Annotated in this window: 60 protein-coding genes, 1 other RNA gene, 1 pseudogene and 1 CRISPR repeat array (2 of these 63 only partly in view); of the genes and pseudogenes, 34 read left to right on the top strand and 28 right to left on the bottom strand. The window is 50.9% G+C overall.

Annotation, left to right across the window (positions count from 1 at the left end):
- From Q9O24_08190 to Q9O24_08150, 9 genes are all read right to left on the bottom strand, one after another.
- Window positions 1-1,139: the 5' portion of a UbiH/UbiF/VisC/COQ6 family ubiquinone biosynthesis hydroxylase gene (locus tag Q9O24_08190; protein MDQ7075114.1), read on the bottom strand. 61 nt of this gene lie to the left of the window's left edge; only the first 1,139 of its 1,200 coding nucleotides appear in the window; its start codon is at window positions 1,137-1,139; its stop codon lies beyond the left edge, outside the window.
- Window positions 1,136-2,080, bottom strand: a complete 945-nt coding sequence (gene cas6, locus Q9O24_08185) for a CRISPR system precrRNA processing endoribonuclease RAMP protein Cas6 (GenBank protein ID MDQ7075113.1) — start codon at window positions 2,078-2,080, stop codon at window positions 1,136-1,138. Before cas6 ends, Q9O24_08190 begins: the two co-directional genes overlap by 4 nt.
- 542 nt (window positions 2,081-2,622) lie before the next feature.
- A CRISPR array of direct repeats spans window positions 2,623-3,425; the repeat unit is 36 nt; unit sequence GTCTTAATCCCCTTCTAACGGGGCTAGGTTTCGTAC.
- Between the two features lie 127 nt (window positions 3,426-3,552).
- Window positions 3,553-4,389 carry a reverse transcriptase/maturase family protein gene (locus Q9O24_08180; GenBank protein MDQ7075112.1) on the bottom strand — a complete coding sequence of 279 codons (837 nt, stop codon included), beginning with the start codon at window positions 4,387-4,389 and terminating at the stop codon, window positions 3,553-3,555.
- Entirely contained in the window at window positions 4,382-5,365 is a 984-nt protein-coding gene (cas1, locus tag Q9O24_08175) for a CRISPR-associated endonuclease Cas1 (GenBank protein ID MDQ7075111.1), read from the bottom strand. Before cas1 ends, Q9O24_08180 begins: the two co-directional genes overlap by 8 nt.
- Window positions 5,362-5,709 carry a CRISPR-associated endonuclease Cas2 gene (cas2, locus tag Q9O24_08170; GenBank protein MDQ7075110.1) on the bottom strand — a complete coding sequence of 116 codons (348 nt, stop codon included), beginning with the start codon at window positions 5,707-5,709 and terminating at the stop codon, window positions 5,362-5,364. The genes cas1 and cas2 (Q9O24_08170) overlap by 4 nt, the downstream gene beginning before the upstream one ends.
- A gap of 14 nt (window positions 5,710-5,723) precedes the next feature.
- Window positions 5,724-6,002, bottom strand: coding sequence for a CRISPR-associated endonuclease Cas2 (cas2, locus tag Q9O24_08165; GenBank protein MDQ7075109.1), 279 nt, complete (start codon window positions 6,000-6,002; stop codon window positions 5,724-5,726).
- A gap of 751 nt (window positions 6,003-6,753) precedes the next feature.
- Window positions 6,754-7,980 carry a 2-octaprenyl-6-methoxyphenyl hydroxylase gene (gene ubiH, locus Q9O24_08160; protein MDQ7075108.1) on the bottom strand — a complete coding sequence of 409 codons (1,227 nt, stop codon included), beginning with the start codon at window positions 7,978-7,980 and terminating at the stop codon, window positions 6,754-6,756.
- A 2-nt stretch (window positions 7,981-7,982) separates the two neighbouring features.
- Window positions 7,983-9,284 (bottom strand): Xaa-Pro aminopeptidase, encoded by a 1,302-nt coding sequence (gene pepP, locus Q9O24_08155; protein ID MDQ7075107.1) that lies wholly within the window; start codon window positions 9,282-9,284, stop codon window positions 7,983-7,985.
- An 80-nt stretch (window positions 9,285-9,364) separates the two neighbouring features.
- Entirely contained in the window at window positions 9,365-9,931 is a 567-nt protein-coding gene (locus tag Q9O24_08150) for a UPF0149 family protein (protein ID MDQ7075106.1), read from the bottom strand.
- Between the two features lie 110 nt (window positions 9,932-10,041).
- On the opposite strand from Q9O24_08150, the gene Q9O24_08145 reads away from it, so the two are divergent.
- From Q9O24_08145 to Q9O24_08130, 4 genes are all read left to right on the top strand, one after another.
- Entirely contained in the window at window positions 10,042-10,269 is a 228-nt protein-coding gene (locus tag Q9O24_08145; protein ID MDQ7075105.1) for a TIGR02449 family protein, read from the top strand.
- Entirely contained in the window at window positions 10,270-10,602 is a 333-nt protein-coding gene (locus Q9O24_08140; GenBank protein MDQ7075104.1) for a cell division protein ZapA, read from the top strand.
- Window positions 10,603-10,633: 31 nt separating this feature from the next.
- Window positions 10,634-10,820: non-coding RNA, 6S RNA (gene ssrS / locus Q9O24_08135), on the top strand.
- Window positions 10,821-10,839: 19 nt separating this feature from the next.
- Complete coding sequence (locus Q9O24_08130) at window positions 10,840-11,421, top strand: 5-formyltetrahydrofolate cyclo-ligase (protein MDQ7075103.1); 582 nt, start codon at window positions 10,840-10,842, stop codon at window positions 11,419-11,421.
- A gap of 28 nt (window positions 11,422-11,449) precedes the next feature.
- Here the strand turns inward: Q9O24_08130 and Q9O24_08125 are convergent, their stop codons facing one another.
- Both Q9O24_08125 and ilvA read right to left on the bottom strand, forming a co-directional pair.
- The gene (locus Q9O24_08125) at window positions 11,450-11,968 is read right to left on the bottom strand and encodes a transposase (protein ID MDQ7075102.1); all 519 of its coding nucleotides are present in this window, start codon (window positions 11,966-11,968) and stop codon (window positions 11,450-11,452) included.
- Between the two features lie 13 nt (window positions 11,969-11,981).
- Window positions 11,982-13,496, bottom strand: a complete 1,515-nt coding sequence (gene ilvA, locus Q9O24_08120) for a threonine ammonia-lyase, biosynthetic (protein MDQ7075101.1) — start codon at window positions 13,494-13,496, stop codon at window positions 11,982-11,984.
- Between the two features lie 153 nt (window positions 13,497-13,649).
- Here ilvA and rpiA point away from each other — a divergent pair, with 153 nt between their 5' ends.
- From rpiA to Q9O24_08055, 13 genes and pseudogenes are all read left to right on the top strand, one after another.
- Complete coding sequence (rpiA, locus tag Q9O24_08115; GenBank protein ID MDQ7075100.1) at window positions 13,650-14,306, top strand: ribose-5-phosphate isomerase RpiA; 657 nt, start codon at window positions 13,650-13,652, stop codon at window positions 14,304-14,306.
- Window positions 14,307-14,445: 139 nt separating this feature from the next.
- The gene (locus Q9O24_08110; GenBank protein MDQ7075099.1) at window positions 14,446-14,895 is read left to right on the top strand and encodes a TerB family tellurite resistance protein; all 450 of its coding nucleotides are present in this window, start codon (window positions 14,446-14,448) and stop codon (window positions 14,893-14,895) included.
- 83 nt (window positions 14,896-14,978) lie between these two features.
- Window positions 14,979-16,010, top strand: a complete 1,032-nt coding sequence (locus Q9O24_08105; GenBank protein MDQ7075098.1) for a DUF475 domain-containing protein — start codon at window positions 14,979-14,981, stop codon at window positions 16,008-16,010.
- 93 nt (window positions 16,011-16,103) lie between these two features.
- Window positions 16,104-16,679 (top strand): TerD family protein, encoded by a 576-nt coding sequence (locus Q9O24_08100; protein ID MDQ7075097.1) that lies wholly within the window; start codon window positions 16,104-16,106, stop codon window positions 16,677-16,679.
- A gap of 99 nt (window positions 16,680-16,778) precedes the next feature.
- Window positions 16,779-17,870, top strand: a complete 1,092-nt coding sequence (locus Q9O24_08095; protein MDQ7075096.1) for a phosphoribosyltransferase domain-containing protein — start codon at window positions 16,779-16,781, stop codon at window positions 17,868-17,870.
- Window positions 17,867-18,628, top strand: a complete 762-nt coding sequence (locus tag Q9O24_08090; protein ID MDQ7075095.1) for an HAD-IIB family hydrolase — start codon at window positions 17,867-17,869, stop codon at window positions 18,626-18,628. The genes Q9O24_08095 and Q9O24_08090 overlap by 4 nt, the downstream gene beginning before the upstream one ends.
- Window positions 18,625-19,758 carry a cysteine protease StiP family protein gene (locus tag Q9O24_08085; protein MDQ7075094.1) on the top strand — a complete coding sequence of 378 codons (1,134 nt, stop codon included), beginning with the start codon at window positions 18,625-18,627 and terminating at the stop codon, window positions 19,756-19,758. Before Q9O24_08090 ends, Q9O24_08085 begins: the two co-directional genes overlap by 4 nt.
- Window positions 19,755-20,693: an HpcH/HpaI aldolase/citrate lyase family protein gene (locus tag Q9O24_08080; GenBank protein ID MDQ7075093.1), complete on the top strand. Its 939-nt coding sequence runs from the start codon at window positions 19,755-19,757 to the stop codon at window positions 20,691-20,693. The genes Q9O24_08085 and Q9O24_08080 overlap by 4 nt, the downstream gene beginning before the upstream one ends.
- A gap of 54 nt (window positions 20,694-20,747) precedes the next feature.
- On the top strand, window positions 20,748-21,356 hold the full coding sequence (locus tag Q9O24_08075) for a TerD family protein (protein MDQ7075092.1): 609 nt from the start codon (window positions 20,748-20,750) through the stop codon (window positions 21,354-21,356).
- 57 nt (window positions 21,357-21,413) lie between these two features.
- On the top strand, window positions 21,414-22,610 hold the full coding sequence (locus Q9O24_08070) for a TerD family protein (protein MDQ7075091.1): 1,197 nt from the start codon (window positions 21,414-21,416) through the stop codon (window positions 22,608-22,610).
- 12 nt (window positions 22,611-22,622) lie between these two features.
- Window positions 22,623-23,031 (top strand): annotated as a pseudogene (locus tag Q9O24_08065) (DNA-binding response regulator).
- A 62-nt stretch (window positions 23,032-23,093) separates the two neighbouring features.
- The gene (locus tag Q9O24_08060; protein MDQ7075090.1) at window positions 23,094-23,642 is read left to right on the top strand and encodes a hypothetical protein; all 549 of its coding nucleotides are present in this window, start codon (window positions 23,094-23,096) and stop codon (window positions 23,640-23,642) included.
- A 6-nt stretch (window positions 23,643-23,648) separates the two neighbouring features.
- Window positions 23,649-24,515 (top strand): VanZ family protein, encoded by an 867-nt coding sequence (locus tag Q9O24_08055; GenBank protein MDQ7075089.1) that lies wholly within the window; start codon window positions 23,649-23,651, stop codon window positions 24,513-24,515.
- Here the strand turns inward: Q9O24_08055 and Q9O24_08050 are convergent.
- From Q9O24_08050 to Q9O24_08030, 5 genes are read right to left on the bottom strand one after another with little or no spacing between them, the layout of a single operon-like run.
- Window positions 24,512-24,709 (bottom strand): ATP-binding protein, encoded by a 198-nt coding sequence (locus tag Q9O24_08050; protein ID MDQ7075088.1) that lies wholly within the window; start codon window positions 24,707-24,709, stop codon window positions 24,512-24,514. The genes Q9O24_08055 and Q9O24_08050 overlap by 4 nt on opposite strands.
- The gene (locus tag Q9O24_08045; protein MDQ7075087.1) at window positions 24,702-25,976 is read right to left on the bottom strand and encodes a histidine kinase dimerization/phospho-acceptor domain-containing protein; all 1,275 of its coding nucleotides are present in this window, start codon (window positions 25,974-25,976) and stop codon (window positions 24,702-24,704) included. Before Q9O24_08045 ends, Q9O24_08050 begins: the two co-directional genes overlap by 8 nt.
- Window positions 25,977-25,979: 3 nt before the next feature.
- Window positions 25,980-26,690, bottom strand: a complete 711-nt coding sequence (locus tag Q9O24_08040; protein MDQ7075086.1) for a response regulator transcription factor — start codon at window positions 26,688-26,690, stop codon at window positions 25,980-25,982.
- A 26-nt stretch (window positions 26,691-26,716) separates the two neighbouring features.
- Window positions 26,717-27,424, bottom strand: a complete 708-nt coding sequence (locus tag Q9O24_08035) for a spondin domain-containing protein (protein MDQ7075085.1) — start codon at window positions 27,422-27,424, stop codon at window positions 26,717-26,719.
- 15 nt (window positions 27,425-27,439) lie between these two features.
- The gene (locus tag Q9O24_08030; GenBank protein MDQ7075084.1) at window positions 27,440-28,141 is read right to left on the bottom strand and encodes a spondin domain-containing protein; all 702 of its coding nucleotides are present in this window, start codon (window positions 28,139-28,141) and stop codon (window positions 27,440-27,442) included.
- Between the two features lie 192 nt (window positions 28,142-28,333).
- On the opposite strand from Q9O24_08030, the gene Q9O24_08025 reads away from it, so the two are divergent.
- The 4 genes from Q9O24_08025 (at window position 28,334) to Q9O24_08010 (ending at window position 31,368) form a co-directional block, all read left to right on the top strand.
- Window positions 28,334-28,603 carry a hypothetical protein gene (locus tag Q9O24_08025; GenBank protein MDQ7075083.1) on the top strand — a complete coding sequence of 90 codons (270 nt, stop codon included), beginning with the start codon at window positions 28,334-28,336 and terminating at the stop codon, window positions 28,601-28,603.
- Window positions 28,604-28,751: 148 nt separating this feature from the next.
- The gene (locus Q9O24_08020; GenBank protein ID MDQ7075082.1) at window positions 28,752-28,946 is read left to right on the top strand and encodes a hypothetical protein; all 195 of its coding nucleotides are present in this window, start codon (window positions 28,752-28,754) and stop codon (window positions 28,944-28,946) included.
- Between the two features lie 93 nt (window positions 28,947-29,039).
- Window positions 29,040-30,719, top strand: coding sequence for a histidine kinase (locus Q9O24_08015; GenBank protein MDQ7075081.1), 1,680 nt, complete (start codon window positions 29,040-29,042; stop codon window positions 30,717-30,719).
- On the top strand, window positions 30,694-31,368 hold the full coding sequence (locus Q9O24_08010; protein ID MDQ7075080.1) for a response regulator: 675 nt from the start codon (window positions 30,694-30,696) through the stop codon (window positions 31,366-31,368). Before Q9O24_08015 ends, Q9O24_08010 begins: the two co-directional genes overlap by 26 nt.
- A 4-nt stretch (window positions 31,369-31,372) precedes the next feature.
- Here Q9O24_08010 and Q9O24_08005 read toward each other — a convergent pair whose 3' ends face one another.
- Both Q9O24_08005 and Q9O24_08000 read right to left on the bottom strand, forming a co-directional pair.
- Window positions 31,373-31,792 carry an NfeD family protein gene (locus Q9O24_08005; GenBank protein ID MDQ7075079.1) on the bottom strand — a complete coding sequence of 140 codons (420 nt, stop codon included), beginning with the start codon at window positions 31,790-31,792 and terminating at the stop codon, window positions 31,373-31,375.
- 14 nt (window positions 31,793-31,806) lie between these two features.
- Complete coding sequence (locus tag Q9O24_08000) at window positions 31,807-32,736, bottom strand: SPFH domain-containing protein (protein ID MDQ7075078.1); 930 nt, start codon at window positions 32,734-32,736, stop codon at window positions 31,807-31,809.
- A gap of 139 nt (window positions 32,737-32,875) precedes the next feature.
- Here Q9O24_08000 and Q9O24_07995 point away from each other — a divergent pair, with 139 nt between their 5' ends.
- The gene (locus Q9O24_07995) at window positions 32,876-33,565 is read left to right on the top strand and encodes a response regulator (GenBank protein ID MDQ7075077.1); all 690 of its coding nucleotides are present in this window, start codon (window positions 32,876-32,878) and stop codon (window positions 33,563-33,565) included.
- Between the two features lie 11 nt (window positions 33,566-33,576).
- Here Q9O24_07995 and Q9O24_07990 read toward each other — a convergent pair whose 3' ends face one another.
- Entirely contained in the window at window positions 33,577-34,161 is a 585-nt protein-coding gene (locus Q9O24_07990; GenBank protein MDQ7075076.1) for a TlpA disulfide reductase family protein, read from the bottom strand.
- A 781-nt stretch (window positions 34,162-34,942) separates the two neighbouring features.
- Here Q9O24_07990 and ccmA point away from each other — a divergent pair.
- From ccmA to Q9O24_07935, 11 genes are all read left to right on the top strand, one after another.
- Window positions 34,943-35,581 carry a cytochrome c biogenesis heme-transporting ATPase CcmA gene (ccmA, locus tag Q9O24_07985; GenBank protein MDQ7075075.1) on the top strand — a complete coding sequence of 213 codons (639 nt, stop codon included), beginning with the start codon at window positions 34,943-34,945 and terminating at the stop codon, window positions 35,579-35,581.
- Window positions 35,578-36,264, top strand: a complete 687-nt coding sequence (gene ccmB / locus Q9O24_07980) for a heme exporter protein CcmB (protein MDQ7075074.1) — start codon at window positions 35,578-35,580, stop codon at window positions 36,262-36,264. The genes ccmA and ccmB overlap by 4 nt, the downstream gene beginning before the upstream one ends.
- A 126-nt stretch (window positions 36,265-36,390) precedes the next feature.
- On the top strand, window positions 36,391-37,122 hold the full coding sequence (locus Q9O24_07975) for a heme ABC transporter permease (protein ID MDQ7075073.1): 732 nt from the start codon (window positions 36,391-36,393) through the stop codon (window positions 37,120-37,122).
- Window positions 37,119-37,289 carry a heme exporter protein CcmD gene (gene ccmD, locus Q9O24_07970; GenBank protein ID MDQ7075072.1) on the top strand — a complete coding sequence of 57 codons (171 nt, stop codon included), beginning with the start codon at window positions 37,119-37,121 and terminating at the stop codon, window positions 37,287-37,289. The genes Q9O24_07975 and ccmD overlap by 4 nt, the downstream gene beginning before the upstream one ends.
- On the top strand, window positions 37,286-37,753 hold the full coding sequence (gene ccmE, locus Q9O24_07965; protein ID MDQ7075071.1) for a cytochrome c maturation protein CcmE: 468 nt from the start codon (window positions 37,286-37,288) through the stop codon (window positions 37,751-37,753). The genes ccmD and ccmE overlap by 4 nt, the downstream gene beginning before the upstream one ends.
- Window positions 37,753-39,723 (top strand): heme lyase CcmF/NrfE family subunit, encoded by a 1,971-nt coding sequence (locus Q9O24_07960; protein ID MDQ7075070.1) that lies wholly within the window; start codon window positions 37,753-37,755, stop codon window positions 39,721-39,723. Before ccmE ends, Q9O24_07960 begins: the two co-directional genes overlap by 1 nt.
- Window positions 39,723-40,256, top strand: a complete 534-nt coding sequence (locus tag Q9O24_07955) for a DsbE family thiol:disulfide interchange protein (GenBank protein ID MDQ7075069.1) — start codon at window positions 39,723-39,725, stop codon at window positions 40,254-40,256. Before Q9O24_07960 ends, Q9O24_07955 begins: the two co-directional genes overlap by 1 nt.
- Complete coding sequence (locus Q9O24_07950; GenBank protein MDQ7075068.1) at window positions 40,256-40,744, top strand: cytochrome c-type biogenesis protein CcmH; 489 nt, start codon at window positions 40,256-40,258, stop codon at window positions 40,742-40,744. Before Q9O24_07955 ends, Q9O24_07950 begins: the two co-directional genes overlap by 1 nt.
- A complete protein-coding gene (ccmI, locus tag Q9O24_07945) occupies window positions 40,741-42,453 on the top strand; it encodes a c-type cytochrome biogenesis protein CcmI (GenBank protein MDQ7075067.1) in 1,713 nt (570 codons plus the stop codon). Before Q9O24_07950 ends, ccmI begins: the two co-directional genes overlap by 4 nt.
- Before the next feature lie 14 nt (window positions 42,454-42,467).
- Entirely contained in the window at window positions 42,468-42,668 is a 201-nt protein-coding gene (locus tag Q9O24_07940) for a DUF3185 family protein (protein MDQ7075066.1), read from the top strand.
- A gap of 81 nt (window positions 42,669-42,749) precedes the next feature.
- Window positions 42,750-43,049 carry a hypothetical protein gene (locus tag Q9O24_07935; protein ID MDQ7075065.1) on the top strand — a complete coding sequence of 100 codons (300 nt, stop codon included), beginning with the start codon at window positions 42,750-42,752 and terminating at the stop codon, window positions 43,047-43,049.
- A 46-nt stretch (window positions 43,050-43,095) separates the two neighbouring features.
- Here the strand turns inward: Q9O24_07935 and Q9O24_07930 are convergent, their stop codons facing one another.
- A complete protein-coding gene (locus tag Q9O24_07930) occupies window positions 43,096-45,726 on the bottom strand; it encodes a methyl-accepting chemotaxis protein (GenBank protein MDQ7075064.1) in 2,631 nt (876 codons plus the stop codon).
- Between the two features lie 149 nt (window positions 45,727-45,875).
- Here Q9O24_07930 and Q9O24_07925 point away from each other — a divergent pair, with 149 nt between their 5' ends.
- Complete coding sequence (locus Q9O24_07925) at window positions 45,876-48,209, top strand: EAL domain-containing protein (protein ID MDQ7075063.1); 2,334 nt, start codon at window positions 45,876-45,878, stop codon at window positions 48,207-48,209.
- Here the strand turns inward: Q9O24_07925 and der are convergent.
- From der to rlmN, 8 genes are all read right to left on the bottom strand, one after another.
- Entirely contained in the window at window positions 48,206-49,621 is a 1,416-nt protein-coding gene (der, locus tag Q9O24_07920; protein ID MDQ7075062.1) for a ribosome biogenesis GTPase Der, read from the bottom strand. The genes Q9O24_07925 and der overlap by 4 nt on opposite strands.
- Window positions 49,622-49,732: 111 nt before the next feature.
- Entirely contained in the window at window positions 49,733-51,133 is a 1,401-nt protein-coding gene (locus Q9O24_07915; protein MDQ7075061.1) for a DUF945 family protein, read from the bottom strand.
- Between the two features lie 116 nt (window positions 51,134-51,249).
- Entirely contained in the window at window positions 51,250-52,389 is a 1,140-nt protein-coding gene (bamB, locus tag Q9O24_07910; protein ID MDQ7075060.1) for an outer membrane protein assembly factor BamB, read from the bottom strand.
- Window positions 52,386-53,039, bottom strand: coding sequence for a tetratricopeptide repeat protein (locus Q9O24_07905; protein MDQ7075059.1), 654 nt, complete (start codon window positions 53,037-53,039; stop codon window positions 52,386-52,388). Before Q9O24_07905 ends, bamB begins: the two co-directional genes overlap by 4 nt.
- A 46-nt stretch (window positions 53,040-53,085) precedes the next feature.
- A complete protein-coding gene (hisS, locus tag Q9O24_07900; GenBank protein ID MDQ7075058.1) occupies window positions 53,086-54,363 on the bottom strand; it encodes a histidine--tRNA ligase in 1,278 nt (425 codons plus the stop codon).
- Window positions 54,364-54,428: 65 nt separating this feature from the next.
- Window positions 54,429-55,772 (bottom strand): DUF4115 domain-containing protein, encoded by a 1,344-nt coding sequence (locus Q9O24_07895; protein MDQ7075057.1) that lies wholly within the window; start codon window positions 55,770-55,772, stop codon window positions 54,429-54,431.
- Window positions 55,773-55,865: 93 nt separating this feature from the next.
- Entirely contained in the window at window positions 55,866-56,621 is a 756-nt protein-coding gene (pilW, locus tag Q9O24_07890; protein ID MDQ7075056.1) for a type IV pilus biogenesis/stability protein PilW, read from the bottom strand.
- Window positions 56,618-56,926, bottom strand: partial view of a 23S rRNA (adenine(2503)-C(2))-methyltransferase RlmN gene (gene rlmN, locus Q9O24_07885; GenBank protein MDQ7075055.1) — the 3' portion only. Its footprint extends 798 nt past the window's final position; the window shows 309 of its 1,107 coding nt (coding positions 799-1,107); its start codon lies beyond the right edge, outside the window — the gene reads right to left on this strand; it ends in the stop codon at window positions 56,618-56,620. The genes pilW and rlmN overlap by 4 nt, the downstream gene beginning before the upstream one ends.

The raw sequence follows: 56,926 nt of genomic DNA, 5'->3' as shown, positions 1-56,926 counted from the left end.
GACTTCAACGGCGAGACACGATCCGCAAACGAAAGCGCAAAATTACGCAACTGCACCAGCGGCAGATGATCGTTACCAAACAACCCATAAAAACCGTCCATCGAATGCATCATCAGACTGTTATTACCGCGCCGCCAACGCTCGTAACGCCGCAACACCCGCAGTTGCCCAAGGTCGCCTTTCGACTCCAGTAGACTCTCCGTCAAGGCCGACGCATCCAACAGACCGATGTTCACCCCCTGCCCCGCCAGCGGATGGATGGTGTGCGCCGCATCGCCCACCAAGGCCAAACGCGGTTTAACGTACTGCTCGGCATGACGACGCAGCAGCGGAAACGCCGCCCGCTCACTGACCGCCGTCACCGCTCCCAAACGCCGATCAAACGCCTGCGCCAATTCAAGCCGAAAATCCTCATCAGAGAGCGCCATCATCTGCTCCGCCACCGCATCGTCACAAGACCAGACAAGGGAACAGCGCCCATCGGCAAGGGGCAAAAAGGCCAATGGGCCGCTGGGCAAAAAACGCTGCCACGCCGTGCGCTGATGGGGCTTTTCCGTCGCCACATGACAGACGATGCCCTTTTGATCATACGCCCGGCTCTGCACCTCAATGCCCGCCAACGCACGCACCCGTGAATGCGCCCCATCCGCACCCACCAGCACCTCTGCGCTCAACTCGGTGCCGTCCGCCAAGCTCACCGTCACCTGATCCGGCTCAAAGGCCAGTTCACTCAAAGCCGCCTCGATCACCGTCACCGACGCCAGTTGTGCCAACCGCTGCAACAACGCCCACTGCACCAAGCGATTCTCGATGATGTGCCCCAAATACGGCTCCCCCATCTCAGCGCTGTCAAAATGAATCTCACCGGAGCCGGTGGCATCCCAAACCGTCATGTTTTCAAAGGGGCTGATGCGCTGCGCCGCCAGCGTCTGCCATACCCCGAGCCGCTCAAACAGCGCTTGCGAAGCACGGTTAATGGCCGAGACGCGCAGATCCGGCTCGGCATCAAGATCAAACGAGACGGGCAAATGAGGCTCCAGCAGCGCCACCCGTTTGCCACCCAAACCCAAAGCACAGGCCAACGCCGCACCCACCATGCCCGCCCCCACCACAATCACATCAAACCGTGTTTGTTTCATTTTTTAGCCTCTAACATCAGTGAGTAACGCCCCAAACCCATACTGCTGCCCTTGCCGGTGTGCATCTGCTGTCCGAGCCAAAGGTAAGGCCACAGCGGAGCCAGTTGAGAGGTTTTAATGCAAAAAGAACCCACAATACCGCCCATAGGAATCACATTTTTCTGCCGACTGGAATAACGCCGCCATTCGTGCCAGCGCAGATCCGCTTCCAACAACGTTACCGAGTGCGCCAACGCCGCCAACTGAACCACATCACCCCGCAAAGGCGCGTCGCTGTGAAAATAACGCAGCAATGAAAAGCGTCTTAATAAGCTGGAGAAAAACTGTCGAAAGAGGAACCCCTCAGGGCGCACATTTTTACCCTTCGAGCGCAAACGTAAGGGCGTATGCAAGGTGATCGTTACTGCATCGGGCAACGCCGGAACATCACGCTCAAACAGGGGTTGGGATCGCACCGATTCGCCCTTTTTGTAGATGATTTGATGGCTGCCATCGGCGCTCTTCTGCGCCACCGTGTGCAGCTCAAAACGCCCATGATCTCGGCCAATGCCCCGCTCACCGGCCTTATTCAAGGCATAAATCACATAGTCCAAATGGCGATTAGCCCGGCCAAACAGGGTCAAACCCAACGCATACGTCTCCCCCACCTGAAGCACTTTTGCGTCGCTTGGCACCAAAATATAGGGGTGAGGTGCGGCAGAGCCGTTGGCCATTTTTTCACTGCCCAGCGGCGGTGGGGTTTCAAACAAATAGCTGTAAACACAGCCGCGATAGAGCTGACAGCTCGAACAGGTTTTCTGTTTGGTCACGCAGGCCAGATCTTTCAAGGCATGGCCAAACACCCCGCGCCACGCGGAGCCGCTGTAATCAGGCAAACAAATAGGCTCCAATGCCCGTAAGGTAAAACGATACTGAGCCAGCGGCACGGCGGGTGAGGTCATGGGGTTCTCCAAGTTCAAAGGCGCTGTGCAGTCTATGCCAATCACTCAGTATTTAGAAGATTAATCACTCAGAAGGCACAAAAAAAGCCTCGCTAAGAGGCTTTATAACTCAATGTCAAAACACGCCCTTCAAGACTGCGTAGAGCGCCCTGCGTAGGGCGCACTAACCAAAGGGCAGTGCGCCAATCAAACCAAGCAAGAGCAAAGCCCCTCGCCCCCTCTTTCAAAGCAGGAAGCCAAAGACCAAAAAGCACCGTAAATTCAACCACCAGAAGAATCAAGCAATACGATTTGGTTTCCCCTCTTTAACAAAGAGGGGTTAGGGGAGGTTTATTTTTTGCTCATCATTCCCGCGAAGCTCGTCATTCCCACAAAGCTCATCATTCCCACAAAGCTCATCATTCCCACAAAGCTCATCATTCCCACAAAGCTCGTCATTCCCACAAAGCTCGTCATTCCCACAAAGCTCGTCATTCCCACAAAGCTCGTCATTCCCGCGAAGGCGGGAATCCATAGGGCTTGCCACAGACTTGAGATTTAAAGTCTTAATCCCCTTCTAACGGGGCTAGGTTTCGTACGCATGACGGCGACATCTCACAGAGCTCATCGCTCACAGAGAGTCTTAATCCCCTTCTAACGGGGCTAGGTTTCGTACAAAATGCTATTGAAACTGCTCCTGTTGCAAGTCTTAATCCCCTTCTAACGGGGCTAGGTTTCGTACAAAGCAGTTTGATGCATTTAACGATGCAAGGTCTTAATCCCCTTCTAACGGGGCTAGGTTTCGTACCACATAGCTAGCGGACAGGTGGCTGAGCCATGTATAAGTCTTAATCCCCTTCTAACGGGGCTAGGTTTCGTACTTTAGCGGCATTTGCAACAGAAGAAACCACCAGTATGTCTTAATCCCCTTCTAACGGGGCTAGGTTTCGTACAGATCTGGTGATTGGGGTACACCCCGCTGTGTCTTAATCCCCTTCTAACGGGGCTAGGTTTCGTACCTCCCCCACATGGATGTCGACGCCGTGGAACGGTCTTAATCCCCTTCTAACGGGGCTAGGTTTCGTACGCTGTGGGTTTGGGATTGTCCCAAATTCACAGCCGTCTTAATCCCCTTCTAACGGGGCTAGGTTTCGTACCGATAGTAGCTAGGCTTACACCGTGAAGTATCAGCTGGTCTTAATCCCCTTCTAACGGGGCTAGGTTTCGTACTCACAACTACGGGTATAGGCGTTATAAGTACGTCTTAATCCCCTTCTAACGGGGCTAGGTTTCGTACATCCTCGTTTGGGATTGCCCATCATTATAAATCGTCTTAATCCCCTTCTAACGGGGCTAGGTTTCGTACTGACCTCCTAAAAAAATCTCCTTATTTTTCAACTGCTTACAAGCCATAAAAATACAACTTAAATTCATCAAAAAAGTTAACTTTTAAATAGGATCTAAAGGTGAAGTAACGAAGCCCATACTCTACCTCACCAACGCCGTTTAGACAACTTCTTCCCTAAAAAAATCACTTTATCACCGCTATGACACACCCGCGTTTTTTTATCATGCAGCTCCAAACCCAACTTAGACAACTGCTTTTCCGTGTAACGCAACATCTGCTCAGCCCGTTTTTGATCTGGAGCAAACAGCAAAAAATCATCGGCAAAACGAACAAATTGAATGTTTTGTTTATCCCACAAGCGATCCATCTGATTCAGATACAGATTACAAAAAAGCGGCGATAAAATCGCACCCTGAGGAATCCCACGCCGCCGACCAAACAGACTCTGATGAGAGCACCCCACCGCCAACCAACGGTCCAACAACCGCAACAGATCCTTATCCTTAACCAACTCACGCAACACCTTACGCAACGCACCATGCGGAATAGCATCAAAAAAGGTACGAATGTCCGCATCCACCAACCAATCCAAACCACACAGCACCCGCTCCTTCGCCTTAGAAACCGCCATCTCCACACTCCGACCCCGCCGATAAGCGTAACTGTCATTGGAAAACAACCGCTCCGCCAACGGATCAAGCACAATCTGACACGCCTTTTGCACCAACTTATCCCGCAACGTCAACGCCGACAACACCCGCTTACCGCCATCCGCCTTCGCAATCGTAAAACGACGCAACCCCGCCGGTTGATACTCACCAGCCCTCACCTCCTCCATCAAACGCATCAAATGCAACACCCAATCCTTCTCAATGGAAGCTCGGCTCACACCTGGCATCCACTGCGCTCGATCCTGCTTCAAGCCACGCCACGCACGATTCATCACCTCAGGGCTCAAGACCCGATCCAATAACTCAGCCACAGATTTTCTCCCCCGTACTCGGTGAATAACGCCCCAAACTGTGACGAACACCCTTCGCCACAAAACCACAACACCTCATCAAACTCGCCTCATCGCCACACTCCATCCCAAAGGGCAACAGAGGCCACGCCGTTCTCGCCTTTGCCCACGCCCGATAAAAAAGCGCCCGACCCTCTTTATCCAACCGACACCCCTCACCCACACCACTAAAATGACTCGGCAACAACACCTCATCCAGCAGCGACAATACAAACGCATCCACCCCCGCACGCAAAGGCTCCATCAAATCAAACACCAACGAAGATCGTCCCGGCACGATGCCATGCAAAAAACCCAACGCCGGATCAAACCCTTGACGCTGAATCTCCGCCAACACCTCAGACTCCAACAAGGTGTAGCTCAAGGACAGCAACGCATTAACCGGATCTTGAGGTGGACGGCGATTACGCCCCGAAAACAACCAACACGCAGGCAAATGCGTCGCCAACCAGCCCCACCAAAGCGCACCACAGGCTCCCTCAATGCCCATCAAGGTCGAACACCCCTCCGCTGAGGGCACAGAATCCAACCGCTGCCGCAACGACTCACGAACCCCCTCACCATCGGGCAACTGCGCCAACAACAGGCGATACCCCTGCACCTTAGCCAAAACAAGATCCTGCGCCACCGCAACGCTGCCCGACTGCACCAAACGATGCTGTGCCACTCGAACCGCAATGGAAGCCCCCAATACACTCCCCATATAAACGCTCTCCAACGCCCCGCGCAAAGAGTGCAGCACCACCGGAATGCCCCGTTTTGACAAGGCTCGCCACACATCACACCCCACCTGAGGCGCGCCGTAAACCACCACCTGTCCCAGCAAACCCAACGGCACCTGCTGAGCCGTCTCTCCAGAACGCACCACCCGCAACGCACCACCGTTCAGCGTAACCACCGTGTCACGTCGATCAATCACCAACAAAAAATCGCTCACCGAACCTCCCCCAAAAAACGTCGAAACAGCCGTGTCAACGGATTACCCTCACGCTCTGAACGCGACCGATCCGGCACCGTCAAGCCCTCTCTGAAAGGCGACTCTCCCTGCAACCACACCTTACTTGGGTGATAAATCGGCCAAGCCCGCAAATCATCCTCTTTTGACTCCATCAACGTCAGCGCCTCATTCAGCCAGTCGTGCAACTCCGCTTCACTGCACTGAGCAAAAAACACCGACTGCTGCACCCACAACGCTCTTTTTTTGAAAAAACGGTGAACACGTTTCAAGCGACGCGCCTGCTTAATGTCATAGGCAATCAGATACCACCCTTTTTTCTGCATCAACCACGCTCCCTCTAATTGAGCAAAATAATGCCTTTTTTGACCGCCATCTGTCCCACACCACGGGAAGATCCCTCACGATGACCGTGCAACCACGCCAACAACAAACGATCCTCTGCCTGAATAAATTCCGCAAGTTGCAAAAACAGCTCTTCGGCCTGCGACTCGCTCAGCAGACACTCATGCACCGATTTTTGCCCATCCAAACGCCACTCTTTTAAAATTTTTAACACCCGATAACGCCGACGATCACAAGAAATGTCATACGCGATAATGGCCGCCCGTTTTTTCATCAAAAAACCCCCTCCCTAAACTTGAGAGAGCGACAATAAGCGAAAGGGAAATAAAGAGGTGAAATGGCAAGCTTGTCGCCGCGATTCTTAACGGCTGTTACACAGTTGGTTAAAAAGAAGTGCATCGTCACTCCCATCACTCCCATCACTCCCATCACTCCCATCACTCCCGTCATTCCCGCGAAGGCGGGAATCCATAAGGTCTGCCATAGCATGGAGACTTAAAGTCTCAGACCCCTTCTAACGAGGCTAGATTTCGCACCACCTCATAAAAAAAGATAAGACAAGCTTGCCAAATCCATAACGCCCATAGAAACCGCTAGACTTCACTCATCGAACAACGAGGAGCACAACAAATGAGTTTTTTTTGAAATTAAGCGTCAATGATTGGTACGCCCACCTGATGTGATGCCGCTGTTTTAGGGTGTTGACTAGAAAGGATGTTTGTATCTGACAAAGGTGTATTTTTAAGAGTTTGAAACATTGCCCTAATGAAGAAGGGATTAAGAAATCTGGTATCGTTATCTAAAGGAGATAGCCCAATGCGTGATTTGAGTGCAAGTGAAAGCGGAGAAATTCAGTGGGAAACGGAGTCTGATAACGAATAGTTGAACGTTTGAAACATTGCCCCGATTGCTTGGGGCTTTGCTCTTGCTTGAATTTATCGGCGCATTGCCCCTTGGTTAATGCGCCCTACCCTGTGACACCGCCACAATCATCACAGGTAGGTTTAAAACCGACCCCTCTCCCACTACCAACGAGGCAACCGTCCCCCCAAACCCATCATCTGTTTCGCCAAACGATGACGCAGCGCAGGCAGCAGATCCAACGCCAACAACCCCGCACCACGCAACGCCACCACGGGAGCAAACCCATTGGAAAACAGCGTCACCAGACCGTCAGTGATGCGCACCACTTGGCGCTGATCGGCACGGCGCGCTTCAACAAACTCAGCCAGCAAAACCGGCGCACCCAGATCCGCACCGCTGCGCGCCGCCGCCAACAGAGACTCCAACAGCGCGTCCATATCCCGCAGCGCCAAGTTCAGACCCTGCCCCGCCACCGGATGCAGGGTGCGCGCTGCGTTGCCCAGCAACAACACCCGCCCCTGCTGCTGCGATTCTGTCTCCAGCAGCTGCAACGGATAACTCGAACGCCGCCCCACCCGAGTAAAATACCCCAAGCGATGGCCAAAACGCCGCTGCACATGAGCGATAAACTCCGCATCACTGAGCGCCAACAGCGCCTCAACCTGCTCATCAAGGCAGCTCAACACCAAAGCACAACGCCCCGCCGAAAGCGGCAACAGCGCCAAGGGGCCACTGTCGGTAAAACGCTCATAAGCGACGTTATTATGCTGACGATCCGTGCTGATATTGCAGATAATCGCCGTCTGGCCGTAGCGTTTCTGCTCCGTCGGCACACCCAACTGCTGACGCAGCGCCGACTCACTGCCGTCCGCCACCACCACCAACTTGGCCTGCAAACAACGCAACTCCCCCGCCTGTTGCAGCGTCACAGTCACCCCATCGCTGCCGTTCTCCACCCGCTCCACCTGCGCGGGCATAATCAACTCAATGCCTCCTTGCAATTCCAAACGTTCCGCCAGCACCTGCCCCAAAATACGGTTCTCGATCACATACCCCAGCGCATCCACCCCCTCTTCCTGACAGTCCAGCCGCGCCGCGCCAAAATGGCCACGATCTGAAATGTGGATCTTATCAATCGCCGTCGCCCCCTCCCGCAGCTCCGTCCACAGACCGAGCTTTTCATACAGCCCCCGGGAGCCAAAAGAGAGCGCCGTGGAACGGTCGTCGTAACTCGGCTGCTGCGCTGAGGCAAACGGATACACCTCCAACAGAGCGATTTTCAACCCACTCTGTTGCAGCGCACAGGCGAGGGTTGCGCCCACCATGCCGCCGCCCACCAAAATCAGATCGTACTCTGCATCGTGCTCGGACTTGCTCTGATCAGGCATCGCTACTTCGCCATCTCAGCTTCAATCTCTGCCACGGTTTTAGGAATGCCTCGGCTGAGCAGATCGTAACCATCACGGGTAATAACAATGTCATCTTCAATGCGCACGCCGATGTTGTGGTAGCGTTTTGCCACCCCGCGAGCGGGCGTAATGTACAACCCAGGCTCCACCGTCATCGCCATGCCCGGCTCCAACAAGCGCCAGCCATCCCCCACTTTGTATTCACCCACATCATGCACATCCATCCCCAACCAGTGACCGGTGCGGTGCATGTAAAACTGCCGGTACGCAGCCTCTTTGATCAAAGCCGCCGGTTTGCCTTTCAGCAAGCCCAGCTCCACCAGCCCTTTGGTCAACACCTTCACCGCCGCTTCGTGAGGATCGTTCCAGTGATTACCTGGTTTGCACTTCAAAAACGCCGCCTCTTGTGAAGCCAATACCAACTCGTAGATCTCTTTTTGTGCAGGACTAAAACGACCGTTAACGGGAAAGGTGCGGGTCACATCGGAGGCGTAGCCTTCGTGTTCCGCACCGGCATCAATCAACACCAACTCGCCGTCATTGAGCTTTTGATTGTTCTCGGTGTAGTGCAAAATACAGCCGTTCTCACCGCCACCGACGATGGAGGAGTAGGCCGGTTCCGCTCCAGCAGAACGAAACTCGTGCAGAAACTCCGCCTCCAGCTCGTACTCCATCATTCCCGGACGACAGATCTGCATTGCCCGTTTGTGTGCGCGCATCGAAATACGCGCCGCCTCGCGCATGGTGGCCACTTCAAAACGGCTTTTAAACAATCTCAAGTCGTGCAGATGGTAATCAAGGTCGATAAATTCGCTTGGCGCTTGCAGCCCCGAACGCACTTTAGCGCGCAATTGATTGACCCACTCCACCACCCGACGATCAAACCCTTCATCTTGACCCATGGTGTAGAAGACCCGCTTACGCCCCTCCATCAAACCGGGCAAAATCTCATCCATATCGCTGATAGGGAACGCATCATCGGCACCGTACTCCTCCACCGCACCCGCCAACCCCGCACGTCGCCCGTGCCAGATCTCCTGCTCAGGGTCGCTCTCACGACAAAAGAGCAAAAACTCGCCTGCGGGGCGTTTTGGTATCAGCACCAGCACCGCCTCCGGCTCCGAAAAACCACTCAGATAGAGAAAATCACTCTCTTGACGATAGGGGTACTCCACATCACGGTTGCGCTGGCGCACGGGAGAGGCGGCCAAAATGGCGATGCCCTCTTTACCCACACTGCGCATCAACTGCTTACGACGTTTGACAAACTCTTTTTTATTCATAGTGATCCTGTTTTGAGTGGTGCTTATATTCGTCATTGTGGCGCTTATATTCGTCATTGCCGCGAAAGCGGCAATCCATCTCAATGTTTAATTGCTGGAATCTCACCTCGCAGCGGCTGCAACTCGTCCCGAATCAACAACACCCCCATGCGTACGTACTCACAAATCTGCATATACGCTTCCTCTTCCACCTCATCCTCTTCTTCATCGTCCATCACCGCTTTGGAAATCTCCAACAGATCCTTCAGCAGCTCTTGACTCTCTTCCGGCAGATCGCCGTTGCAACAGACCGGCACTGCGACCCCCAAACCAAAGGAGAAACATTCACACCACTTACTCAAGGCTTCAACGCGCTCCGCCATCGGAGTTTCATCGTCGGGCAAAAACAGACGCAAACTAAACTCTTCTCGGTCATCCAACTGCTGTTGCACCTGCGCGGCCACTTTATCCAACTCACGACGACACTCTTGCACCAAGACGTTGTTTTCATCCTGCTCTTCCAGCACCTTTTTACACCACTCATCCGCCTCCAGACGGCCACAGGCACAGAGCATCCCACACAACATGGCGTGGCTCTCCGCCGCATTCATGGCCGCATCAATGCGGGAGAGTGCGTCATTCACTACAAGGTAATCGAGGTTTGGCATAAGAAGGTGGTCTCTTGAAGAATAAAAAAACGCCATCTTAGCACTCGACTAAGGCGGCATAAACGCGCATGAGGATTGACCCTCACGCCCACTCACCCTACTATCGCTTTATGGAAAATCAATCCCCACTCAGCGTTGAGCAAAAACTGGTTCAACTACAGCAACAACTGGATCAACTGTTGGCTCTGTGCCAACAGCAGCGCGATGAAAACCGCCTGCTCAAAGAACAAGCGCGACAGCTCCATTTAGAACGCGCCCAGTTGGTTGAAAAAAACGAACTGGCGCGCAACCGCGTCGAGGCAATGATCTCACGCCTAAAAAGCATGGAGGGGCAGTAGATGAGCGATGAACAGGTTTCAGTCAAACTGACTATTTTAGATCGTGAGTACCAAGTCTCTTGCCGCGAAACAGAAACCAATGCACTGCTAGAAGCAGCAGAGTACTTAGATCATAAAATGAGCGATATCCGCAGCCGGGGCAAATTCATCGGCACCGACCGTCTGGCCACCGTCACCGCGCTCAACATCGCTCATGAGCTGTTGCAGCTTAAACACCAGCAAGCAGACAACGGACAAATTCATCAGCAACTGGATGATTTGCAACTTAAAATCCAACACGCCCTTGATGCCGATGCAGAGCCTCAGGAAATTAATGATAAAAGTAGCTTGTAAATCCCGCCATTTTATTGGACTATGGAGTTGAGTCGCTCTGTGCTGTTGGTCAGTTGAGCCATTATGCCCTTGAGCTTAATTTCGTACTCTGGGAACTGGGTTGATCGCGGTTGTTGTGCACGTCCGCCACGGCGGAAAGCCTGATATCGTTCACCTACTCCCACTTGAACTCTCCCAGTTCAAGGTCGGTTTTCAGCGACGGCGGTTACGGAGCGATTCAGTTTTATTTTTTCCGTTATGAAACAATCCAAAAACCCACCAAATCGCGTAACTCTGCGCCAGCAGATGATTCAACGTCGCCTAAAACTCACACCCGCACAGCAGCAGCACTCTGCTTTAGCCCTTCAAAAGCAGCTCTTCCAGCGAGCCGAATTTATCAACAGCCAGCACATTGCTGCCTACTGGTCGGTGCGCGGCGAGATCGAAACCGCAGCTATTTTGCAACACGCCGAAAAACTCGGCAAAAACCTCTATCTGCCCCTTCTCACCGATGACCACCAACTGCACTTTGCTCCTTACCAGCACAACAGCCCAATGCAGGCCAATCAATTTCGCATTCCCGAGCCGATAGTAACCAACGAACAATTAATCAAAGCAGAAAATTTAGATTTGGTTTTGGTGCCGCTGCTGGCCTTTGACAACAAGGGCAATCGCCTCGGCATGGGCGGCGGTTATTACGACCGTACCTTTGAATTTAAGCAGAATAATAAACAGGGTAAAAAACCGTTGTTGGTTGGCCTTGCTCATGGATTCCAGCAGGTTGAAACTCTGGAAGCAGAGCCTTGGGATGTGGCTTTAGATTGTGTGGTTACGGCGTAGGGGCGGATTCCATATCCGCCCTTGATGCCTAAACACCGTTATTTAATTTATCCAACGCCCATTTTCTAGGGTTATCCATAATATATTGGGCAAGATGGGTGGATTCATCTTCATTACGAATAATATGCTCCCAATAATTTCGCTGCCAAATTTTTCCATCAAAGGCAGGTAGAATATGTTGCCTCACCCTTTTTATGTATTCCACCGTGGTAAAACGCTTAAACGTCTGAACGACGGTTCCCAGTCCAGTGCGGGCGGATATAGAATCCGCCCCTACGGATGTAATTTCAATAATAGCGTGAAAATGATTCGGCATAACAACGTACTCATGCAGCCTAATATTTTTGTGCTGATCTGGCATACCCTGCCATATTTTATTAAGCATTTTTCCCGCAGTATTCAAAACCATTATATGGTCTAAAATATCATCAAACAGATTCAACCGATTCTGACTGCAAATGGTCACGAAATACAACCCACAGCACGCATAATCAAATCCTTTCAAACGAACTGAACGGCGGTGATGAATATTTGGATCGTATTTCATAACCCATTTTAACCTACAACAAAAACGCCCGATAGGCCGGATTATCACTTTCATTCCAATACGCAAAACCCAATTTTTCCAGATGACTCAAAAACCGCTCATACTCTTGATCCGGCACCTGAATGCCACACAGAACCCGTCCAAAAGCCGAGCCGTGATTGCGATAATGAAACAGGCTGATGTTCCAGCCCTTGCCCACCTGATTTAAAAAGGCCGGTAAGGCACCCGGACGTTCGGGAAATTCAAAGCGAAACAGCCTCTCATCACGAACCATTTGCGCACGACCACCCACCATATAACGAATGTGGGTTTTGGCCATTTCGTTGTCGCTCAAATCCAACACCTCATAACCGGCCTCTGTTAAATGCGCCAACAGCTCACCGCGCTCCGATTCACCCGCGATTTTTACTCCGGCGTAAATTTTCGCCTGCTGCTCATCGCCGTAACGATAATTAAACTCCGTCACCACTCCCCGCCGTCCTAACGCTTGGCAAAAGGTACGAAAACTGCCCGCTTTTTCTGCCAAGGTCACCGCCAACAGCATCTCCCGCTGCTCACCCAACTCGGCACGCTCTGCCACATGGCGCAATCGATCAAAATTAATGTTCGCGCCGCTGTTGATGGCGATCAAGGTCTGGCCCGTTACGCCTTCACGCTCAACGTATTTTTTCAGCCCCGCCACCGCCAGCGCCCCCGCCGGTTCGGTCACCGTGCGCGTCTCATTAAAGATCTCTTTAATGCCCGCGCACATCTCATCCACCGAAACCGTGATCACCTCATCAACGTATTTTTTGCAGAGATCGTAGGGCGCTTTGCCCGCCTGTTTCACCGCCACACCGTCAGCAAAAATACCCACCTGATCCAGCACCACGCGGCGTTTTTTCGCCAGCGCCAACTGCATCGAGTTGGCGTCGTCCGGCTCCACACCAATGATCTTCACCTCAGGGCGCAGGTAGTTCATCAACACCGCCACCCCCGCGATCAAGCCGCCACCACCGATGGGGACAAACAGCGCATCCACACGGTCGGGGTGCTGACGACAGATCTCCAACCCCACCGTGCCTTGACCGGCAATCACATCTTCATCGTCGTAAGGGTGAATAAAAGGATACCCCTTCTCCTGCTCCAGCTCACGGGCGTGAGCGTAGGCATCGTCGTAAGCATCGCCGTGCAAAATCGCCTTGGCTCCCAACGCTTTGACCGCCTCCACCTTAATCGCAGGGGTGGTGCGTGGCATGACAATGATCGCCTTCACCCCCAACTTTTTCGCCGCCAGCGCCACCCCTTGAGCGTGGTTGCCCGCCGAAGCGGCAATCACTCCGACCAAATCGCCCTGCTGGCTGAGTTGGTACATTTTGTTGTACGCGCCGCGCAGCTTGAAAGAGAAGACCTGCTGCTGATCTTCACGCTTTAACAACACACGATTGGAGAGCTTGCGCGACAAGTTGGGAGCGTATTCCAGCGGACTTTCGCTGGCCACGTCGTACACACGAGCGGAGAGGATTTTTTTTATGTAACGGTCAGTCATAATCGTATCGTAATACCAAGGGGGCAGTTTGCGCAAAAAGGCTCGGCATTTTGCGCCATCACCCCCAGCAACACCACCCTAATTCGCACGCGACTTTCATCCCTTATCGTTCACAGGTAAGATGAATCCCTTTTCGCATTAGGAAGAATCACCATGACGGCTGATGACTTGAAACGACAAGCCGCTGAAGCGGCGATTGAATACGTGGAACCAGGGATGATTGTCGGCATCGGCACCGGCTCCACCGCCAACCACTTTATCGACCTGCTGGCCAAACTCAAAGGCAAGATCGACGGCACTGTGGCCAGCTCTGAGGCCAGTGCTGCGCGGCTGCGCGGTCACGGCATCGAGGTGATGGAACTCAACAACACCGGCCCGCTGTCGCTCTACGTCGATGGTGCCGATGAATCCAACCGCGAACTGCATCTGATCAAAGGCGGCGGCGGCGCACTGACCCGCGAGAAGATCGTTGCTGGCGCGAGCGAAAAATTCATCTGCATCGCCGATGAATCCAAACTGGTGGATGTGATGGGCAGTTTCCCACTGCCCATCGAAGTTATCCCGATGGCGCGCAGCCATGTGGCACGAGAATTGGTTAAGCTGGACGGTCAGCCGGTGCTGCGTGAAGGCTTCACCACCGACAACGGCAACCTGATCCTTGACGTTCACGGCCTGCAGATCATGCAACCGGTTCATCTGGAGCAGACCATCAACGCCATTGCTGGTGTGGTCACCGTCGGTATTTTTGCTCAACGGCCAGCGGATGTGCTGATTTTGGGTCAAGAAGGCGGTGCTCGAATCATCACCTAAACCGCTGACGAATAAAAAAAGAGGCCGACGGTAAAACTTTTCTTCTGCTGCACGGTCTCTCTCCATTCGAGCCAGCCCGAGCCAAAGAACGGCAGCTCATAAGGCTGCTCTCTACTCAACCATTAAGGAATCACCCATCGTGTTTAAAGATTTATTACAACGTGGCAGCGACAAACTCTCTGAGCTGAAAACCGACGCACTCAAGTTCAAATCCAAAAAATTCCTGCACGCCGCCATGTCCGGCAGTGCGCTGGTCAGTTTTGCCGACGGCAGCATTGATCAAGTAGAAAAAGACAAAATGCGCGTCTTTATCGAAAACAACCCCGCTCTCTCCATCTACAGCCGCGTCGATGTACTGGAAGCCTTTAACGAATACCTCTCCGCATTGGAAATGGATCTGGACATGGGCGAAGCCAAAGCAATGGATGCGCTGGCCAAAATCAAAGGCAAAGACGACGAAGCCCGTCTGGTACTGAGAATGGTGGTCTCCATTGGTAAATCCGATGGCGATTTTGATCAAAGCGAAAAAGCGATGGTGATCAAAATTGGCCGTGAACTGGGTTTGGATGCCAACGACTTTATCGACTAAGCACAACAGCAACACACCTCGACCCTCTCCGCTTTCAATATCGGCGGGGGTCTTTTTTATGCTTTATTTTAAGGTACAGACCTATGAGCGGTAATTTACGCTTTTTCACTGGCAGCTTTATCGTCACCTTCATTGGCATCACTGCGGCCTTTTACATCGGTGGGCTTGAAGCCCTCTTTTTGGTCTCCGTTTTGTGCGTATTGGAAATTTCTCTGTCGTTTGATAACGCGGTGGTCAACGCCACCGTATTAAAAGACATGAGCCCCAAATGGCAACGACGCTTTCTGACCTGGGGGATGCTGATTGCCGTTTTTGGTATGCGTATTTTGTTTCCGGTCATTATTGTTAGCATCATTGCCCAAGTAAGCCCTTGGGGAGCCCTTAATATTGCGATGAACACCCCTGAAGTCTATGCCCACCATATGGAGTTAGCACACATTAACTTGATGGGCTTTGGCGGCTCTTTCTTATTAATGGTTGGCCTAGACTTTTTCTTGGACGATGAAAAAGAGCACTGGATCCCTCTGATTGAAAAACCGATCATGGCATTGGGGAAAATCCCCTACATGACGGTGTTATTAACCGCCGGTCTGATCCTCAGTGTGGCCTACGGCGCTCTGCAAGAAGCCGACCGACACGGCTTCATCGCCTCTGCTCTGAGCGGTATTTTCACCTATTTGGCCATTCACTCCTTGGCCAAATGGATGGAGAACCGCGAAGCACAACGCGCCGCAGCAGGTCTAGCCGCCAAAAGCGGCTTGGCCATGTTTATGTATTTGGAAATCCTCGATGCCTCTTTCAGCTTTGATGGTGTGATTGGCGCGTTTGCCATCACCACCGACCTGTTTATCATCGCCATCGGCCTCGGTATCGGTGCTATGTTTGTCCGCTCTTTGACCATCATGTTGGTGGAAAAAGGCACCTTATCCATTTACAAATACTTGGAACACGGGGCTTTTTACGCCATCATTGCCTTGGCGGTAATCATGATTCTTAAAACCTTTACGCACATCCCAGAGGTGCTTACCGGCCTCATCGGTGCGGGGTTTATCGGCGTTGCATTTGGCCATTCATGGCTGATCAAACGCCAAGAAAACAGCAAAGCTGCTCAGTAATCACACACCACTTTATTTAGCGGTTACAATAAACCCGTAATCGCTCCGTGACAGCATCCGTCTGTCGTTTTTTATACGAAGGGAAGTTTAATTATGGCAATTTCGTTATCCAAAGGTGGCAATCTTTCACTGGAAAAAACCGATCCTGGAATCAAAAAAATTCTGATCGGGTTGGGCTGGGATGAACGCGCCACCGACGGTGTCGAGTTTGATTTAGATGCCTCGGTCTTTTTACTTGGCGACAGCGGCAAAGTCCGTGGTGATCACGACTTTGTTTTTTACAACCAAGCCAGCTCACAGTGCGGTTCGGTAAATCACATGGGCGACAACCGCAGCGGCGAAGGTGATGGCGATGATGAAAGCGTCAAAGTTGATCTGGCAGCGGTACCCGCAGAAATCAACAAAATTGCCGTGACCGTCACCATTCACGACTTTGAAGCCCGCAACCAAAACTTTGGCCAAGTGGCCAACGCCTTCATTCGGGTCGTCAACGACGAAACCGGCAACGAAGTCTGCCGTTACGACCTGACCGAAGATTACTCCATCGAAACCGCGATGATTTTTGGCGAACTGTACCGCCACAACGGTGAGTGGAAATTCAAAGCCGTCGGTCAAGGCTATGCCGGTGGTCTATCTGCAATGGCCAACGAGTACGGCGTTAATATGTAACCCCTTGGCTTTTTAAGCCCCTGTGAGCAAAAATCCTCTTGGATTTTCGCTCACACTTCCAAATAACCCTTCTTTATTTTAATTTTTTGGCTCCCTTTTATGACCCTTTCTGTCACCATTGCCGCTGGACAACTGGACATTTCCATCCACACGAGCCGCCGATCATTAGATGAATTATTAACCTTTGCCAGTCGTGAAAACCCCAAACGAGGTTTTCTGTTTATCTCCAAAATTTTAGGCAAACATTGGCCTGTTGCCCCCTCAGCCATGCGCGCGGCTTACGATGAATTAGCCCAACTGATTCAAGCCGGAACCCGCAGCTACGTGGTCGGCATGGCCGAAACCGCCACCGGCTTAGGAGCCGGAGTGGCCGACAGCCTCAGTCGAGTGCAAAACGCGGCGGTTTTTTATCAACACACCACCCGCTGCCAGACCGATCACCTCCTGTGGCTGTCACTGGATGAAGCCCACAGCCACGCCGTTGATCATCTTTTTTATCAGCCACACCCTGCCCTATTAGCCGACATACAAAAAAGCCAACGCCTGATCTTAGTGGACGATGAAATCACCACGGGCCGAACCCTGCAACGGCTGGCAGAACGACTGCTGCCCAAACTGCCCGAGGTCAAAGAAGTTGTGATCGTCGCCTTGGTCAGTTGGCTGGATGAACAAGCACGCCAACAACTGAGTCAATTTCCCGTGCCGGTACGTTTTGTCACCCTGCTGGAAGGCCAGTTTAGCTTCACTCCCAACCCCACGTATCAAGCTCACCTGCCCGCCGACGTGGATCGCGACCTGAGCCACGTTAAAGGCCGTGAGGATCTGGGACGCTTCGGCCTCAAAATGCCCTATCAAGGTGCTGTTCATCCCGTTGCCGGTGATAATCCTCTGACCGTCATCGGTGATGGCGAACACCTTTATTTGCCTTTTTTAATCGCCGAAGCAACCGAAAAACAGGGGCGTTTGGTGCATTTCCAATCCACCACCCGCTCCCCCATCGCTCACACCGACGGCATCAGCAACAAACTCAGTTTTGCCATTGATGAACGCCCTCTGCGCCACTATCTTTACAATTTTCAACACAGCAGCGCAGGAGAGAGCCTCTTTGTGCTGGAAGACGAAAGCCAACGAGCGCAGCACGGTCTACCACCACTGTTAACAACACAACACAACCCGCAGACCAAGCCATGAACGCAAACGCCCGCACCCTGATTTTTACCGATCTGGACGATACCCTGATTCAGACCAAACGCAAATTAGCCGATCACAGCCATCTGCTGGCCGGTGCCGTGGATCGTGAACAAAAACCACTCTCTTACACCACGCCGCCACAACGCCTACTGCTGCAACTGTTAAAAACCGGCGGTGCCATTTTGATTCCGGTCACGGGGCGTAACCAAGCGGCAATGGATCGCGTTTTATTGGACGACTTTCACAGTTACCGCATCGTCAGCCACGGAGCGATGGTACTCACCGAAGAGAACCAACCCTGTCAAACGTGGCTCGCTTCACAACAACACAACCACGACCTTAGCGCGTGGGCAGAACACCTCGACAGACTCAACGAAACACTGAACAGCTACATCAAGCAACAGGCGTTTCCCATTGCCTGTCACCCCATTACCGAAGCAGGCATGACCGCCTACCTCTCTATTAAAGCCGACCGTTTACATTATCAAGAGAGTCAACTCGATTATTTAATGGAGCACCTGAAACCGCAGCTCAAACAGGGCGAACGCTGGCACCGCAACGGCGCAAATTTAGCCCTGTTGCCACCCTACACCTGCAAAGCCAAAGCGGTGCAATTTGTCACCGAGCAGTTGCAGATTCATAAGCACGAATTGGTTATGGGGTTTGGCGACTCCGTCTCCGATCTGGCCTTTCTACGCCAAACGCACTTCGGTCTTTTTCCCATTGGCAGTCAGCTGGATCACTGGATGGGCACATGACACACGCAGCAGAAAAGCAAAAAAAACGCATCTTTCCTGAACCGCTGCTCGGCAGTTACCGCGCCGACGACTGCCGTTTTTTACTCAAAACCGTGCCCGCCGGTTTTCAAAGCGTAGCCAACAAAGAATATCTGATTCAATCGGGGCAAGCCCACTACTCCGAAATGATTCACCGTGAAGCGGCTCCCAGTGCCCCCTACACCGAGCTCTTTAAAGAAATGACCCAGCGCTACAAACGCCGCTTGGCCGCAGAAATCATGACGCTGGCAAAAAAAATTGCCTCCGCCAGAGACAGCAAAAACCCCATCTGCCTGCTCTCCTTAGCACGCGCAGGCACCCCCATCGGGGTATTGTTGCAGCGCACCCTTCAACAACACCTTAAAATCAACAGCGTTCACTACAGCATCAGCATTATTCGAGATAAAGGCCTAGACTACGTCGCCTTAGACTACCTGCTTGAGCAACAAAAAATAACCGATCAATCGTTGGTCTTTATTGACGGCTGGACCGCCAAAGGGGTCATCACCCGCGAATTAAAACAGAGCATTGAGCAATACAATCGCAGCCGAGGCTGCCACATTGCGCCAGAACTGTTTGTGGTCTCTGACATCGGCGGCAGCGCCGATGTGGCCGCCACGTTTGACGACTACACCATGCCCAATGCTCTAATGAACTCCACCGTCTCCGGCTTAATTTCACGTTCTATTTTGAATACGCACGTTGGAAAAGATGATTTTCACGGCTGCGTCCGTTATTCTCATTTACACGCAGTGGACTGCTCCAACTGGTTCATCGACACCGTCATGGCAGAGGTAGACCCCAGCCACTGCGCCGCCGAACTGCCCACCAGCCAAGCACAACGCCAAACCACCGTAAGTCATTTTTTAAACGATCTGCAACGAGAATTCCAAATCAGCGACATCAACCGCATTAAACCCGGAATATCTGAAGCAACTCGGGTCATGCTCCGCCGTGTGCCCGATCTGCTGCTGCTCAAAGAGCCTAACTCAGCCGATGTAGCGCACCTGCGTCAACTGGCGGAAGAAAAAAAGATCCCCATTTTAGAACGTCCGACAATGCCCCTCAACGCCTGCGCGTTAATTAAAAATGTTTTAAAGGCCAACGTGTGAAGCAGAATACGCGCGTCTCTTATTTTGAGCTGGGAGCCTCACTCTACATGCCGTGTACCCATCCCAAACTGGCCACAATTCTACAACAAGGCACCTCTCAAGCTCGCTCAATGGTCTTTTGCTGTGAAGATGCCGTCACCGAAGACGAGCTGCCCAGCGCACTGGCCAATTTGCGCCACAGCCTAAAACACCTGACCCCCAGCTGCGCGGTGCGACGTTTTATTCGCCCGCGCAATGCCGAGGTATTGGCCGAAATTTTAGCCATGCCTGGCATCGAACACATCGACGGCTTCGTCCTTCCCAAGGCCGACCTTGGCAGCCTGCACGGCTATAAAAAAATACTGTTACGACAAAACAGCGTTTTTTCAATCATGCCCACATTGGAGACCGTACAGGTGCTCGACAGCGTGGCTCTGCCCAAAATACGCAGCCTGCTGGACGATTTTACTCTGCCCATTGTCTGCCTGCGCATTGGTGGCAACGATCTGCTTAATTTAATGGGGCTTAAACGTCTACCTGGTTTAATCGCCTACGACACCCCGTTGCGCATGATCATCGACCAATTAATTCTGGCGTTTAGACCCTTTGGTTACAATCTCAGCGCCCCTGTGTTTGATTTTATTGACGATGAACAGACCCTCAGCCAAGAGCTGGAACGCGACATCAGTTACGGTTTTTACGCCAAAACAGCCATCCACCCCAAGCAAGTCAGCGTCATCGAACGCCATTACAGCCACTACACTGCCCAACACCAACAACACGCTGCGGCGGTCATCGACACACACGCGGCAGCGGTGTTTTTAATGGACGGTGAGATGATGGAAAAAAGTTGTCATGCAAATTGGGCACAGCGCACCTTGCAGTTGGCACACAATCGAACAAAAAATTCAGCTCACCTTATACACAATCAAAACAACGGTACTCATTTAAAATAATTCATTTTTCGTTTCATTTTAACCACTCGGGTATAAACCCAAAGGATATTACCAATGGCAATTTCATTGCAAAAAGGACAACGCATTTCGTTGGAAAAAAACGGCTCTGCATTACAAAAAATGTGCATTGGCGTGAACTGGGGAGCAATGGAGAAAAAAGGGCTGTTTGGCGGTAAAAAAATGGTCGCCGTCGATCTCGATGCCTCTGTGGGTCTGTTCAACGAAGCGGGAAAAATGATCGACTTGGTCTATTTTGGCAACTTAAAATCCAAATGCTTGGGTGTGCAGCACTCCGGTGACGATCTGACCGGTGACATGGACGGCGATGATGGCTTGGACAACGAAGTGATCAATCTTGACTTGGCTCGTTTGGCACCAGAAGTCTCTCAATTGGCGTTTATTTTAAACAGCTTTCAAGGCCAAGACTTCAAAGACATCCCTTTCGCTTGCATTCGCATTTACGAAGGCACCCCGACTCAAGTGAACGATGTGTTCGCCACATTTGACATTGCCAATGACAGCACTTTTGCTGGAAAAGTCAGCATGATTATGGGTAAACTGTACAAAAAGAACGGCGAGTGGAAATTCAACTCACTGGGTCAAGCCACTGATGATAAAAAATTGGAGGCTACCTTAGAGACCTTTTCAAAAAGCCACTTCTAACACCCCTCCATCGCCATGACCTTAATCGGTCATGGCCTCGTACGGCAGACTTCTTCCATGAAATCCTTTATAGCAGGCCAAAAAAGCACCTTAGCCGCCCTCACCAGCGACCTTACCAGCCTCGAAGTGAGCCTCTCCCTCCAATTTGAACAGGCCGTTGAACTGGATTTTTCCTGTTTTGGGGTCGATGACAAAGGCACGCTCTCCGATGACCGTTACCTTATTTTTTTTAATCAAACCGCATCCCCTTGTCGCTCCCTTGTCATCCAAGATAAACAACACAACGGCAACCAACAGACACAAACCTTCACCGTTAATCTCAGCACACTGCCCACCAACATCCAAAAACTGACCTTTACCGCAACGCTGGATGGCGCAGCCACCATGGCACAGATTCAAACAGGCTATTTACGCTTGAGTAGCCAAGGTCAGGAACTCGCTCGATTTGAATTTAATGGCAGCCACTTTAAACAAGAAAAAGCCCTGCTGATCGGCGACCTCTATTTAAAAAAAGAATGGCGTTTTGGCATCACCGCTCAAGGCTTCAACGGCGGTCTCAGCGCCCTGTTGGCCTACTTTGGTGGTGAAGAGATTCACGATAGCCCTCCTCCTGCTGCCAACCCCGCACCGGCGAAAAAACCCAGTAAACTCAACCTCAGTAAAATTACTCTGGAAAAAAAGGGCGACAGCCAAACCATTTCACTGCAAAAAACCAGCGCCCCCCAACCCATTAAAATCAATCTAAACTGGAACAGCGGCAGCCAAAAGAAAGGCCTGTTTGGTTTTGGTAGCGCAAAAGCACCGGATTTGGATCTGGGCTGTTTTGTCCGCATGAACAACGGCCAACAAGGGGTTATTCAACCTTTGGGAGGCAACTTTGGCGAGCAATTTGAAGAGCCCTATATATTATTGGACAAAGACGACCGCAGCGGCAGCGCCCATGATGGCGAAAACCTCACCGTCTACCGCCCCGATTTGATCGACTTTATGGTTGTGTTTGCCATGATTTACGAAGGTGCCGATGATTTCAGCTCGGTGGATGGGCGCTTGACCATCAAAGATCCGCACGGCAATGAAACCTTAATCCAGCTCAACGCCCCCGACCCACGAGCGCGCTTCTGTGTTGCCGCCGCCTTTAAACGCAACGGCTCCCAATTTGAGATCACCAAAGAGGAGCGTTATTTTAATCAAGGGCATAAAGAGGCCGATGAACATTATGGATTTGGTTTTAAATGGAGTGCGGGCAGTAAATAACGACAAAAACCCATGAAAATACTAGTCATTGAAGACAACCCCGACATTCTCGCCAACATGGTTGATTACCTTGATGAACAAGGCTATCTCACCGACCCTGCTCAAGACGGAATTTCGGGGCTTCATTCTATCTGTTGCTGATCTCAGCTTTAACCCCCAAACCTTTGAAGTACAGCGCAATCAACAACCCATCAAACTCAACCCCATAGCACTCAAACTGCTCGAAGCATTAATGCGAGCCTCCCCCCATGTACTCAAACGGGAACAGCTGGAAGATGAAATTTGGGGGGGCAACCCCTGCAACAGCGATGCGCTTAAAACCCACATCCATCACCTAAGACAAGCCATAGACAAACCCTTTAAACACCCTTTGCTGCACACCATACGAAAGATCGGCTACCGCCTAGCAGAGAGCTCATGAATAACTGATATTTGACGATACGGTTCAGTGATATTAAAAGCCAAAAGGAGAAAAGAAAGAGTGTGATAACAAAAAATGAGATGTTAAGAAACATGTTGCTCACTTGCCGTAAAAATCAGCTCAAATGGCGTTACGTCTTGGCAGACAGTTGGTTTTCCTCCAGTGAAAACATGCAGTTTATCCACGAAAAGCTAAAAAATAAGTTTATTTTAGCCTTGAAAAGCAATCGTTTGGTTGCGTTGAGTTTAGAGGATAAAAAACAAGGTCGCTTTGTTCGAATTGACTCCTTACTTTGGTCAGAAAAGCCCATACAAGGGTGGGTAAAAGGTCTGGAATTCCCCGTTCTTTTACACCGCCAAGTTTTTACAAAGAAAGTTGAACTGCTGCATAAAAACATCAAATCGAATACGGCCTTAGCAAAATCGCCGACAAAAGTCGTTCGAACGCAGAGCAATCATATTTTTATGTCTCTTTATGCGAGTGCTCGCTTGGAGACCTTAAGCATACAAAGAAAGATGAGCACCTTTGCCTTGAAGGGGCAGCTCTATATCAAAGCCATTCGAGTGGCATTTGAGGAACTGCAAGCCCTAAAAGTCGCTGCGGGTGCGTAACATACAATGACGAATAAGGAAATTCAAACACCCTACCAACTGCATTGGTGGCGTTTCTGGTTTTTTATCGGCTGCCTTTGGGTCGGTACGGTTACGCTAATGTCGCTGATTGCTTTGCAAGGTGATTGGGGTTACACCCACAGCGATAAATTTTTACACATGGTGGCTTATGGCACTTCTATGGGTTGGTTTATGCAGCTCTACCCACGTCATCGACACCGCTTTTTATTGGCGTTGCTCTTCGCTGGCCAAGGGATTGGCATTGAATTTTTGCAAGGTTTAACCTCTTATCGCAGTTTTGATTATTGGGATATGTTGGCCAATACCTTGGGTGTCGGTCTGGCATGGTTGCTGGGTTTTGGCTTTTTAAGCCGTCTGCTGCTCTATTTTGAGGCCTGGCTGCGGGGTCAACGTCAAGCCTTGCCACAGATTCTCAAACAGAGTCGTATCGGTGGCGCTGCTGAGCGGGTGGAGCTGCAACTCTCCATCAAGTGGCATCGTCTCTGGTTTTGGCTTGGCTTCTTGTTAATGCTACCGGCTTTGCTGCTGATCTGTGACGATTTACGCGACGCAACCAGCCTGCATTTTCTCGGACGCAACAGCTATCGGTTTCTGCTGTTTTCTGTTTTCACTCTTGGCTTTATGCAGCTTTATCCCAGTTTATGGCCACGTTTGGGGCTGCTGTTGCTCTTTCTACTTTTGGCTTTAGCAGTGGAGTTGTATTACCAGCACTACATTAACGGCTTTTTTCATCTGAAACATGGGGTGATGTCGGGTTCAGGCGTGATATTGGGTTTTGTGGTTGGCTTTACCCCTTTTGGTTATCTGCCGTGGTTTTTGACATTACGACGACAAATTCAAACCTCCGGCTAGACATTCACCACGGGCAACTGAAAACTAAAACAGGTGCCCTCTCCCAGCGCACTCTCCACCACAATCTCAATCTGATGCAGCTGCATAATGCGTTTGACAATGGCCAAACCCAAACCTGAATTGTCTCCGCTGCGCTCGGGGTTATTGATCTGATAAAAACGTTGATAAATATTGTTCAACTCCGTTTCAGCCATTCCCAAGCCGGTATCTTTGATACGCACATTGATTTTTTTCGTGTGCTTTGCTGAGGCTTAAAACAACCGCACCGTTTTCTGTGTGGCGCAAACCATTGGAAATTAAATTTTCCAAGACCCGTTGAATCATACCAATGTCTGCACTAACAAAAGGCGGAGCTTCAAAACATTCCATGCTTAAGCGATTATTCTGCTCACTGGCAATAGGCGCGTATTGTTGAATCACATCAGAAGCCAGCTCAGCAATGGAAAACGGCTCCATTTTGGCCTTAGTCTCTGCCGACTCCAGCCTTGCCAACTCAAACAACTCATCAATCAATTGGCTTAAACGCACACTGTTGTTCAGGGCACTTTTCAAATAATGCTGTTGCTGTTCTGCGGTTAAACTCGCCTGTTTTAAGATCAGAGTTTCAATGTAACCGTGCAGCGCCGCCAGCGGCGTACGCAGATCGTGTGAAATATTGGCCACCATTTCACAACGGGCTTCGTCTTGTTTTTTCAGTGATTTTAGCTGCTGGACGATTTTCGCTGACATGTGGTTAAAAGTCTCAGCCAGTCGATCAATCTCGTCACCGTTTTTTGCCGAGAAGCTCAACGGCACAGCCTGACTAAAACCGCTCTGGGAAAATACGTCTGCTGACTGAGAAAGCAGTTTCAAACGACGGGTAATAAAGTAGACCCCCAGCAAACCAACCAACAGACCTATGCCAAGACTGACCCCAATCAACCAAATACTCAGTGTCAAAAGACGTTTGTTTTTCGCCACCACCTCAATAGCATCAAATTGCTCACCCCGTAAAATAACGTACAGATACCCTTCAGGATTCTGTTTGTTCGGCACAGGTGTGACAGAAAAAACCTTCTGTTTGCCATAATTACGCGGATCATCACCCAAAATAGGGAAGTTTTTAGCCGCAAAAAACTCATGCAAAGGTGCCAAAGAAATGCGGTTTAATTTCACTTTTCCAGGCTCAGCGGAGTAGGAGAGGATTTTTCCTTGCAAATCCAACAAATAAATCTCAATGCTTGGATTGATATTCATGTAATACATAAAGGCTTTTTTAAGCGCGGCCTGATTAATGCGGTTTTCCGCCACCAGATTTCTCTCTGCCACCAGATGCTTGGCCAGCTCTCGATTCAGCGCCTGATCGGTGGAGAGGCTGTTGTTTTTATTGATGGAGAGAACCACCCCGACATACAACAACCCTACCAAGAGAAGAATTAAAGTTAGACCTATGGCCAGTTTATTGTAAAGGTTGTGCCACATAATTTAATCTATCTCGCTGGAAAATTTATAACCCACACCCCAAACGGTGATGATGTACTTTGGTTTTTCTGCTTCGGTTTCAATTTTGGCACGCAAGCGGTTAATGTGCGTATTGACCGTATGTTCATAACCCTCGTAATGATAGCCCCAGACTTTATCCAGCAGTTGAATTCGAGAGAAGACTTGATTTGGTGAGCGCATAAAAAAGGCCAACAGTTCAAACTCTTTTACGGTCAGATCAACGGCTCTGTTGTCAACATAAACCAAGCGTTTTTTATGTTCCAAACGCAGTCCCTTAAACTGCAAAATAGGCTCAGCGCTGTTTTTATGTTCATTAAAGGCATCAATGCTGCGAAAACGAGCTTTAATCCGCGCCATCAATTCGGGAATACTGAAGGGTTTGGTCACATAATCATCTGCGCCAATCTCCAAGCCCAAGACACGATCCAATTCGCTGTTTTTGGCGGTTAAGATAACAATCGGGACTGTAGAAGAGGTTTCGCGTATTTTTTTACAGACACTGATGCCATCCAAAACCGGCAACATCAGATCAAGAATAACCAAATCGTAGTGCTGTTGATTAAAAAGCTGCACTGCCAGACCACCGTCTTTGGCGATATCCGCCTCTGCATGAAGATCGTGCAAGTGCAGCTGAATTAAACTGGCCAGATCGGCGTTATCCTCCACCACTAATATTTTTTTCGTTTCGGACATCGAAGCTTCCAACCTGACCTGTTACCTTACTGGGTACGCGTGATTGTAATACGCGCCACTGGGTTATCAAACCGATGTGATTCGTTTAATGCCGACGTGGTCAAACCGTCATCAACGCTGATCACCCCCGCATGAACCAAGACCTTATCCACTCTGTCGTTGCGCGCTGCATTAAAGCCTTCGCCACCCGCAGCGGGCCCTGGGATGTTGCTCATCAACTCATCGTTCAACTCGGTTCCCGCATCGTAAGCCGTGACCGCACGACTCAGCGTATCATCAACGTTCATCGCTGCTAACGAGAGGGTATTGAGGCCGGTAAACGCGTCATTGGTGTTCACCAACATTGTCACCAAACTCATCCGAGTGGCTTGATCCAGAGTCACCGTGACACTCTCAAACCCACCGGGAGGAATCACTCCCGCACCGGATTGAGTCAACACCGTATCGGCATTAGCATCGGCATCGGCCAACAAGGCGCTGTTATCGCCGCCTTCGGCCAACTGTTCCAGCGCCACACTGGCCGCTTGCGCACTCATCCAAGCACGATACACGCTGCCGTGAAAAATAAGCGCAACGGGCGACAAGGGCTGATTTTGAGTCAAATTGCTCACCGTCACCGTGTACATCTGCGGTGTTGGCGCAGGAGTAACCGTATTATTTGAGCTGTTGCAGGCCGGTAAAGCGATAACGGCACTGGCGAGACCTAAGGTCGTAATGATCTTTTTAATGTTCATGATCCCTCTCCAAAATTAATTAACGGTCAGAGTCACTTTGGCAATGGGGTTTAACCAGCGATGCACACTGGAGTCCAGATCACTGACCCCGCCAGCAGGATCAAAATCACCCAACACACCGCGATGAATGTGTACCGTCATATTGCTTTCGATCGTGGTCACACCGGTACCACCGCTGCCGTTGGCTCCACCAGGATCGGCCGGAATACCCAAAACATTGGCTGCGCCACCGCCATTGACCAACTCATTATTGGCTTCGGTTCCCGCATCGTAACCGTTGACGTAGTAGACGTAGGTGCCTGCTGCGGTCGGAATTTCAATGCCATTGAGGCCAATAAAACCGTCATTGGTGGGCAAGATCATCGACACCACAGAAAGGTGCGTATTGGCCGTAGCGGTCATCAACGTGCCGCTGCTGGATGCTGCTGGAGCCAGCAGACCCATCGCTGGGTTTTCAATCACATCAGCAGAGCCAGCGGCCATGTCCGCGACCAAACCGGCAATATCCCCCCCTTCGGCCATCGCTTGTAAATTAGCTGAAGCGGCGCTGCCCGTTTGGAACAGATGTGTAGCCGCCGGATGAGCGGCGATTAATAACGGGGTGAAGTGATTGCCGTGGCTCAAGTTCTCAACGGTCACGCTGATGTCGGCGGCCATGGCGGAGGTGGACAGCACAAGCCCCATTGCAACAACCAAACCGTGTAGTGATGTTTTCATGATGCATTCTCTCTGTTGTATCGACTGTGGAGCCTGCATCATCGGCAACAAACATCACGGGAGTGTCTCTGATTGATAACAAAAGTATCACAACAGAAAATAGAGTTATGAACTGGCCTGTTTAGATCAAACTAAGGGTTGCCAGTGCCGATCACCACAGGTATAAAAATAGAAACCCCAAAGGAGTCGACCATGCCCACTCTTCACGCCAGCCTACTGGCCTTTGCCTTGAGTCTCAGCAGCCCTATTTTAACCGCTGAGGTTATTGATATTCCCACTCGCACCGTCGAAGAGACCATGCCCGAGCGTGGCACCAGCATGAAAACGGTGCGCGAACAACTTGGCGAGCCGATGCAGATCGAATCAGCGGTAGGTAAACCACCCATCACCCGCTGGCACTACCCTCAGTTTACGGTCTATTTTGAACGCCGTTTTGTGATCCACGCCGTCAAAAGTCGCTAAAACAGAGCTTCAAAAGGGCAAAAATACTATTTTTATCCGAACTCAACTGAGACCCTACTCCCCATAGAACATTCTTAAGCCTAACTTTCAGCAAGAAAGCAGGCATACAACACAACTTTGACCCAATTTGGGTCACGTGGAGAGAGAGATGAAATACACCTTACCGTTGGCCATCACGCTGCTGTTACTGAACCTGAGCTTGGCCAACAGCGCTCAAGCCACTCCAAACATGTTATTCAACACCCCTGCTGCCGAAGCGCCCCCTCCCAGCAATGATCTTGCTGAACAAGCCGTCGTTGTTAACGATGAGGACGAGGATGACGACGACGAGGGCTGCACTTAACGCGAAACACTCTAAACTTGGGAATAAACCCAGAGGCATTATTCGCTGTTATACTGCCTTTTTGACTCTGGGCGCAGACCCACGGCTTTTGACATGCGCAATAATTCCAACAACAACTCGAATACAGAGACCGCATCCAGCGCCAATACCAACCTTAACTGGCAACGGCGCTACGAATTTCTCACCCATCACCGCCTTACCATTATTTCCTTGGGTCTGTGCGTCATTTTAGCCTTGCTTGGCATCTACAACCTCATCCTGCCAGAGGCTCATAACGACTTTGCTGACAATCTGCGCACCATCACTTCCCTGCTGGGTTTAACTCTGGTTGCATTCGGTTTTACGGTTATCTGGCGTGACTTCGTCGAGCCATTGTTACACTTACGCGAATGGGTACTGCGCATGCGTGGAGGTGATTTAAAAGCCCGCATCGCCGTCCCCAAACACGGTGAATTTTCCGAATTGATCGAAGACATCAACAGCTTAGGCGAAATGCTGCACACTCTGGCACAAGACACCGAACAACAGCTGCAAAGACACACCACCCACACCACACAAAAAACCCGCTCACTGGCGATTCTCTACGATGTCGCTGCCAGCATCAACGCCTCTCGAGACATCAATGACCTGCTCACCCGTTTTTTACACACCTTAAAAGACGCCATTGATGCCCGCGCAGCGGCGGTAAGATTGGTAAACGATGTGGGGGAAATGCGCTTAGTGGCCAGCTTAGGGCTAGACGATGACATGAAAGAGCGTGAACAGATCGTACCCTCCAACAGCTGCCTCTGTGGGCGGGTGGCCAACGACAGCGAACAACAAAACATCTGGCAAAACGACCTGCTGCCCTGCGGAAAAATCGTTGGACGCGCTTTTTTCAGCGATGACGAAGAGAATACATTAGGCATGATTGCCGTGCCGCTGCAATACCGAGATCGCACCTTGGGGGTCTACAATTTGTTCGTCAGCCGCGAAACCATCGCTGCTTGGGACGACTACAAAGAGCTCTTCATCAGCATTGGCCGCCATCTGGGCATGGCGATTGAAAAAGCCCGTTTAGATGATGAAGCCAACCGCCTCTCCATTATGGAAGAGCGCACCCGACTGGCCAACGAGCTGCACGACTCACTGGCGCAGACCTTGGTCAGCATGCGTTTTCAAGTGCGGGTGCTGGATGAAACCCTGCACCAAGAAGACGAAGCCAGCACATGGCAAGAGTTGGAGCGGATCGAAAACACCCTCGACGAAGCCAACACCGAGCTGCGCGAGTTGATTGCTCACTTCCGCGCGCCAATGGACAAACGGGGTCTGATCCCCGCTGTCGAGAAGGTCATTCAACGTTTTCGTGGCAGCTCCAGCATTCCGATTTTTTTACAAAAAGAGTGGCCCAACATCAACCTGCCCATCGAGGTAGAAATGCAGGTCTTGCGCATTGTACAAGAGAGCTTGGCCAACATTCGCAAACACAGCCAAGCCAAGGCGGTACGTGTCTTTCTCAGCGGCGACCATCACGGCCAGTTTCGGGTTTTGGTGGAAGACGATGGCGTCGGCATCAACTCCCCCTCAGGCCCCAACGCTCAGGGAGAGCATTTAGGCCTGACCATTATGAAAGATCGCGCCATTCGTATTGGGGGGGAATTACAGATCGAAAGCGAACGCGGTGAAGGCACGCGCATTGTGCTTACCTTTGACTACCCAAATAAAACCACACCCAATTCTTTAACCGACGTCAACAGAAAGAACCCCTATGAATTTACGCATTATCGTCATTGATGATCATACCCTGTTTCGTGAAGGTCTCCAGAGCCTACTCGGACGACGCGGCATTGAGGTCATCGCCTCCGTTGGTGAAGGTCATGAAGGCATTCGTTTGGCACAAGAACTCTCCCCCGACATCGTTTTATTGGACATGCGAATGCCCATAATCGACGGTTTGGGGGTGCTGCGCCAACTGCGTCAAAGCGGCCTGAAGGTGCCGATTGTAATGCTCACCACCAGCAGCGATGAACGAGATTTGGTCGAAGCACTGCGCAGTGGGGCGCGCGGGTATTTGCTCAAGGACATGGAACCGGACGAGCTGGTGGTGGCACTGCGTGAAATTATGGGTGGCAAAACCGTGGTTGCGCCCACCCTAACCCCTGTGCTGGCCAAAGTGGTACAGGGCAATATCCCCGCCGCGCCGCTGGAGCGCAGCCCCTTTGATGAACTCACCCCACGGGAAACAGAAATCCTTGGCCTATTGGCTGAGGGACAGAGCAATAAGGTGATTGCGCGCAATCTGGGTATCTCTGACGGCACGGTCAAGCTGCACGTCAAAGCCATTTTACGCAAATTGAAAATTCATTCTCGGGTAGAAGCGGCGGTGCTGGCTGTTGAACACGGCCTACGCGCCAAAAACATCAATCTCAATCGAGAGCGTTAAACACTCACTCCACCTTGAGGATCGAACCCTGCACGGAAAGCACAGTAACCTGCTCACCGGCGGCACGATCATCGCCCTCCACCAGCCACACGCTGTCACCGATGCGCACCTTGCCGCGTCGATTAACAATCGCCTCTTGCAACACCAACACTTTGCCCACCTGCTGTTGAGCGCGCTGATTTAACAGCGGCTCATCGCTTTGCAGTGGGACTTTTTTTGCAAAGCGAAACCAAAACGTCAACGACAGCAGAGAAAAGAGACCGAACAAAAGCCATTGCGCTTGCCAAGAAAGATCAGGCAACAACCACAACAGAGCAGCAACCAGCCCAGCTGCAACCCCCATCCAGAGAAAAAAGGTACTCGGCACAAAGACTTCCAGCATCACCAGCAACAGTGCCAAAATCAGCCAGCTCCAATGGCTCATAGGAAAAAGCTCCACTACGCTTCCCCAGAATGTTTTGACCCCATCTTTTTCACTACTTCACTGATGCCACCAATGGCACCAATGACGCTGGCGGCCTCTAACGGCATCAAAACCAACTTCGCATTTTCGGCGCTGCCGATCACCGTCAGTGCCTCAATGTATTTTTGCGCCACAAAATAATTCAACGCCCGCTCATCGCCTTTTTTCACCGCCTCTGAAAGCATTAAGGTCGCCGTGGCTTCTGCTTTCGCCAGTCGTTCACGGGCTTCTGCCTCTCTAAAAGCCGCTTCCTTTAAACCTTCAGCTTCCAAAATAGTCGCCTGTTTTTTACCCTCAGCGGCCAACACTTCCGATTGACGCTTACCTTCTGCCTCTAGAATTTCCGCCCGTTTTTGCCGTTCCGCTTTCATCTGTCGCGACATTGCCTCCACCAGATCTTCCGGTGGTTCCAGATCTTTAATTTCAATGCGCGTCACTTTAACCCCCCACGGATCAGTGGCTTCGTCCACCACCCCCAACAGTTGTGAATTGATCACTTCACGATTGGAAAGCATGTCATCCAATGACATTGAACCCAACACGGTACGAATGTTGGTCAAGCATAAATTGCGCATCGCCAACTCTAAATCACTGATTTCATAGGCTGATTTTGCCGCACTGACGACCTGATAAAAGACAATGCCATCGGCCATGACCGCCGCGTTGTCCAGTGAAATCACCGATTGTTGATCAATGTCCAACACCTGCTCTTTCATATTAATTTCATGGCTAACACGATCCAAAAACGGGATCAAAAAATTCAGACCTGGCTTTAAAGTGCGAGTGTATTTTCCCAGGCGTTCAACGGTGTACTCCATGCCTTGCGAGACGGTTTTCACTCCCGCAAAAATCATCACCAAAGCCAACACGACCAAAATCAGCACCAGCAGAGAGGTTTCGCTCATCAACGGCATAACGGTTTTCTCCTAACAAAAAATCGAATAATCCAGCAACTCAGAACTCTGTCTGCTAACTCCGCTATACTCTCATGCTTAAACGATCAGCGAATTCAGCACCTCCGTTTTTAACCAGTAGAGCAACGGTATGCCCCAACCCAAAAAACCGGCCATTTTGGTGGTGGATGACAGTCTCACCATTCTACACTCACTGAAAATCATTCTCAGCAATGCCCACTATGAGGTGTTCATCACTCCCAGTGTGGTCGAGGCCATTGAGGTGCTGCGACAGGAAAAAGATAAAATCCAACTCATATTTTTAGATATTCTCATGCCTGAAAGAGACGGTTTTTCCTTTTTAAATTATCTGTTAAAGCAGCACGCTTACCCCATCAAAGTGTTCGCCTTAACTGCCGTCAAAGATGCAGAGACACAGAAAAAATTCTTCTCCTATGCCTCACCCAATCTGACAACTCTGGAGTACATTGAAAAACCCTTCTCAAAACGCCACATTCTGCAATCGGTAAAAAATGCCCTAAACGATGCTAGTGAACAGGCTAACGCCAATCCCAACAAACAAAAACCAGCCAAACAAAAAAAATCCAGCCCCTCTCCTCAGCCCCGACCAGAACCCCAGCAGACAAACAACACCACTCACAACGAGATCAACCGTTTAGAACAGAAATTGGATTATCTGTTAAATAATAAGCCGACCTTCTTAGCCACTCTTGGCCAAGATCTGTTACGACTGCTGTTTATCGCTGTTCTTCTGGCACTGGCATTGAAGTTCGGTCTGTTTGAAAACGTCATCCCCTTGCTCACAACCCACAGCAGCTAAAAAGAGGCTGATTACAACAAAAGCTGCAACTGCCGATCAAACGCGGCCAGATCCATCACCCCACTCTGCTGATAACGAAAACGCCCTTGGCGATCAATAATTACCGTGTAAGGCACAATGTTGTCACCGTTGCCCCACTCCAATAACAGTCGATGACTCTCCGCTGGATTCATTACCAACACAGGATAATTCATCGCCAACAGTCGTTTTGCCTGTTTCAAATCACGCTGATTACCCACTCCCAAACCCACCACTTGCAGACCTTGTTCGGCATACTGTTGTTGCAGGCGAACCAACTGCTGCACATTGCTTTGACAGGGACGACACCAACTGGCCCAAAAATTCAACACCACCACCTGACCTTGCCACTGCTGCAAATTACGCGACTCACCTTGCAGATCGTTTAAGGTCAGCTTTGGCACCGTCTGAAAAACCGGCAGTTGCACTTTTTCAGCCTGAAGCTCAATGATAGGCTCTACTGCAATGATCGACTCCCCTGAGGATTGACCCTGCATCTGGTAACTGGCATAAGCAGTGGTGCATAAGACGATCACCACCTGCAAGCCGACAAACAACACTCGACGACGACTGTTCACTTTTTTCTCCACGCGCGCTAAAAGTTTGTTATTTTGATAAAAGGATCAAAACAAATAAGATGGCCGCGTTCAGCCTCTGTGAATGGATCTAACGCCCATCTCACAGAATTCAGGCAAAACAACTCAAGCCGTTTTTTAAACGTTTTTTCTTATCAACTACCGAGATAACCGAGAGTAGGTAAAACCGGTACTGGTACAACAGAAGGCGTTTTCATAACCAAGACGAAACAGAGTACTGCCTGAAGAAGTTATACCTTCTCGCAACACACTCCCATGCAAACCGACATCAGGAACTGAACTTGTCACCTGCTGAACGGCAGATGACGACTGCCAACTGGGTAAAATTGGCAATAGCAGCAAAAACCCCCATATAGGTTTCATAGTCACAACAATATCCTCCTAAAATACGCTCAAAATGCTCATTTTTAGACCCATTATCAATCGGATCACGAACTTACATTTATCCTGTTTAAGACGAGATCTTTGTCTCATTTACCCACTTTTTCTTGTTTTTTACTTAAGCAGGTGCCGCATTCTCGACCAAGTTCACATTTTTTTCAATGTATTCCTGCTAAATAAACGTTTTTCAGCCCACCAAGGCTGTTTTTGTAACCTCAACCTTACAAAACACCGTCACATTCAGACCATAAAATGCACTTTTTTCGATAAAAACCGCGATCAGCGTTTGCGTTCTCACGGCTGTTCCGCCTATGATTCCGCGCTGGTAGCCTAGCTAGCTAAGCAGATCCCTCACCTCACAGCGCTGGAAAACTCGCTCCTTATGAATTCAACAACCACCGAGCACCATTTATCAGGCGTGGAACTGACCTGCTATCGCGGTGACCACCTGCTGTTTGCTGACGTCAACTTTGACCTCTCTCCCGGCGACATTTTGCAGATCGACGGCGAAAACGGCAGCGGCAAGACCACTCTGCTGCGCATTCTCTGCGGATTGGTATTGGCCGACGAAGGCGACGTACTTTGGCAAGGCAAACCGCTGCACAAAATGCGCGCCGAATTTGGCAGCCAACTGACCTACGTCGGTCACCACAACGGCTTCAAAGGCGAATTGACTCCGATTGAGAATTTACGCATGGATCGCAGTCTGGCCAACGCACGGGCGAATATGAGCCCACAGCAGGCTCTGCAACTGCTGGGCTTGCTCAACCGTGATGACGTACCCTGTCGCGCCCTCTCTGCCGGTCAGCGCCGCCGCGTGGCTTTAGCTCGCCTACTGGTGACCAATACCAAACTGTGGATTCTAGACGAACCTCTGACCGCACTGGATGTGCGCGGTCGCGCCGTCATCGAAGCCGAACTGATCAAACACGCTCAAGCCGGTGGTATGGTGGTCTTCACCACTCACCACCCCCTGCAACTGGGCGACTACCCACTCAAAACATTGCACCTAAACCCATGAATGAAACCAGTATGTTGTCCGTTTTTTGGCTGCTTTTACGCAGGGATTTGCTGTTGGCCGCGCGGCGGCGCAGTGAGTGGGTCAATCCCCTGCTGTTTTTTATTATTGTTGTCACCCTCTTCCCTTTAGGTGTCGGACCTGAGCCAAACGCCCTGCGTGAAATGGCACCTGGGGTGATCTGGGTCGCAGCGCTGCTGGCCGCCATGCTCTCTCTGGACAGCCTGTTTCGTTCCGACTACGACGACGGTTCACTGGAACAGCTGATCATCAGCCCCCATCCGGTCTCTGTGTTGGTGTTGGCTAAAGTCAGCGCCCAGTGGCTGCTCACCGGCCTGCCGTTGATCCTGCTTTCACCGCTGCTGGCCGTTTTAATGAACCTCTCCAGTGAAGCAATCCCAGCCTTAATGATGACCTTGGCACTGGGAACTCCCGCCCTGACTCTGATCGGTGCCATTGGCGCGGCGCTCACCGTCGGCCTACGCCGAGGCGGCGTTTTGCTTTCCCTCTTGGTGCTGCCCCTGTATATTCCCATTTTGATTTTTGCCGCCAGCGCCGTGGGCGTTGCTGGTATGGGGTTATCCATTGAAGCTCAGCTGTCATTTTTAGCCGCTCTACTCATGCTCTCCATTACTCTGGCTCCGATGGCCATTGCCGCTGCACTGCGCATCAGTCTGAGCAGCTAAAAACATACGCTGGGCGGATAAACAGAGGGTTGGGAACTCCGTCACCCCATTACGGTCTCTGTTCAGGCTACGCTAAGCCACCACGCTCAAAATTGCACCCGAAAACGGGTTTTTAAGAGGATATTCATGTTTGCTTGGTTTTTTCGTCTGGGGTCACCCAAACACGTCTACCGCATTGCCGGTCGTTTCCTGCCCTGGACGGGTGGCCTGTTTCTGCTGTTATTGATCAGCGGTCTTTATTACAGCTTCAGCGCACCACCGGATTATCAACAGGGCGAAAGCTACCGCATTATTTTTGTCCATGTGCCTGCGGCTTGGATGTCGATGTTCATCTACATGGTGATGGCGCTCGCTGGCGGGGTTGGCCTGGTCTGGAAAATGAAGATGGCCGACATGGTCGCCTCTGCTGCGGCTCCCATTGGAGCCGCCTTTACCCTTTTGGCACTGGTCACCGGTTCCTTTTGGGGTAAACCCATGTGGGGTACTTGGTGGGTCTGGGATGCACGTTTAACCTCGGAGCTGATTTTGCTGTTTCTCTACCTCGGTTTTATCGCCTTGCAAGCAGCCATTGAAGACACACGTACCGCCGCTCGCGCGGGCGCAATTTTAGCGCTGGTTGGGGTAATTAATATCCCCATCATTCACTACTCCGTAGAGTGGTGGTACACCTTGCATCAACCGGCCACCATTACCAAAATGGACACCCCCTCCATCCATATCAGCATGTTAATTCCACTGCTGCTGATGGCAGGCGCGTTTAAGGTCTTTTTCGCCCACGTTTTGCTGATTCGCACCCGCACAGAAATTTTGCGCCGCGAACAGAAAACCGGCTGGGTACAGGAGCTGTTTAAAAAATGAGTGTGAGCGAATTTTTTCATATGGGCGGTTACGCCCTTTACGTCTGGTCTTCTTACGGTCTGACGACGGTCGTTATGATCGCCCTCTACCTTTTCGCAAAACGCGACCAGCAACAGATTAAACAACAGATCGCTCGCCGTGTGGCTCGATCAGGGAGTGAAACATGAACCCCGTACGTAAAAAACGCCTATTGCTCATCGGTCTGATGGTTGGGGGTGTCTCCATCACCACCATGCTGATGCTGAACGCCTTTCAATCCAATGTGATGTTCTTTTTCAGCCCCACCCAAGTGGCCGCTGGCGAAGCACCCGTAGGACACAATTTCCGCGTAGGTGGCTTGGTTAAAACCGGCAGCGTCACCCGCGAGAATGGCAGCCTGACGGTGCAGTTCATCGTCACCGATGGCGATAAAAGTCTGCCCATTTATTACGCTGGCATCCTGCCCGACCTGTTCCGCGAAGGTCAGGGCATCATTGCCAAAGGCAAGCTCGACGATACGGGGCGTTTTACCGCCTCTGAAGTGCTGGCCAAACACGACGAAAACTACATGCCTCCCGAAGTTGCCGACGCTCTGAAAAAGGCCGGTAAATGGAAAGAGGGTCAAACATCTATGCCGGAAGGAATGTATTAATGATTGCTGAACTGGGGCATTTTGCCCTTATCCTTGCCCTTTGTATGAGCATCGTCCAAGTGGTCTTTCCACTGCTGGGTGCCGCTCGTGGTAATCAAAATTGGATCGCACTGGCCAAACCGGCCACGCTCGCGCAAACCCTTTTTGTCCTGATCTCTTACGGTTTACTTACCTACGCCTTTTTGGTGCATGACTTCTCACTGGCCTACGTGGCACAGAACTCCAACACCCATCTGCCCGTCATTTACCTGATCTCTGGGGTCTGGGGCGCGCATGAAGGTTCGTTGCTGTTGTGGGCGCTTATGTTGGCCGGTTGGAGCACGGCCATCAGCTTTTTCAGCCGCAGTGTGCCGGAGATCGTTGTCGCCCGCGTGCTGGCGGTGATGGGACTGATCAGCATGGGGTTTATCCTCTTCATGCTCTTTACCTCCAACCCCTTTGACCGCCTGATTCCGGCTCCTTTGGAGGGACGAGATCTTAACCCGCTGCTGCAAGATCCCGGCTTGGCCATTCATCCACCGATGCTCTATCTCGGTTATGTCGGTTTTTCTGTTGCCTTTGCCTTTGCCATTGCTGCCTTGATTGGCGGTCGTCTGGATTCCGCTTGGGCTCGTTGGTCACGTCCTTGGACAAACCTTGCTTGGGTCTTCCTGACCGTGGGCATCGCACTGGGCAGTTGGTGGGCTTATTATGAGCTTGGCTGGGGCGGCTGGTGGTTCTGGGATCCGGTCGAAAACGCCTCCTTTATGCCGTGGTTAGTCGGTACTGCTCTGGTTCACTCTTTGGCGGTCACCGAGAAACGCGGTGCCTTTAAAGCGTGGACCGTACTATTGGCGATCTTCGCCTTCTCCTTAAGCCTGCTCGGTACTTTCTTGGTGCGTTCCGGTGTGTTGACCTCGGTACACGCTTTTGCCACCGATCCAGGACGCGGTGTCTTTATTCTTGCCTTCTTAATCATTGTCATCGGCGGCTCACTGCTGCTCTACGCGTGGCGTGCACCACAAATTCGCAGCAACGTCGGCTTTGAAGTAGTCTCACGAGAAACCGGTCTGCTGCTAAACAACGTTCTGTTAACCGCTGCCGCTGCCAGTATTTTGCTCGGCACCCTCTACCCATTAATTATTGATGCGCTGGGCATGGGCAAAATCTCCGTAGGTCCCCCCTACTTCAACAAAGTCTTCATCCCCTTGACCCTGCCACTGGCTGTTTTAGTCGGCATGGGCGCAATGACCCATTGGCGTAAAGACAGCATTGGGCGCATCTTTGCCAAGCTGCGCTGGGCGATGATCGCCAGTGTACTGCTCGGCATTGGTCTCAGCTTTACCCTGCCCACAATCACATGGGAAGCGATGCTGGGTCTGACTTTGGCTTGGTGGGTGACCTTGGCCACCGTTCAAGGCGTGTTGAACCGCATCGAACACAAAAGCGACAAATGGCGCGCATTGACTCAAATTCCCCGCAGTTTCTGGGGCATGAGCACCGCTCATTTGGGCATCGCTGTGTTTGTGGTCGGCATCACCCTCACCAGCACCTACAGCAGCGAACAGGACGTACGCATGGAAGTGGGTCAAAGCTACTCCATGGGCGGTTACGACTTCCAGTTTGAAGGTGTGGATGAGGTTCCCGGCCCCAACTACATCGCCAAACGAGGCTTGGTCACTGTCTTCCAAGACGGTGAAAAAGTGGCCACGTTGCACCCAGAAAAACGCGAGTATCGGGTACAAAAAATGCCCATGACCGAAGCGGCCATCGACGAAGGGTTGTTCCGTGATCTCTACGTTGCGTTGGGTGAAAAACTCGACCGAGGCGGCGCGTGGAGCTTGCGTCTTTACCACAAACCCTTTATTCGTTGGATTTGGATGGGTGCGTTGTTTATGGCTTTTGGTGGACTGTTAGCCGCTTCGGATCGCCGTTATCGTATGGGACGTAAAACCTCCACTGCGCCCAGCGGTGCAACGGAGGCCGCCTAATGTCTCGTTATTTCCTGCCCTTGGGTGTGTTTGTGCTGATCGCGTTTTTTTTGGGCGTGGGGCTAACCCTCGATCCCAAAGAGGTGCCTTCGCCCTTCATTGGCAAACCGGCACCGGAGTTCTCTCTGCCGCGTTTGGACAATGCACAGCAAAATTTGTCACCCAAAGACATGCAAGGCCAAGTTTGGCTGCTCAATGTCTGGGCGACGTGGTGTGTCTCTTGTCGCGCAGAACATGCGCTGCTGGTTGATCTCAGTCGGCGCAACCTGCTGCCCATCGTCGGTCTTAACTACAAAGACGACAACGGTGAAGCACAACGCTGGTTACAACGCCTTGGCAACCCCTACTACGCCAACGCCGTCGATGCCGACGGCCGGGTGGCGATTGATTGGGGTGTCTACGGCGCACCAGAAACCTTTGTCATCGATAAAAAGGGCATTGTGCGTTACAAACACATCGGTCCGGTGACCCGACAATCTCTCAATGAAACCTTGTTGCCCTTGATTGCCCAACTGAAAGGAGAAGCCGCCTAATGAAATTTTGGATGGCCTTTACCCTCACTGCTCTATTATTGAGCGGTTTTTCCGCCTCGGCTGAAATGAAATCCTTAACCTTTAAGACCCCTGAAGCTGAGGCAGATTATCACCAACTGACAGAAGAGCTGCGCTGTTTGGTCTGTCAAAACCAGACCTTGGCCGACTCTCATGCAGAACTGGCGCTGGATCTGAAACAACAGACCTACGACATGATCAGCGAAGGCAAAAGCCCAACCGAGATCAAAGCCTACATGGTGCAGCGTTACGGCGATTTTGTGCTCTACAAACCGCCTTTTCAGCTCAACACCCTGTTGCTTTGGCTAGGGCCTTTCTTAATCTTAGCCCTTGGCCTGACAACCCTGTTGCGTTTTGTGCGTCGCCAAAAAGAAGAAGCCAAAAACAACAAAGCCAGCCAAACGGCCAGCCAAACGGAAGAGCTGCAACACGCCCACGACCTGTTAACCGACAAAGATAAACACTCATGATTTTGTTTTGGATAATTTCCGTTGCCATGTTATTGGCGGCGCTTGCTTTACTGTTGCCGACGCTGTTGCGTCCCAAACAATACATTGACCGTGATCTCAACCAGATCAACGTCAACATCGCCAAACAACGCCTCAAAGAGCTGGAGGCCGAATATCAAGCTGGGCAACACAGCGAGCCTCAATACCAGCAGATCCAGAAAGATCTGGAACAACAACTGGCCAACGACCTGAAAAAAGAACAGGCACCGAAAACAGAATCCAACATCCAGAGCAGCAAGCTAGTAGCGGTCATTATCACCAGCATGGTGCCCATTTTGGCCGTCAGCCTGTATCTGACTCGAGGTGATTTGGATGCGATGGAGATGTCCGGCCCCGGTGCTGGTGCAAACCGCGAAATCAACAGTATGGTCGCTCAGAACGGCGGCACCATGCCCACCGTAGATGAAATGATCGTTAGCCTAAAACAAAAATTGGCTGACAAACCCAATAATCCACAAGGCTGGTACATGCTGGCGCGCTCCTACATGACGCTCAAACAGTACAACGATGCCGTTGATGCTTGGGAAGAACTTTTATCCTTAATCGGCCCCAATGACCCCGAAGTCTTGGTGCAATACGCCGATGCGCTGGCCATGACCCAAGGAGGGCGTTTGACCGGCAAACCCGCCGAACAAGTCTTCCAAGCCTTGGAGTTAAACCCCAACAACACCCAAGGGCTGTGGCTGGCTGGCATGGCCATGCAGGAGAAAAAAGACTACCCAGCGGCGCTCAACTACTGGAAACGACTCGAACCCAATATGGACGATGATCCTGAATCGCAAGCAGCACTGCGGCAGCTCATCAACAGCGCCGAACAAAAATTGCAGCAGCCCATCACCAACTTCAAAACGCTGCCCAGCATCGCCAGCGCTGCTCAAGCCGCTGCTCCCGCCACCTTGGGCAAAGACTCCATTCGTTTGGAAATCGACCTAGACCCCAGTTTGGCGGCCAAAGTGGCCATTGAAGACAGCCTCTTTATCTACGCCAAGGCCATGAGTGGACCACCGATGCCACTGGCAGCGGTACGCAAAAAAGCCATTGATCTGCCACTGAGCATCACCTTGAATGACAGCATGGCCATGATACCGCAGATGAAACTCTCCAACTTTGACCAAGTTAACGTCGGCGCGCGCATCTCAAAAAGCGGCAACGCCATCGCTCAAGACGGGGATTTTTACGCCGAAGTACAATCGGTTACCGTTGGCCAAGAGGCGGTGGTTAAAATCTTGATCAAACAGATCAAAGGTCATGCACAACGCCCAGATGTCACCCCCACTGCCGTTGTAACTCCCACCGCTGCTCAGGCTACACAAGCAGCGGTCGCTGCCGATGCGATCAACGTCAGCATCCGCTTGTCGCCCGATTTGACCTCACGCGCCTCTCCAGAAGATGCCTTGTTTATCTACGCCAAAGCGTTGCGTGGCCCACCCATGCCGTTGGCAGCAGTACGCAAGCAGGTCAAAGACCTGCCTTTGCAACTGACCCTTAACGACGCGATGGCAATGATGCCGCAAATGAAACTTTCCAGCTTCAAGCAAGTGATCGTTGGCGCGCGCATCTCCAAAAGTGGCAACGCCATCGGCCAGAGGGGAGACTTGTTTGGCGAAGTGCAGCCGGTCACCGTTGGCCAAAGCACCACGGTCAACTTGATGATTCAATACATTCGTTAATTAGGAGAGCATAAATGAAATTAAAAAAACAACAGATGGGGGTTGTATTACTCGCCATCGGTGTGGCTCTGCTGGCATGGGGTTTTAGCGTCTCCGACTCACTGGGCTCTCAACTGAGTCAAACCTTCAACGGTATGCCCAGCGACCGGGCGATGATTCTGTTTGTTCTTGGCGGTATTAGCACGGCGTTTGGGCTGTTTAAACTGCTAAAATAGTCATCTGAAACAGCATTTTTTGGCCTGTTTTTTGAGGATTATAAGACGACCTTCATCGTCTAAACCTCAAAGGACATTGCCATGAAACTGCCCCTGCTCTCCTCTTTTAGCCTCACGTTGCTGCTCTTCACTCCCATCACACAGGCCAACTCTCCCTGCAAAGGATTGGCTAACGAAGCCTGCCACAGTGACAACAACTGTCGTTGGATCGAAAGTTACACCACCCAACGAGGCACCAGCGTCAAAGCCTACTGCCGCTCACAAGCCAAAAAACGCAGCACAACCTCCACCATCATCCCGACTCCAAAAGCGACATCACCCAAAAACAACGACACAATCCCAGCCGTTGTAACACCCAGAAAAACAGATCAACCCTCCTAAGGTCATCGCCTCTTCGGCCACTGTGCCGAAGAAACGGCTTAAGCGGTTATGACGACACCTTCCGCTTGTCCTTTTCCGCCGAAAAATCGAAAAACGTTAACTGCACCATCATCTGATTGACCTGTTGATTCATAGAGCCACTGGTCTGTGAGGTGTTTTCTGCCAAGGCCGCATTTTTTTGGGTCAAGTCATCCATCGTCATCACCGCTTGATTGACCTGCTTGATGCCCTGCGATTGCTCCTCGCTGGCCGCAGCAATTTCACCAATAATGCCACTGACGGTTTTCACTCGAATAACAATTTCATCCAATGAGTCTCCCGAATCGTTCACCAAGCGCGTCCCTACCTCAATTTTTCGCACACTCTCTTGAATCAATGTTTTAATCTCCTTAGCCGCTGTGGTACTGCGTTCAGCTAAACTGCGTACCTCAGTGGCCACCACAGCAAACCCCCGCCCCTGTTCACCCGCGCGCGCCGCTTCCACACTGGCATTCAGTGCCAACAGTTGCGTTTGGAACGATATTTCATCAATCACCCCGATAATCTCGGCAATTTTTTTACTGGACTGGCCGATCATCTGCATCGCTTTGACCGCATCCAGCATCACCTGTTGACCTTGCACTGCGGTTTTTGATGCTTCAATGGCCAAACCGTTGGCCTGCTGAGCGTTATCTGCATTTTGGCGCACGGTGCTGGTCAACTGCTCGACACTGGAGGCCGTCTCTTCCAAGGAACTGGCTTGCTCTTCACTGCGAGAAAAAAGGGCTTCGTTACCCTCTGCAATCTGCTTTGAAGAGTGGTTGATCTCATCGGCGGCCTGTTGAATCTGCAATAACATCTCTTCCAAACGGCAGAACGTCTGATTGACGTTCTCTTTCACCTCGGCAAACAGACCTTGATATTCGCCTTCCATGCGGTTATTCAATTGCCCTTGCGCCATTTTTGCCATCACGTCATTGATGTTACTAAACACCCCATGAATCACTTCACTTAACTGATTAATGCCACCACCCAGAACATTAAAAAAGCCCTCTTTGCCCTGCATTGAAATGCGTTGACTGAGATCCCCCTGACGAGCAGCGCAGATGATCTGCTCAATTTCCTTCTCAATGCTGATCTCCAGAGTACGATTTTGCCACTCAAGCACCGTTCCCACTCGTTTACCGTGCTCATCAAAAACCGGGTTGGCAATAAAGTTCAAAGTACATTGCCCCAATAACAGCTCGTATTTTTTCTGCTGCTTGAGGTCATTTAAGGTGCTGTGCAAGTCGTTTGAGTCGGGAAACAGTTCGACTAAATTCAAACTCAGTGCCGACTCAATATCAAATTCAGGCAGATGTTGCCTAATCTCTTCTGCTGCTTGCTGAAACATGCGACGGGCAGAATCGTTGATGTAGATAATGTTGTTCTTGCCATCGGCCATCATCACATTAGCACTGACGCTGTCCAGCGCCGTTTTCACCCGAGCATTGATGGCAGAAATTTTAGCTTCGCTTTGAATACGCTCAGAGAGCTGACGCTGCATTTGTGCCAAAGCGCTTAACAACTGCCCCATCTCATCTTTAGAACGGTATTTGGTTTTGTTATCCAGCTTACCCGCCGCAATTTTTTGGGTAAAAATAACCGCTTCGGCCAAGGGTTTGGTGATGTTACGCGACAGCCACCAAGCCAACAACGCCACCAAAAACAAAGCGATAAAGGTAATAAAAATATAGTGCTGACGTTCACTGCGATAGAGGGTATTCACGCCTCGATTGGCCAAACGCATGGCGTGTCGCTGTTTGCCCAAATGCCTATTTAAATTGCGTTTTATTTTTGTAATCAAGGGTGTAATTTCGGTTTTGATCAAATAGGCATCACGTCGCCAGCGATCACTGCCGTGAATCTCGGTCAAAATAGCCCAATGTTGAGCAAAATCGTGCAAAATGGGTTGTAACTCGGTCAAACCGTCCACTTGATCAAACGTCAACGCATCACCGTATTGCGCCACTTTACTGAGCATGTTCTCCACTTGCTGTGAGTAGAGCGTCAAATTATCCAACGCAATTTGAGTGCGAAAAGCCAGAAACAGACGGATTTCATTGACCACATTCGACCAAGCGTAACGTAATTCGCTGACATCCAAAAGCAGCTGTTTGCGCTCTTCACTGGCCTCTTCTTCATCTTCAGAGCGCACCATCTGATTGAGAATGTTGCTGATCTCTTTCACCCGAGAATTGATGTGTTCACTGGCGTACACCATCGCACTGATGTTGCTGGCTTCGTCCTCCGCCAACGCCAACATGCCTTCTTTATAACTCTTAAAGGTTTTGAGGCTTTCACCCAATTCCTCTAAAAAACGCTGCTCTTGCAGATTACCGCTCTCAATGGCCAGACTGTTGATTGTATTAAGGGTCATATCCAGCTCGTGCAGACGATTTTGATACTCGGTTTTATGGATCTCTTCTTTGCTCAGTAGGTACAACGCCAAAGAGCTGACCGCCGCTTGCAATTGGTACTCCAAACGCATCGAAAGCACCATTGTCGGTTGCAGCTCCTCCACCACCACATTGATGCTGGACTGCACCGTAGACAGGCTATTGACCGAATTGACCCCTTGCCACACCAAGCCGAGCAGCACCAAAATGAAACTGAACCAAATCTTGTATTTCACCGAGACATTTTTTATCCACGCCATGCTTCCCGCTCCCTTGACCACTCACGCTGCAAACAGACAAACCGTATTCTTGCAACAGCCACTACAATATTTACACCAATAAATTTTGTTAGCTCACTGTGTTAAAATCGGAGCCGTTTTTAAAATCTGAAGGTGACCGAGGCAAAAGAATGAATATCCTGATCACCCCCATCCTATCTCGACTACGACAACACATACCAAGCCTGCTTATATTGCTCATTGGCAGCAGCCTAAGCCTGATGACCGCTGTTCAAGTAGAACAGTGGAACCGTCATACGGTTCTGGAAGCACAAGAAAACAGTTTTGTTAAAGGCGCTAAAGATCGTATCACCACCATCAAACGCCAATTAATGCGTGACTTAGAACTGTTTCACGCCGTAAGTGCCTTTTTAGAGGCCTCTAAACCACCGCTATTGAACCCCTTACAACAGTTCAGCACCCACTTTGTCCACAATCACCCTGTCTGGCAACAGGTGATCTGGTATCCCAGCACACTCCAAAACAAGCGGCAAACAGACACCTCTCTGCCTCTGCTCAACGATCAAGGTAAGTTAACTCCCGAGGTCATGGTACAGCTGACAATGGAGCTGACGAAGGTGCGGAAAAATAATTCAGACCTCGGATTTTTTAGCCTGCAAGAGCAACGCAGTCAAAACAACCTTCTGTTTATCTATCAAAAAATTCTCTACCACTCAGACACAGAATCCCCCCAACTGGAGAGCGATTATTTAGTCGCTTTGTTGAATCCGCACCATCTGGTAAAACAAGCTCTGTCAGGCCTGACTCCCAGCGGCATCAATCTCGGCCTGTATCACGGCGAGATCAGCCCAAATGCGACCCCCTTACATTTTCACCGCTCGCGCAAATTGAGTACATCTCACTCAAAAGAAAGCCTTATTCACGCCCCCTCCAGCTTACGTTATCAAGGTAAGATCAGCGTTGGTTCACAGTTTTGGAACATCATTGCCACCCCAGCCCAAGGCTATTTTGTAACTCAACTCCCCCCAACTCATTGGATTATTTTAATTTCAGGGCTGATCATTACTCTTTTACTCAGCTGGTACCTCTTCAGCGCTTCTCAACACGCCCATACCTTGGCACATAAAAACACTCTGCTCACGCACATCATTGACCAGCAAAAAAACTACGAACAGACCTTAGCTCACCAAGCCACTCACGACAGCCTCACAGGACTGCCCAACCGCCTGCTGTTTGAAGATCACCTCGAACAGGCACTGGCACAAGCACAACGGTGCCAACATCAAACCGCCGTGCTGTTTATCGATCTGGATCGCTTTAAATACATCAATGACAGTCTCGGCCATCCCGTAGGCGATGCCCTACTGCTGGAAACAGCCAAACGACTGCAACAGTGCGCCAGAGCCGGTGATACGGTGGCGCGTTACGGCGGTGATGAATTTATTATTTTACTGCCAGAGATAAAAGACGAAGCGGAAGTGGTCAACTTAGCCAACCAGCTGTTAAACGAGATTGCCAAACCTGCGCATATTTTGGAGCACACCCTACATTACGGCATCAGCATCGGCATCAGCCTCTCAAGCAAAGACGGCAACAACGTGGATGAGTTGATCAAAAATGCCGACACCGCCATGTACCAAGCCAAACAGCAGGGGCGCAACCATTTTCAGTTCCATACCCAGCAATTAAACGATGAGATGATGGCGCGTCTGACCCTCGCCCGTGATCTGCGTCTGGCCTTGGAAGAGAAGCAGTTCCAAATTTATTACCAACCCAAAGTCAATCTCAGCAGCGGTCAGATCACCGGCCTAGAAGCACTCCTGCGCTGGAAACACCCACAGAAAGGCTACATTTCTCCAAACCAGTTTATTGATACCGCCGAAAACGAAGGCCTGATCACTCCTATCGGAGCTTGGGTTTTGGAGCAAGCCTGTCAACAGCTGCACCACTGGTCACAACAGGGCATTCAAAACCTCACCGTGGCGGTCAACCTCTCGCCCTTGCAACTGGCCGACCCCAAACTGCCTGAGCGCCTCACACGCCTGCTCACCCAGTACGACATTGAGCCAAAAAATTTGGAACTGGAGCTGACCGAAAACACCCTGATGCGCTACCCAGAAAAAAACCGCCGCCAGCTCAAAGCAATCAAAAAAGTCGGTGTTACCATCTCCATTGACGATTTTGGCACCGGTTACTCCAGCCTCAGCTACCTGAAACAGTTTGCCTTTGATAGCCTAAAAATCGACCAATCCTTTGTAGCCGACATCCAGCACGACAAAAATGACCAAGCCATTATTCAGGCCATTTTGGCAATGGCCAAAAGCCTGGATCTAAAAGTCATTGCCGAAGGGGTAGAAACCCCCGAACAACTGGCCTTTTTGGAGCAAAACGGCTGTCACGAATATCAGGGCTATCTTTTCAGTCGTCCCAAACCCGCCAACGCCATCGAGCAACTGCTGCAACAGCAGCTTCATAAAAGCAAGCCCGAACAAAAAAGCGCCTAACGACGACGCGCTTTCTGTTTGGCCAACAGTTTCGGCTTGCGATTCAGTTCCTTACTGCTCTTGGTTTTTGGGGGGGGTGTACGTCGCCCCGCAAACGGATTCTCGGCAGTACGAAATTCCAATCTCAAAGGCGTACCGAACAGTTTAAAGGCTTCCTGAAAATAGTTGGCCAGATAGCGTTTATAGACCCCAGGCAAACTGTCGGTCTGGTTGCCATGAATCACAATCAATGGCGGATTCACTCCTCCTTGATGGGCGTAACGCAACTTGATCCGCCGCCCCCGAAACAGCGGCGGTTGATGCGCCAACAGCGCCTGCTGTAACTGGCGCGTTAACTCCGGCGTAGAAAGATCTTTCATCGCCGCTCGATAGGCCTGATTGACCGAACCGAGCAATTTACCCACCCCCGTACCGCGTTTGGCCGAGACCTGATGCACCTTGGCAAATTTAAGGAACCCCAAACGCCAATCCAGATCCTTTTTAATCTGATCTTTTTGGTCTCGGCTCAAATCATCCCATTTATTGATCGCCACCACCAAGGCACGACCGCTGTCTAAAATATAACCCAACAGGCTCAAATCTTGATCGGCAATGCCTTGACTGGCGTCCATCATCATAATCACCACGTTGCTGGCATCAATCGCCTGCAAGGTTTTGATCACACTGAACTTTTCCACCACTTCTTTGACTTTACCGCGCCGCCGCACACCGGCGGTATCAATCAACGTGTAGGCCTGACCGGCTTTTTCAAAGGGAATAAAAACGCTGTCGCGAGTGGTACCCGGACGGTCAAAAGCCACCACCCGTTCTTCGCCCAAAAAGCGGTTAATCAAAGTAGACTTACCCACATTAGGGCGACCCACCACCGCCACCTTCAAAGTGCGTTCCGCCGCCTCTTGACCCTCGTCAATCTCTTCCTGTTCAGCCTGCTCGTCCAGCACCGTCTCGATCAGGCGATTAACCCCCCGACCGTGCGACGCTGCAATGGCCAAAGACTGCCCCAAACCAAGGCTGTAAAAGTCACTTTTGGCCTGCTCGATGTCCAAGCCATCTACTTTATTAACCACCAAAAAAACCGATTTTCCATCGCGACGCAGCTGATCAGCAATGTTCACATCAGCCGGCATCAAACCCGCGCGGGCATCCACCATAAACAGCACCACATTGGCTTCCGAAATGGCCAGCTGGGTCTGTTGCTCCATGCGCACATCCAAAGCCTCTTTTGCGCCGCTTAAACCACCCGTATCAACAACGATAAACGCCCTCTCGCCGACTTTACCATCGCCGTACTGACGGTCACGGGTCAACCCCGGCAGATCCGCTACCAAGGCATCACGACTGCGGGTGAGTTTATTAAACAGGGTGGATTTGCCCACATTGGGGCGACCGACCAAAGCAATAACAGGTTTCATGGGGACTCTCTGCACAACGAACGGGATAGGTGAATTTTTTATCAGGCGGGCATTATCGCACGATGCAAAAAAGCGCGTAAAAAAAATAGCACCCAGAGAATGAAGGAAGTATTACGGATTCAATGGATGGTCGTTGAGGTAAAAATGTCCCTCTTTAAGAGAAAGCTTCAAACGATAACTGCCCTCTTCAAACGCAAGGTAGTTTTGCCTGAGCAGGTTATTCAGCTGAGATTCAGCGGATTTACGCACATAGGGCTCTTTTTCTGCCGCCTTCAAACCTTTCATGGCCACAAAGCGCTGGGTATTACCCAACATCCGCCGCGCCTGCTCTCTGAACAAACTCACCATCAACTGCTCTGACAGAGAGAGTTCCAGCTCAACTTCCAAAGCTTGCAATGGAAACTCTCCCGCCTCCCAATCGCCGTAGGTCAAGCTTGGCATTTTCGCCCGCATCCAAGCACTGACCTCGTCATCACCCTGCTTCATATAAAAACGCGACAATTCCAACTCACTGTTGCGCAACAGGCTTAATACTGGTGACACTTGGCTCTGCCAAACACGATCACGACTCGCCAAAGGCAACTCATCCGTGTCGTAATAGGGATAATGACGCAGGTTATTGATCACCTGTGCCACTCCAGGGGTATCCAAATGACGCAAACTGAGATCAAACTCAGTACTGGAATAGTTGCCTAACAGGGTCTGCACCGACTTCGAACTCAGCGCGATCTGACTGAACGCCTCTTGCTGATTTTCCGCATTCATACTGCGCAGCTCCAACTGATCCACTTTCAGTGGACGACCCCAGCCCTGCCAATCCAGAGCCGCCACTTTCAACTGAGAACCGCCAAAATAGAGCTCGCCTTCACCCTTCTTCTGATCCGTCTCAAAGTGCAGATGGCGCAGGCGCAAACTCATCTGCGCACCTTCTAACTTAATTCTCGGCAGATCCAAATTGCCATAAATTCGTTTTTGCTCGGGGTTATAAACAAAATGACCGCGCAGAGAAGAAGCCGAAAAGCGCTGCACAGGCAAATTGTGCAATTCGGCTTGCAAGTGCGGCAGAGAGAAATGGGTATCCAGCTCTCCGTCCAGATGCACTCGAGTAAAGGCTTTAAAATAACTGCCATCCACGGAACTGAACGCTTGAACTCCCTCCATGCTCAGCTGCTCGGGCAGTTCGGTGCGCACCAAAGCCGCCAACCAAGGGTTTTTCCCCTGCGCCAACATCTCCAGCTCCAAGGGACCATGATTGATCTCATGCACAAACAGCAATGCATTCGTCGTGTAAGGCAGCTCAACGCGACTCACCGCACGGCTTCTTAACCAGCCACGCTGATAATTAAGCACCGTCACCTTGGTATGCAGACGTTCACCAAGCTGCGTCACTTCGTGCCGAAATTTAGATTCAAAAACGACACCCCAAACATAAGGCACCGCCATCAACAGACCTAAAATCAGAAACACCGAGGCCAAAAAATATTCAAAATTTCTCAGCTTACCGTAAACCATACCCGCCTCTCTTCGCCCATCCTGTCCGTAATGGAGTTGAACCCCATTCTCAATACCACTTAGCAGGATTTTTAACACTTGCAGCGGAAAGAAGCAATTTTGCCGATGTCAGCCAACTAAGGTTTGGCCAATTTTGTCAGATTTAACGCATATACGGTTCCGGCTCGAGTCTGCACATACAGAGTCTCTCCCACCACCAGCGGTGTAATCAGCAGGCCGTAGTCATCAAACTTATAACGCGCCAACAGACGGCCATCGGCGAGAGACAACAAATGCAGGTAACCCTCTGCGTCAGCAACCGCCAAACTGTCACCAATAAGTACCGGCGCAGTCAACTGACGGAATTTAAGTTTATCTTGCTGCCAAACAACCCTGCCATCCCGTGCATTTAACGCCGAAATTTCATCCTGATCACTGTTAATAAACAACTTTTCAGCCTTAAACGCCATACCGGTGCTGGTGGAAAAGGCTTTAGACCATAAAATTTGTCCTTGCTCCAAAGAGAGCAGAGCCAAATTACCCTGATAACCGGCCACAAAAATCAGCCCTTTCTCAACCAACAACTCAGCATCCAGATCCACCAAGCGATCCAGCTCGGAAATCCCTTGCGAACGTGAGACCACGGTCTCCCAAAACGGCCGCCCCTGCTCCAGATCCAAAGCGATCACTTTGCCGTTATCCAGCGCACTGACCAGACCACCGGCAACCGGCACCGGTCGGCTGGTGCCACGCAGCGTCAACGGGGGTACTGGCTGACTGTAACGCCAAATCACCCCGCCCGACTCCGCTTTCAGCGCCAAAATACTGCCATCCACCGTGCGTACAATCACTCGGCCTAAACTCGGCACTGGGGCTGAGAGTACTTCGTTATTTAACGACACCCGCCACAACTCAGCGCCCTGCTTTGGATCAAGGGCAATCACCACCCCGTCTTGGCTGGCCACATAAAGCGCGCCTTCACCTCCGCCAACACCCGCCGACAACGGCACATTTAAATCCACCCGCCACATCAGCTTGCCCGTCATGCGATCAAAAGCAGTAACTCGACCACTGGGTACCGCAGTAAAAAGACGATCACCGCTGGCATACGGATTAAGACGAATGAATTTTTTATTGATTGCCGAACCCGCCTCCGCACTCCAGAGCAGTTTAAAACCGACTTTAGGCTCCAATTTCAACAACGCCGATGGCGGATTAATCGGCTCATTGGCACAACCGGCGAGGAACACCAACAACAAGGCAGAGAACCACTTCATGACGCTGAATCCGCAGCCTGAACTCCTTTCAAATCATCGTACTTCATCTGCAATCCCTGCCGATCGCCAATCGCCATCGGTGCAGACAGCGCCTCTTGATACGCCAGCCGTGCCTCATCTAAACGTCCCAAAGCCAGTAAGGCATCGCCTTGCAACTCTGCTACATCAGCCAAAAAAGCCTCTGCGTAAGGCGCTTTGGCCAACGTGAGAGCCTTCTCTTTTTCACCCACAGCCAACAAAATACGCCCTAAGCGCAAACGAGCCACCTGACCCAGGTTTTCATCAGCCTCATTTTCCAGCACCCAACTCAGTTGGCGCTGCGCCGCTTTCAGGTCATGTTGAGAAACGTACAGTTTTGCCATCGCCAGTGCCGCCAAAGACGCGTACGGCGTATCGGCGTAATCACGCCCCAACTGCGTCTGCAAAGACAACAACGCGGCGGCATCAGACTCAGCCCCCATACCCTCAATCAAGCTCTCATACAGGCTGGACGCTTCTTCTGCTTGAGTACGCTGATGATCACCCCAAAAACGCCAACCGAGAATCAAAGCGACCCCCAATAACAGACCCAACATCACCGCTCGACCGTTATCAGCCCACCACTTTTTTAACGCTTCAATCTGCTCTTCTTCGGTTTCATACATCGCCATCAGCGGCTCCTCTCACATTCATTGAATGACATTATCAAAAAGATTTTTACCAACCAAAACGCAGCATCAATTCACTGATCAACTGCGCTTCACGGAAACTTTGCTGCTCACCCTTATCCCGCAAAGGTTTAAGCGCAATGACACCCTGTTCAAGCTCGGTATCAGCCAACACCAGTGCGTATTCAGCACCGCTTTTATCGGCCTTTTTAAATTGGCTTTTGACGCTGCCGCCGCCACAGTGGGTTAACAGACGCAGCTTAGGCAGGGCATCACGCAAGCGTTCCGCCAACAACAAACCCTCACGCTGTGCCTGCTCGCCCATCAGGGTCAAATAGAGGTGCGGCCTCTCTGCGACAGAGAGACTGTCCATCTCTTCCATTAAAGAGAGCAGACGCTCCAAACCCATGGCAAAACCCACCGCCGGAGTCGAGCGGCCACCCAACTGCTGCACCAGACCGTCATAACGGCCACCCGCACAGACGGTGCCTTGCGCACCGAGTCGATCCGTCACCCATTCAAACACGGTCAAACAGTAATAATCCAAACCACGCACTAAACGTTCATTCAAGTGGTAGTTCACCCCACCCCTATCCAAAATATCGCACAACAACCCCATGTGATCTTGCGAGGCTTGATCTAGGGTTTCGCTGAGTTTGGGGGCGTTTTTTAACAGTGTCTGTGTCTGGGGATTTTTGCTGTCCAAAATGCGCAGAGGGTTACTCTCTAAACGACGCAGACTGTCTTCGTCCAACTCTTGACGACAGTCGTTAAGATACGCAACCAATTGATCCCGATAGGCCAAACGCGAGACCTGATTACCCAAGGAGTTCAACTCCAATTGCACGGCATCAGCAATGCCCAATTCTGACCAAAGACGGGCGCTCATCAGAATCAGTTCGGCATCGCTGTCAGCCCCAGCTAAACCGTAACACTCCACGCCAAATTGATGAAATTGGCGATAACGGCCTTTTTGGGGGCGTTCGTGGCGAAACATCGGCCCCTGATACCAGAGACGCTGCACCTGATTGTGCAACAGACCTTGTTCAATACCGGCACGCACACAACTGGCGGTACCCTCTGGACGCAAGGTCAGCAGATCACCGTTACGGTCTGGAAAGGTGTACATCTCTTTTTCAACAATATCGGTGACTTCACCGATTGAACGACAAAAGAGATCGGTTTTTTCCACAATCGGCATACGAATTTCATCGTAACCATAGGCCTTCATCAGAGTTCGCAGACTCTGTTCCAGTTGTTGCCATTGAGGGGTTTGTTGCGGGGTAATGTCATGCATACCCCGAATACGAGTGATACCTTTAGCCATAGAGAAAAAATTACTTAGGTGTTAGCAAAGGCGGCAAATATACACCTAAGAGCAGAGCAGCGAAACTACCGCCTGCGAACACCCTTAACGTCCACTACAAAGCGGGCGGTATTATTTTTACGGTTAAAGGATTTTTGAATCATTGCTGTGTCATTCAGGCTCAGCGTAACCAGAGGCGAGTTGCCCAAAAAGACCTTAAAGGGTGCGCTGCCTTGTAAACGTTTGCTACGATCCACTTTCAACATGTCGTACAACAGACGATAACCGTTGGCATCAAATACCTCGGCCCAAGAGTCACCCGTGCTGCTAAGCAACAGAACATCGCTGCCGCTGGGAGCCACAGGCCCCACATTCAACTTCGACAGGTTTTGAACCACAGCTGATTTTTTACCACTTTCAACGCTACTGATCGCTGTTTCAGCGCTTGAATCCACACGACTGAGCGCCGTAACCACCTTTTTATTGACCGCTGCAACGTCCTGCTCCACCTGAGCGTCACTCTCAACCACCACAACTGCATCGGCCTGATCGACCACAATCGCGTTTTGAATCGAGGATAATACACCTTGAGCCACCTGTGAATCAGCCGGTTCCGCAACCGGTGCCGCCAATACGCTGCGTTCACTGCTAGAACCGTCGTTTTGTGCCCACTGCCGTTCTTCCAACATGGTCTCAACGGCAGACTGTAGGTTACGATGTTCCGTTACTGAATTTTTCTCACTCAGAACAGCGCCCATATCTGTCTGTTCTAGCGTGGGTGCCTTAGCAGCCTCAATAGCCAATAACACATCTGAAGTACCCTGCTCAGGTTTCGGCGCGGATTCCGCCATCGCTTCGACAACCGGTTTTGGCTCAACTTTTGACCCGACTTTAGCTGCCACGGTTTGAGTCATTTTTGGCTGTTGTGGTAGCGCAATGGCATTAGAATCGGTGGGCATCTCTGCCACCACTTCCGAAGAGAGAGATTCATCTTGACTCATCTGTGGCGCAGTATCTTCAGCTGACATAAACCACCAACCGACGACCACCAGCAACAAAATAGTGACCGTACCCCCCGCCAACCAAGCCATTGGAAAACCAGCAGCAGTAGAACCACCGTTCTGGCTGTTGGTGGCTAAATCAGGATCCATACCGCCGCTCTGTACGCCGTACACTTCGATTAGCTCATTGCCATCCAAGCGCAACAACTTGGCGTACGCTCTCAAATAGCCACGAATGAAAATAGGCGAAGGCAGTACCTCGTAATCTTCATCTTCTAAGGCACGAATCAAGGACTCTTCCAGGTTTAATAGACTGGCAACTTCCTCAATTCCTAATCCCGTTCCTTCACGTGCGCTGCGCAGACGCTGCCCCAGAGGTGCTGAATTCAGAGAATCACCATCAAATGCTTCAGAATCATAATCTTTCATACAAATATTCCGGTTAAAGAGGTGCGAATGAAAAAACCAATACCACAAGCAGAGCCTAACACAGCGTTACTATAACAACGCTGACAGGAAAATTTAAGGCAAAATCGAGCGTTTATTCATTATCGACTCTGTTTCAGCAGAATTTGGAAACTGACGGCGCAATTTAGCCGTAAACGCATTGGCCTGTTGTGCATTTCTCAAGCCCCGATAGATCTTAATCGACATCAATAACGTCGCGGGACTCTCAGTATAATATTTGTGATACCGTTGCAAGTAAACCAAGGCCTGACGATAACGGCGTTTCTGCTGATAAAGGTCCGCCATATTCCTCAAGGCCGAACCAAAACGAGGGTTGAGACTGAGCGCCTTCTTCAAATACTGCTTCGCTTGACGAAACTGACGATGATCCAACGCACAAATGCCCGCATTGGTGTAAGCGTATTCGGGGGTCTGATAAAGCAAATCTTTAGCCGCCGCTAAAAAACGCTTCTCTGCCTCTCGTGGCTGTTTTTGCTGACATAAAAACGTGCCGTAATTGTTTAAAATATCAGCGTTGTTTTTACTCAGACGCAGCGCCTTACGAAAGTAACGATCGGCCTCTTTCACCTTACCCAAACGCGCCTGAAACAGCGCATAAGTGCTGTTGGCAGTAACGTTATTGGCATCTTGCTCCAGCGCCTTTTCTAATTTGTATTTGGCTTGAGTCAAATTACCACGATGCAGATAACTGGCTCCCAACTGGGCATTAAAATTAGCGGCTTTATTCTTAGAAACCAGTGGGGTACGCGGCGCAGAAGCAGAACAGGCCTGCAAAAACAGAATCAACAGAAGCAGAAATACGCCTCTCAACCCTGCTCTCCAAACCGAGGTTGAACAAATTTCACCTCACGCCGACTGCGATCCGCAACCTTACCTGCCAACTGACCACAGGCCGCATCAATGTCTTCACCTCGGGTTTTACGCGTCACGGTATGCAAACCGCCTTTGTACAAAATATCGCGGAAACGATCAATGCGCTTCTGGCTGGAGCAGTGATAGCCGTTGCCCTCAAAGGTATTGAAAGGGATCAAATTGATTTTAGCCGACACACCACGCAGACACTGAATCAACGCCCGCGCCTCGGCATCGGAGTCGTTCACCCCTGCCAGCATCAC

This window comes from Gammaproteobacteria bacterium (assembly GCA_030949385.1).
GTDB lineage: Bacteria > Pseudomonadota > Gammaproteobacteria > JAUZRS01 > JAUZRS01 > JAUZRS01.
Note: the sequence above shows the minus strand (reverse complement) of the source record. Positions and strands in the feature narration are given on the sequence as shown.

Bases quoted from the DNA above. Each gene is read 5' to 3' on its own strand.
- cas2 (MDQ7075110.1), bottom strand. From the start codon at position 5,709: ATGCAGAAAAAAGGGTGGTATCTGATTGCCTATGACATTAAGCAGGCG.
- ilvA (MDQ7075101.1), bottom strand. From the start codon at position 13,496: ATGACTGACCGTTACATAAAAAAAATCCTCTCCGCTCGTGTGTACGAC.
- Q9O24_08030 (MDQ7075084.1), bottom strand. From the start codon at position 28,141: ATGAAAACATCACTACACGGTTTGGTTGTTGCAATGGGGCTTGTGCTG.
- Q9O24_07905 (MDQ7075059.1), bottom strand. From the start codon at position 53,039: ATGGCGATGTATGAAACCGAAGAAGAGCAGATTGAAGCGTTAAAAAAG.
- Q9O24_07975 (MDQ7075073.1), top strand. From the start codon at position 36,391: ATGTTTGCTTGGTTTTTTCGTCTGGGGTCACCCAAACACGTCTACCGC.
- Q9O24_07960 (MDQ7075070.1), top strand. From the start codon at position 37,753: ATGATTGCTGAACTGGGGCATTTTGCCCTTATCCTTGCCCTTTGTATG.
- Q9O24_08025 (MDQ7075083.1), top strand. From the start codon at position 28,334: ATGCCCACTCTTCACGCCAGCCTACTGGCCTTTGCCTTGAGTCTCAGC.
- ccmB (MDQ7075074.1), top strand. From the start codon at position 35,578: ATGAATGAAACCAGTATGTTGTCCGTTTTTTGGCTGCTTTTACGCAGG.
- Q9O24_07895 (MDQ7075057.1), bottom strand. From the start codon at position 55,772: ATGAAAGATTATGATTCTGAAGCATTTGATGGTGATTCTCTGAATTCA.
- Q9O24_08140 (MDQ7075104.1), top strand. From the start codon at position 10,270: ATGAGCGATGAACAGGTTTCAGTCAAACTGACTATTTTAGATCGTGAG.
- cas6 (MDQ7075113.1), bottom strand. From the start codon at position 2,080: ATGACCTCACCCGCCGTGCCGCTGGCTCAGTATCGTTTTACCTTACGG.
- rpiA (MDQ7075100.1), top strand. From the start codon at position 13,650: ATGACGGCTGATGACTTGAAACGACAAGCCGCTGAAGCGGCGATTGAA.
- hisS (MDQ7075058.1), bottom strand. From the start codon at position 54,363: ATGGCTAAAGGTATCACTCGTATTCGGGGTATGCATGACATTACCCCG.
- der (MDQ7075062.1), bottom strand. From the start codon at position 49,621: ATGAAACCTGTTATTGCTTTGGTCGGTCGCCCCAATGTGGGCAAATCC.
- Q9O24_08020 (MDQ7075082.1), top strand. From the start codon at position 28,752: ATGAAATACACCTTACCGTTGGCCATCACGCTGCTGTTACTGAACCTG.
- Q9O24_08040 (MDQ7075086.1), bottom strand. From the start codon at position 26,690: ATGTCCGAAACGAAAAAAATATTAGTGGTGGAGGATAACGCCGATCTG.
- Q9O24_07950 (MDQ7075068.1), top strand. From the start codon at position 40,256: ATGAAATTTTGGATGGCCTTTACCCTCACTGCTCTATTATTGAGCGGT.
- Q9O24_08150 (MDQ7075106.1), bottom strand. From the start codon at position 9,931: ATGCCAAACCTCGATTACCTTGTAGTGAATGACGCACTCTCCCGCATT.
- Q9O24_08045 (MDQ7075087.1), bottom strand. From the start codon at position 25,976: ATGTGGCACAACCTTTACAATAAACTGGCCATAGGTCTAACTTTAATT.
- Q9O24_07955 (MDQ7075069.1), top strand. From the start codon at position 39,723: ATGTCTCGTTATTTCCTGCCCTTGGGTGTGTTTGTGCTGATCGCGTTT.
- Q9O24_08015 (MDQ7075081.1), top strand. From the start codon at position 29,040: ATGCGCAATAATTCCAACAACAACTCGAATACAGAGACCGCATCCAGC.
- Q9O24_08105 (MDQ7075098.1), top strand. From the start codon at position 14,979: ATGAGCGGTAATTTACGCTTTTTCACTGGCAGCTTTATCGTCACCTTC.
- Q9O24_08090 (MDQ7075095.1), top strand. From the start codon at position 17,867: ATGAACGCAAACGCCCGCACCCTGATTTTTACCGATCTGGACGATACC.
- Q9O24_08005 (MDQ7075079.1), bottom strand. From the start codon at position 31,792: ATGAGCCATTGGAGCTGGCTGATTTTGGCACTGTTGCTGGTGATGCTG.
- pepP (MDQ7075107.1), bottom strand. From the start codon at position 9,284: ATGAATAAAAAAGAGTTTGTCAAACGTCGTAAGCAGTTGATGCGCAGT.
- ccmE (MDQ7075071.1), top strand. From the start codon at position 37,286: ATGAACCCCGTACGTAAAAAACGCCTATTGCTCATCGGTCTGATGGTT.
- Q9O24_07995 (MDQ7075077.1), top strand. From the start codon at position 32,876: ATGCCCCAACCCAAAAAACCGGCCATTTTGGTGGTGGATGACAGTCTC.
- ccmA (MDQ7075075.1), top strand. From the start codon at position 34,943: ATGAATTCAACAACCACCGAGCACCATTTATCAGGCGTGGAACTGACC.
- Q9O24_08125 (MDQ7075102.1), bottom strand. From the start codon at position 11,968: ATGAAATACGATCCAAATATTCATCACCGCCGTTCAGTTCGTTTGAAA.
- Q9O24_08100 (MDQ7075097.1), top strand. From the start codon at position 16,104: ATGGCAATTTCGTTATCCAAAGGTGGCAATCTTTCACTGGAAAAAACC.
- Q9O24_08035 (MDQ7075085.1), bottom strand. From the start codon at position 27,424: ATGAACATTAAAAAGATCATTACGACCTTAGGTCTCGCCAGTGCCGTT.
- bamB (MDQ7075060.1), bottom strand. From the start codon at position 52,389: ATGAAGTGGTTCTCTGCCTTGTTGTTGGTGTTCCTCGCCGGTTGTGCC.
- Q9O24_08070 (MDQ7075091.1), top strand. From the start codon at position 21,414: ATGAAATCCTTTATAGCAGGCCAAAAAAGCACCTTAGCCGCCCTCACC.
- Q9O24_07940 (MDQ7075066.1), top strand. From the start codon at position 42,468: ATGAAATTAAAAAAACAACAGATGGGGGTTGTATTACTCGCCATCGGT.
- cas2 (MDQ7075109.1), bottom strand. From the start codon at position 6,002: ATGAAAAAACGGGCGGCCATTATCGCGTATGACATTTCTTGTGATCGT.
- Q9O24_07925 (MDQ7075063.1), top strand. From the start codon at position 45,876: ATGAATATCCTGATCACCCCCATCCTATCTCGACTACGACAACACATA.
- Q9O24_08130 (MDQ7075103.1), top strand. From the start codon at position 10,840: ATGAAACAATCCAAAAACCCACCAAATCGCGTAACTCTGCGCCAGCAG.
- Q9O24_08085 (MDQ7075094.1), top strand. From the start codon at position 18,625: ATGACACACGCAGCAGAAAAGCAAAAAAAACGCATCTTTCCTGAACCG.
- Q9O24_08145 (MDQ7075105.1), top strand. From the start codon at position 10,042: ATGGAAAATCAATCCCCACTCAGCGTTGAGCAAAAACTGGTTCAACTA.
- Q9O24_08010 (MDQ7075080.1), top strand. From the start codon at position 30,694: ATGAATTTACGCATTATCGTCATTGATGATCATACCCTGTTTCGTGAA.
- ccmD (MDQ7075072.1), top strand. From the start codon at position 37,119: ATGAGTGTGAGCGAATTTTTTCATATGGGCGGTTACGCCCTTTACGTC.
- Q9O24_08055 (MDQ7075089.1), top strand. From the start codon at position 23,649: ATGACGAATAAGGAAATTCAAACACCCTACCAACTGCATTGGTGGCGT.
- Q9O24_07935 (MDQ7075065.1), top strand. From the start codon at position 42,750: ATGAAACTGCCCCTGCTCTCCTCTTTTAGCCTCACGTTGCTGCTCTTC.
- ccmI (MDQ7075067.1), top strand. From the start codon at position 40,741: ATGATTTTGTTTTGGATAATTTCCGTTGCCATGTTATTGGCGGCGCTT.
- ubiH (MDQ7075108.1), bottom strand. From the start codon at position 7,980: ATGCCTGATCAGAGCAAGTCCGAGCACGATGCAGAGTACGATCTGATT.
- Q9O24_08050 (MDQ7075088.1), bottom strand. From the start codon at position 24,709: ATGGCTGAAACGGAGTTGAACAATATTTATCAACGTTTTTATCAGATC.
- Q9O24_07915 (MDQ7075061.1), bottom strand. From the start codon at position 51,133: ATGGTTTACGGTAAGCTGAGAAATTTTGAATATTTTTTGGCCTCGGTG.
- Q9O24_08075 (MDQ7075092.1), top strand. From the start codon at position 20,748: ATGGCAATTTCATTGCAAAAAGGACAACGCATTTCGTTGGAAAAAAAC.
- Q9O24_08095 (MDQ7075096.1), top strand. From the start codon at position 16,779: ATGACCCTTTCTGTCACCATTGCCGCTGGACAACTGGACATTTCCATC.
- Q9O24_08000 (MDQ7075078.1), bottom strand. From the start codon at position 32,736: ATGAGCGAAACCTCTCTGCTGGTGCTGATTTTGGTCGTGTTGGCTTTG.
- Q9O24_07930 (MDQ7075064.1), bottom strand. From the start codon at position 45,726: ATGGCGTGGATAAAAAATGTCTCGGTGAAATACAAGATTTGGTTCAGT.